Consider the following 57,671-nt stretch of genomic DNA (forward strand, 5'->3'; position numbering starts at 1 on the left):
AACCATTGAGCAAGTGTTTTTCCCGGTGAAAGAAAAAACAGTAAAAGTTGCAGAGATGGCTGAACCCCTGTACCTGTTTTTCCTTGTTACCAATCCTTACAACCAACGCGGAGTAGTTAGAGAACTCTACCGCCAGCGGATGAAACTGAATTTTAAATAAGGCAATAGGTTAAAGAACATACAACAATAAAGGGAGATCAGCAGAACGCTGGTCTCCTTTTTTTATTTCTGATTTTGAGATTTCGCGATTTCGGGATAGACTACCGCCAATTCCATAAATCCCAAAATCTCTAAATCCCGAAATCAGCAATTGATTTTTAATACCGCATTAAGCCACAATTACAATCTCATTAATTCCCCCCATATCTTAAACAATCTCCCTCTATTGGCATTATAATTTCATTCATAACAAACCAGCAAAAGGAACGCCTTGGGTGCCAATGTACCTGATAAGGCCTATTAATCATTGGTTTACTGTTTATTTTATGGGACGATTGATTATTATATCTAACAGGCTACCTTTTTCTATTGACCATGAAGGAGATCAACTTACGCTTCGGCAAAGTTCAGGGGGACTGGTGTCTGCAATAAAAAGTTATATCGAAAGCGATAGTTCAAAAAACAGGGGCTTTACGGAAAAGTTGTGGGCAGGTGTGGCAGATTTTCCCCAAAATGAATGGACTGTTGTCGCTGAAAAATTATCGGGCCGCGACTTTCAAATTATTCCCTTATTCGTTAACAAACTCGTTTACAAAGATTATTATAATGGGTTTTCCAATTCGGTATTGTGGCCCCTGTTCCATTATTTTCCAAATTTGGTCGAATACCAGGCGCACTATTATGATGCTTATGTAAAAGTGAACCGCGCTTTTGCCGATAAACTGATACCGGTGTTGCAACCCGACGACACCATCTGGATACACGATTATCAACTGATGCTGTTGCCCGAAATGTTGCGCACTGAAAGACCCGATATTACCGTCGGTTTCTTTTTACATATTCCATTCCCTTCCTACGAGTTGTTCAGGACCCTGCCAACCGAATGTAAATCCTCTTTATTAAAGGGCGTATTGGGCAGCGATTTAATTGGCTTCCATACTCACGATTATGCACAACACTTTTTACAATCGGTAAAAATGATCCTTGGTGTTGATAGCAATTTCCATAATATTCAATACCAGGACCGGCTTATAAAGGCCGACCTGTTCCCCATCAGCATCGACTATAAAAAATTCAATAAGGCCTGCGATGATCCTGAAACAAAGGCCTATTACCGGGAAATAAAAAACAATTTTGAAGGCAGGAAGATCATCTTTTCGGTTGACCGGCTCGATTATACAAAAGGCCTGATGGACCGGCTGAATGCGTTTGATCATTTCCTGGAGCAATATCCCGAATGGCGCGAGAAAGTGGTTTTCATCTTGAACATTGTACCTTCACGCGACGACATTCAGGCCTATACCGAACGTAAACAACAAATAGAACAAAAGATAGGCACCATTAATGGTAAAATATCAACCATTACCTGGCAGCCGATCATATACCGGTACACCCATCTTCCGTTCACCGAACTGGCCGCTTTATACAAAGCAGCCGACGCCGCGTTGATAACACCATTACGCGATGGTATGAACCTGGTAGCCAAAGAATATGTTGCCAGTAGTTCAGGAAAGAGAGGCGTTTTGATCCTAAGCGAACTGGCCGGCGCTGCCAACGAGCTCAATGAAGCCCTGCTGGTGAACCCAACAGACATCATTGAAGTATCCAAAGCCATTCACCGGGCACTGACCATGCCCCAGGAAGAACAGCAGCATCGCATAACCTTAATGCAGCAGCGGTTATCTGATTACGATGTAATTAAATGGGTAAGCGATTTCCTCGATCAGCTATCGAATGTTAAGGCAGAACAGCAAAAACAACAGGTAAAAGTGCTGGACGAAAAAACCGGTTCACAAATTCATTTGCATTACCAGATATCCAGAACCCGTTGCCTGCTGTTAGACTATGACGGCACACTGGTACCATACGCCCGCATGCCGGCAGATGCAAAACCCAATGAAGAATTGCGGGCCATATTGACGGGCTTATCACAAGACCCAAAGAACAATGTAGTGATCATCAGTGGGCGCGAGGCCGATTCACTGGAAAAATGGCTGGGCGATCTGCCATTGATGCTGGTAGCAGAACATGGCGCCAGCTTCAAGAACAAAGGCGAGCAATGGCAACAGGCCGTATCGATCCCCGATCAATGGAAGAATGAGATAAGGCCCATTATGCAGCTGTTTGTAACCCATTGCGTAGGTTCTTTTATTGAAGAAAAAACAAATACGCTGGCCTGGCATTATCGCAATACGCATCCCGACCTGGGTTTTACCCGGTCACGCGAATTGATCAATAACCTTACGCAACTGTTACAGAATACCATGTTACAGGTGGTAGATGGTAACAAAGTAGTAGAAGTACGGATGTCGGGTTTTGATAAAGGCATTATGGCAATGAGAATAGTAAATGACCTGCAACCCGATTTTGTACTATGCATAGGCGACGATACAACCGATGAAGATATGTTCAAAGCACTGGCTGAACGGGCCTACAGTATAAAAGTGAGCAATGGTCCAACGGCTGCGCAATACACCGTTTTTTCGCAACAAAAAGTGTTGCAATTATTGAAAAAGTTAATGTTACCCGTGATCAATAAACAATACGCAGGTACATAATCCTTCAACTACGCTCAGGGCGCGCGGGAACTTAAAAACTTTGTCCGACGGGAAGTCCGGAAGCAATACTGTAAGGCGGTATCTTCTTCCGGACTTTTTAATTATGACGCTGCTGAAAAATCCTCATCGATTATTGATTCCCCGCTTTTCAAATTACCCTATCTTCACTCTATGGCCGCAATATTAATCACCAATATCAAACAGCTAGTTAATGTACGGGAACAATGGCAGGTGTTGCGGGGAAAAGAACTGGCTCAACTCCCGTGTATAAGCAACGCATATTTATTGATAGAAGATGACACTATCGTTTCGTATGGCACCATGGAACAACTGGCATCGGCGAATGAGGCGGTTCCAACTGAAATAATTGACGCCACTGGCAAACTGGTATTGCCAACCTGGTGCGATAGCCATACCCACCTCGTATTTGCTGCCAGCCGCGAAAATGAATTCATTGATAAGTTAAAAGGGCTTAGCTATGCCGAGATCGCAGCGCGGGGCGGCGGCATCCTTAATTCGGCCCGTAAACTAAATGAGGTTACAGAAGATGAACTGTTCAACCTGGCCTGGAAACGCCTGGATGAATTAATGCGGTTGGGAACCGGCGCTATTGAAATAAAAAGCGGCTATGGCTTAACAGTACCGGGCGAGTTAAAAATGCTGCGGGTAATAAAAAAGTTGCGCGGCAGCGCAAAGGTTACCATCAAAGCCACTTTCCTGGGCGCACATACGTATCCGGTTGAATACAAAGACGATCATGCCGCATATATTGATCTCATCATAAATGAAATGCTGCCAGTGATAGGCCGTGAACAACTGGCCGATTATATTGATGTGTTTTGCGAAACGGGTTTCTTTTCACCGGCCGAAACCGAAATGATCTGTAAAGCGGGGATGCAATATGGGTTGAAACCAAAGATCCATGCCAATCAACTCAATTTATCGGGCGGCGTACAAACCGGTGTGGCCCTGGGCGCTGTCAGCGTTGATCACCTGGAGACCATGGATGAGGGCGCCATCAAAACACTGGCGGGCTCCTCAACGATCGGCACCCTGTTACCAACAGCGGCTTTCTTTTTACGCATGCCCTTTCAGCCGGCCCGCGCGCTTATCGATGCGGGTTGCGCTATTGCCCTGGCTTCCGATTTCAATCCCGGTTCATCGCCCAGCGGCAATATGAACCTGGTGGTGAATATGAGTTGTATACAAATGAAAATGTTACCCGAAGAAGCCATCAATGCCGCCACGCTCAACGGCGCCTGGGCAATGGAATGCGCCGATCAACTGGGAAGTATTTCAGTAGGCAAAAAAGCGAATTTAATTATTACCAAACCTGTACCATCGTTAGCGTATTTGCCATATGCTTTTGGTTCAAACCTTATTGAACAGGTGATTATAGGAGGAGAGCGCCTATGATAAGAAGAAAGAAAAAAGTGAACCTGGTTAAGGAGTTCCTCAACAAAGGCCGCACCGTTTCAATCAAGGACCGGGAAGAGGCCCTCGACTACCTGGTTGCTTTTGTGGGTATGATCAGGCCGCGTTTATCAGAATTTGAAAATGCCAATAAGAAATTTGCAGAAACCCTGCAGTTTATAAACCAGCAGCCATCGGTGCTGAACAACCTGCGCATTGCCATCATGGCCCAGCTCATCAACAGCAACCTGGTGCCCATGCTTACTGAAAGCGGCATTACTGTTTCGCGGGGCGCGGGCCGCGAACTGTACGCCCGGTTAAAACATAAATTATTACCCGCCGCACAGGACCCCAACGATTTTTTATACTTACTGAACCGCATCTTTTTCAGGCATACCGATTATGAGTGGGTTGAACAGCTGGGCCGCGAAAAATGGATGCATTTATTTCAGCTCATCGGACTTTCTTTTTCGGGTAATGAACCGGTGATCGTTAAACAGGCCATTCTTTCCTTACAAATATTGAGCGCCCGCGTAGCGCAGTTGGGCTGGGAAAACGAGATCACGCATAATATACCTGCCCAATGGCAGCCACCCAATAATCCTTTTGCGGTGCAGCAACACCTGGTGTACCAGATAAAAGAATTAGTGCTGCGCCAAAATAAAACCAGGGAGGCAGTGCGCGAATTGACGGCTGCATTAGGCGAGGTGCTGGCCCATTGTTTCGAACTGGTTCAACATATTCGCAACGAAACGGCCGAAAAAGGCGCCAGCCTGTCGCAAACATTTATCCTGTTCCAGATTGAACAGAAACTGAACCGCATGAGCCTGCTGCTCGATATTGCCGATGCCGATGAAAAGATCAACCTGGCAAGGTTCGCCAACCTGTTCATTGTTGTGGTTCGCAATGAGAACAGGAAGAACAGTATCAGGGAATTCCTGTCACAAACTACCGGCTACCTGGCTTACCAGATAGCCGAGCACAAGGGAAAGAAAGGCAGCAAATACATTACCTCCACACCGCTTGAATATTTTCAGATGATCGGCAGCGCCATGTGGGGCGGCCTTATCATTTGTTTTGTAGCCATTTTTAAAAACCTGTTGACATTGCTGCACCTGGCGCCCTTCTGGAGCGGTTTTGTATACAGCATCAATTACAGTCTGGGTTTTGTAGCCATTGAAGAAACAAAGGCTACCCTTGCCACCAAACAACCGGCCTTCACCGCCAGCGCTGTCGCCAGTTCGTTAGACGCGCGTAAAAGCGATGAACCGCCTAACTTATATAACCTGGCCGTAACCGTATCGGAAGTAAGCCGCAGCCAGATCGCGTCTTTTATCGGCAACCTCATTGTGGTGTTTCCCGTCACTTACCTGCTGGCGTGGTTGTACGACCTGGCTATTGGCCACCCGCTGGTGCAAGGCGAAAAGGCTGCTCAGTTATTGCAGGATCAGCACCCGGGTTACAGCCTTTCCCTGCTGTACGCCTGCAATACCGGGTTCTTTCTTTTTTTAAGCGGTATTATAGCCGGGTATGTACAAAACAAAATAAATTATGGGCGCATTGGCAAAAGGCTCACCGAGCACCCGGTGCTGCGCCTGTCGCTTCCACCAAACCGGTTGCAGAAAATAGCCAATTATGTAAACAAAAATGGGGGCAGCCTGGCCGGTAATATTGCTTTAGGTATTTTTCTGGGTACGGCCGGCATCCTGGGTAAAATATTTGGTATACCTTTCGATATCAGGCACATTACCATTTCGGCAGCCAACACTTCCTTAGGGGTGTATGGAGTAGGGTGGGCGCATCTCAATTACAGGTACCTGGCCAATGTGGTGGTGGGTGTGCTGGGCATCGGTTTTTTTAATTTCCTGGTGAGCTTTTCACTGGCCTTTATTGTAGCAGTACGGTCAAGGGGTATTCGCCTGAAGGATTACCCTGGTTTTTTACGCATCCTTTGGAAATATTTTCGCAATCATCCGCTTGATTTTATCAGGCCGCGGAAATCCCGCAATAGGCGGGACCCGGGGCGGAACGGGCGATCAGAAACGGATATAAAAGAATCAGTATAATTACATCTTAAACTATTGACTATCTGTATGAAAAATTTCAAGTTCTACAATAAGCACGATGTATTGAACCTTACCAGGATCCGGCGTTTTGAAACCAAATTAGGAGAAAGTGTGCAGGTGCTGCCCGACAAAACCGCCTGGGAAACGGCTTTACAACAATCGCCGGCAAAGTATGTAGTGTTTGGAATTCCGGAAGACATTGGTATTCGCGCCAACCATGGCACCGGCGGGGCCGATTCGGCCTGGTTGCCCTTTCTGTCGGCTTTTTTAAACCTGCAAAGCAATGATTTTTTGAACGGAGAAGAACTGCTGTTACTGGGTCAGTTTAACTTCAGCGACGCCAGTGCGCTGATTGAACAGAATGCCTACAGCTATGAAGAAAAAGTGGATGCTTACCGGCATGCGGTTATCACCATCGATGATGAAGTGGAAGAACTCACCAGGATCATTACCACAATGGGCAAAATACCTATTGCTATTGGCGGTGGCCACAACAACGCCTACCCGCTGATAAAAGGTGCGGCCAAGGGCCTGCACAAAGCCGGTATTCTGCCCCTGGCCCAAATAAATTGTATCAACCTCGATGCCCATTCCGATTTCAGACCATCTGAAGGGCGGCACAGCGGCAACGGGTTCAGGTATGCTGAAGAAGACGGGTACCTGCAGAAATATTGTGTGGTAGGACTGCATGAAAATTACCTGCCGCAAAACGTTTGGCTCGATATCGTGAACAATCCCTTCCTTGATTTCATTACGTATGAAGATATTTTCATTCTCGAGAAAAGGAATTTCATTCAGGCCGTAGCGCATGCCACCAACTTCACCGAAGAAAATTATACCGGTATTGAGCTGGATATGGATTGTATTGAAAATACGTTGTCAAGCGCCATGACGCCCTCAGGCATTTCGCCCTTGCATGCCCGCCAGTATGTAACGCTGGCAGCCCGCGAAAGCCAGGTTGCCTATTTACATATTTGTGAAGGCGCTACCCGCCTTACCGACGGCCGTACTAACGATACCACGGGTAAGCTCATCAGTTACCTGGTAAGCGATTTTATAAAGGCGCATGAAGGAAATGGAGAATAGACCGTTTTATCAGAAAGGAATGCCCAGGTTAATATACCACTGTAATTTTTTTGTTTGATCGCAATACATGGTGCTCATTTCAAGCGGGCCCAGGGCAAAGTTATAGGTATAGGTCAACGAGTAACCCGACAAAAAATCGGGGTTTTGAAAGAAGTCGCTCCGGGTGATAAAATTAGTGAACAGTACGTTGGCCTTACCCGTAACGTAGTTATTGGGAAATAACATTACCCGAAGCCCGCCCTGAAGCATGGCCACAGCAGGCGTATACAGGGTGCCTTCCTGCAAACCGGCAAAGGTGATCTGGTTGCGATACAATTTGGTTAACCCGCCGATCACAAACTCATTCAGCACATTTCGTTTATAATTGAAATTGATACCACCCTGGCCATTCAGCAACAAGGTAGCGCGGCGGCCAAACGGGATATAACTTTCCACATCGAGTGAGGTGCGTAAATAGGGATAGGTGCTGAACTTAGTTGAGTCAGGATCGGAGAGGGGCTCCCCATTTGACAGAAAATTGAGTTTGGGATGTTGCTCAAAAACATGGCCGGCCTCCCCGTACACTTTTACTCCTTTTTTGGGTAATATGGCCCGGTCGAGCGAATTATACGCAACAAACCCATACACAGTATTGAAACTGTTGCTTCCTTTTAATTCTATTCCTTTTGAGATCTTCGGGGTGTAATGCACCCATTCGAACCGGTGACCAATTCCAGTAGAAAAACTGCGGGAGGGCGAAAACTGAAAGCGTTCGCCAAATTTGAAAAAGTTTTGTTTATATAATCCGTCCTGTTTGTATTGATCGTAGGTGTTCACATCAAACCGGTCGAACTGGGTTTCGGCCACCAACGCGAAATTTTTTAACCGCCCCAGGTATTGCAGGTGTTCGCCCCTGATGCGGAAACTTTCCCCGATATTGACAGTGACCAGGCTGCGGGAATTAGTGATGAAAAAATTTCGGGCAGTAAGATTAACAATAACACCTATACCGGTAAACCGGTTATAATGAATGCCGAGTTTGGCAAAGGTGAACGGGTTTTCGGTTACGTCGAACACGATCTTGCTGGTGCCATCGGGTTGCGGAACCAGGGAATAGATGATGCGGCTGTAATACCGCGTACCATACGCCTGGCGCACCATGTTCGACAGGTTCTTTGCCGTATAGGATTTGTTCAATTCCAGGTCCATGGTGTGTACAAAGAATTCTTTCGAAGTTCTGTCGACACCGTTTACTTCATACGATGAAATGATGGCCGAGCTTACAAGTGGCAACCGGTTTATTTTTAGCGTATCAGGACCATACAGGGCATTCAGCGAATCGGCCAGTTTTTTAAAGCGGGGATATAATTTCCGTCCTACCTCGATCCCTGTGTCTAAAATGGCGTTCCCATCGCCAAAACTGCCCATATTGAATCTTTCCATTTTAAATGGAATATAAATATCGCATTGGGGCACTTCGGTTTTGGCATCTTCAGCTTCCCTGAAAAATGCGATCTGCAATAAGATCTGCAAGGCATTGCGTACTCTTTCAGAAGGTAACAGTCCGCTGGCCACATTACTGCCAATGACAATATCGGCGCCCATTTCTTTTACGTCGCGTACGGGAAAATTGCGTACAATACCGCCATCGACCATGCGCTTGCCGTTAAAATCAACTGCTGTAAATACCGAGGGAATGGCCATACTGGAGCGGATAGCCGAGACTATTTCTCCTTCCTTCATTACAATGGCTTCGCCATTGCCCACATCGGTACCTATGCAACGGAATGGAATGCTGAACCGGGAAAAATCTTTTTGCTGATGTACCGGGAAATACAATTCAGAGAATTTGAGCCAGAGTTCCTGCCCCTGCAGCAACCCGCTGGGCAGGCGGAATTTGTTTTTTTGCCAGGGCAGTTCTACCACATACTTTGAATACTCATCTTTTTCTTCCAGGAAAATGCTGCGCAGGGAGCTCTGGTTGCTCAGCAGCAGGTCCCAGTCGATGGAGCGGGTAATTTTTTCGATACTGTCGGCCGAATAACCAATGGCATACAAACTGCCAATGATACTGCCCATACTGGTACCGGTTATATAATCAACGTTCAGTCCGGCGCTGTCAATAGCTTTCAGGATGCCGATATGCGCCAGTCCTTTGGCGCCGCCGCCACTGAGCGTTAACCCTATCTTGGGGCGATGGGCCGGTGGCTGCGCCATAGCCGTTTGAACCAGTAAAAACAACCAAACCAAAGCCGGTTTGTACAATTTGATTACTACCATCTGTTACCCCCACAATTGATTTCGGGAATGGGCGAAATGTTGCACGTTGGGAAAATCCTGTCAAAATAGCTGATAAGTTCCTGAAATTTGTTGGCAAAATCTTAAATCTTCTAAAATCCGATGGATTTAGAGATTTTTCGATTTCGGGATTTTGGGATTTCAAATCACAAGGTCTCTACATCTCAAAATCACAAATCTCAATGCAATTCAAAAAGGCAATTCATTTCAACATCATCAATCAGGGCGCCCATTTTTCTATAGAATGCAATGGCCGGCTTATTCCAGTTGGAAACCTGCCAGCGAACTTTTACGCATTTTGTTGCCCCGGCATGGTCGATAACCGTTTGTAACAACCGGGTACCGATGGCCTGCCCGCGGGCCGATTCAACCACATACAGATCGTCGAGATACAGCGCTTTGCCTGTCCAGGAGAAATAAGCGAAGAAAAAGGCCGCATAACCAACGATTTTGTTCTTTTCATCTACAGCAACAAAACACTGGAACAAATTGTTGTCGGCTTTCATTTGTTCTACAGAATTTGTTACCCTTTCCGGTGTTTTTTGAAAAAGTGCGAATTGATGAATAAGCTCAACGATCGCCGGGTAATCGGCTTCAGTGCCTTTACGGATAGTGATATTCATGGGATGGTTTTTTAAGGGGGGATGAGTAGGATGTAAGAAGTTCCCGATATTTGAGACTCAAAACAAATAGCGAGGCTTGGTATTCAAACTCTTCTTACTTCTTACCTCCTTCTTCCTACTTCATGATTTCGACTCCAGCTCCATTATTTTCTCAAACACTTCTTCGTATTGTTTGTTCAACCGCAGCAATTCATCACTCACTTTTTTATAATCCGTTTCTGTTTGCACGAACTTGTTCCGGTCGGCATAAGTATCGGGCGCCGTCAGCTGCGCTTCGAGGGTTGTTTTCTGCTGGTTCAGCTTCGCAATGTTTTCTTCCAGTTGCTGAAACAGCCGTTGTTGTTTCTGCAATTCCTTCTTCAGCTCTTTATTGATAGGTCCCTGGGGTTTGAACTCGGGTACGGGTGGTTTGCTTTCTACCACCGGTTCCGGCTTTTTTACCACCTCTGCCTTCTTTACTTCTTCTTCCGGCTTCTGGTTTTTGGCTTCAGCCTTCCTGCTTCCGTTTTCCGCCTTCTCCCCATCGGTTCTCGCCTTTTGCCGTTCTTTCCATTCTCCCCATTCTTCGTATCCGCCGTCAAAGGTTTTGATCTTGTGGTTATCGATCTCCCAAATGGTATTGGCCACTTTCGAAACAAAATAGCGGTCGTGGCTTACCAGTATCAGGCTGCCTTCGTATTTGTTCAATGCTTCTATCAATAACTCTACGGAATGAATATCCAGGTGGTTGGTAGGCTCATCGAGCATCAGGAAATTAGCTTTGCTGATGATGGTCTTGGCCAATGCCACCCTGGCTTTTTCGCCTCCGCTCAGTACTTTGATCTTTTTATCGATATCATCGCCGCCAAATAAAAAACAGCCGAGCAGGGTACGCAGTTCCTGTTCGGTTTTCTGACTGCCAGCCGATTTCATTTCATCGAGGAGGGTATTGTTCACATCCAGCGCTTCGAGCTGGTGCTGGGCGTAAAAGCTTTCTTCCACATTGTGGCCCCATTTGCGATCACCGGTATACGATTCGGCGCCGGCAATAATGCGCAGCAGGGTCGATTTTCCTTTACCGTTGGCGCCAATGAGGGCGATCTTATCGCCGCGGTTTATTTCGGCCCCTGTATCTTCTACAATGGTGTTATCGCCAAACTTCTTGGTTATATGTTTTAATTCGCACAGTACTTTACCAGGTGTTTTATCAACCTGGAAGTTGATGCGGATGTTGGGCCGTTCAATGGCCACATCTTCAATACGGTCGAGCCTTTCAAGGCGCTTCATGGCGCTTTGGGCGGCAGCCGCTTTACTGGCTTTTGCCTTGAACCGTTCAATAAAACGTTCCTGCTGACGAATATAATCCTGCTGGTTCTCGAACGCACGTTGCTGCAGCTCTACCCGTTGTACTTTCTCCACTTCGTAATAGGAGTAATTGCCACTGTAAACATGCAGTTGCCGCTGGTAAACCTCTACAATTTTGGTTACCATACGGTCGAGGAAATATTTATCGTGACTCACGATCACCACCGAACCCTGGTAATGGATCAGGTATTTTTCGAGCCATTCAATAGAGGGCAGGTCAAGGTGGTTGGTAGGCTCATCGAGCAACAACAGGTCGGGTGCCTGCAGGATCATTTTTGCCAGCAGCACCCGCATACGCCAGCCGCCACTGAATTCGCGGTAGGGGCGTTGCAGATCTGCATTGGAAAAACCGAGGCCCTGCAATACTTCTTCTGTTTTGTGATGGATATTATAACCGCCCAGCGTTTCGAGCTCGTGTAATTTGTCGGAATATTTATGCAATAGTACTTCCTGTTCGGCATCGCTCATGCCGCTGTTGTGGGAGTTTTCCAGTTCTTTACCCAGTTCCTCGATCTCCTTTTCCAGTTGCAGCACCCGTTCAAAGGCCCCCAGCGCCACCTGCAAAATAGAATCGTGGGTATCAAAACTCAGGAGGTCCTGGTGTAAATAGCCAATGGATGTACCGCGGCTGCGTTCAACCGTACCAGCCGAGGGCTGGTACTGGCCCACCAATAATTTCAATAAAGTCGATTTTCCGGTCCCATTATAGCCAATTAATCCAATTCGTTCATTGGGTTGAATATGCCAGGTGGCATCTTCTACAATTGCACGGGCTCCAAACTCAAAAGTTACGTTCGTTAATCCTGCCAGCATAAGTTTACATCAAAATGATCTGCAAAAGTAGTACAAATCGGGGGGTAAAGGAAGGGATTGGCAAAAGTTGACAGTGAGAAAAAAAACTGGCCTCAATTTATACCAAAACACCTGTATATGAGCCAGTAATGTAAGGTTATTCTTTTATCTTTGGAATATAAAAACACCCTAAAGTGCCCTTCAGGGAAAATTTCGGCAAGATTATTTCGGTAGGGATGTCTGCCACCCCGGATCCGTAACACGTAAATTGTAAAAGGATGAAAAAAATTGTAATCGTAGTTATTATTGTTGCTGCTATTATTTTGGTTGCCCGGCCCTTTTTTTGCAACAGTGACGGTAAACTGAATGATAAAGCTGCCGAAGAAACCAAACAACAGCCCTTATCGATCTCTCAAAATACCGATGTTTTTAAGCAGTCGTTCACCCAATTACTCAATGCATACAATTCGCTGAAAGATGCCCTGGTAGCCAGTGATACCGCAAAAGCATCAGCAGCCGCCCTTTCTTTGAAGGCAGCCGTCGATAGCCTGAAGGTGAATGAGATCAAGGGCGACAGTACCGGTGTAATAAAAGAAACTGCCCAAACCTTTACCAGCACCATAACCGGTTCGGCACAGGCCCTGGCAGCAGAAAAAGATCTGAAAAATAAACGGAATGAATTTGCAATAATAGCCGATGCCATTTGGAGCCTTGCCCGTACAGTGCGGTACAGCAGTCAAAAGTTATACTGGGAATATTGCCCCATGGCTTTTGACCAAAAAGGCGCCTACTGGATCAGTTATGAACGGGAGATCAAAAATCCCTACTTCGGTAGTCAAATGATGAATTGCGGATCTGTAGAGGATTCACTCGATTATTCGAAGTAGCGGCCTGATGATACCGGTAGTCTTCCTGTTCACGAAAATGGAAATTGCTGCCCAATGATGAGATTCCTTGCGATAGTATTTGGTGTGTGTTGTGTCCTGTGCGTAAACGCCCAGGAAAAATTCACGTTGAGTGGATACATCAAAGATTCCCTCTCGGGCGAAACGCTTATTGGGGCTACGGTTTCGGTTAACGGGCATGGTAAAAGCATTGCCAGTAACCAGTTCGGTTTTTTCTCCATCACCTTACCCCGCGGCACTTATCCTGTGTATATTACTTTCACCGGGTACCAGGCGCTTGAGCTGGTCATTGACCTCGACAGAAATATTGAACAGAATTTCTTTTTAATAACCAAACCCGTTTTACAGGAAGTTATTGTTGCAGCAGCGCGGCGGCGGCGCGACGAAAATGTGACCACTGCCCAAATGGGGAAGATCGACCTGTCGATAAACCAGGTAAAATCAGTGCCGGTACTGTTGGGTGAAACCGATCTGCTGAAGACCCTGCAATTGTTGCCCGGCGTGCGTAATGCCGGGGAAGGCAATACCGGTTTGTATGTACGGGGTGGGGGCCCCGATCAAAACCTGATCCTGCTCGATGATGCCATCGTATACAATACCGGCCACCTGTTCGGTTTTTTCTCCATCTTTAATTCAGACGCCATCAAAAATATTTCGCTGGTGAAAGGCGGCATGTCGGCCCAATATGGCGGACGGCTTTCATCGGTGTTGGATGTTGCCATGAAGGAAGGCAACCTCAATAAGTTTGAAGCCGAGGGTGGAATAGGGGCCATTGCTTCCCGGTTATCGATACAGGGACCTATTAAAAAGAATAAATCTTCGTTTATTGTTTCGGGCCGCCGCACCTATATCGACCTGCTGACAAAGCCGTTTATTTCAAAAAACAGCGATTTTTACGGCTCGGGCTATTACTTCTATGATTTTAACGCCAAGGTGAATTATATTTTTTCTGATAAGGACCGCCTTTACCTGAGCGGGTATTTTGGCCGGGATGTGTTCACGTATCGCAACTCGCGCCGGGCGTTCAAAGCCGATATTCCCTGGGGCAATTCAACGGCCACCCTGCGCTGGAACCATGTGTTCAACCGGAAATTATTTGCCAATACCACCCTGGTATATAATGACTATGCATTTTCCTTTGGCGCCACGCAAAACGATTTCAATATCAAATTATCATCCGGCATTCACGACTGGAGCGCCAAAACCGATCTTGATTTTTATGCCTCGCCGCAGCACAAATTGCGCTTCGGCGGGTCGTATACCTATCATACGTTCACGCCCAATGTGCTGAGCGGCAACCAGGGCGATAACCAGTTTTACCCCGATAACACCATGAAAAAATATGCCGGCGAAATAGGCATATACCTGCAGGATGACTGGGAAATAAGCCAACGGATAAAAGTGAACGCCGGCTTGCGATACAGCCGTTTTATACAAATGGGTCCGTATAAAATATTTTCAAAGGACATTTCGGGTAATAAAACCGATAGCGTTTCTTTTGGCCGGAACAAAACCGTAAAAAGTTATGATGGGTTTGAACCGCGGTTCACCATTCGCTATGCCCTCAATGACCAAACCTCGCTGAAAGCAGCCATCACCCGCAATATTCAATACATTCATTTGGTAAGCAATGCCGGTTCTACCTTGCCCACCGACCTGTGGGTGCCCAGTACCTACCGCGTAAAGCCGCAACTGAGCTGGCAGTATGCTGCCGGACTGTTCAGAAATTTCAACAACAATATGCTGGAGACTTCGGTTGAAGTGTATTACAAAAAGATGGACAACCAGATCGAATACCGCGAGGGTTATACGCCGTCGTTAAAAGATCCGGAAGAAGATTTTGTATTTGGTAAAGGCTGGAGCTATGGAACGGAATTATTTATAAATAAAACCAGGGGCAAATTTACCGGCTGGATCGGTTATACGCTTTCGTGGAGCTGGCGGCAGTTCGATACGCTGAATGATGGCAAAAAATATCCCTCGAAATACGACCGGCGGCACGATCTTTCAGTAGTTGGCACCTACCAGTTGAACAAAAAATGGAAGCTGTCGGGGGTATTTGTTTATGGAAGCGGCAATGCGGTTTCTTTGCCCGAGCGCTTTTATGTAATTGGCGGAATACTTACGCAGGAATACAGCAAGATCAATCAATACCGGCTGGCCCCTTATCATCGCATGGATCTTTCAGCCACGCTTACCCCCCACACAAAGCCCAATCAAAGATGGCAGCAAAGCTGGGTATTCAGTATCTATAATGTGTACAGCAGGCTGAACCCATATTTCGTTTACTTCAGTCAGAATGGTAGCCCCTACGACGGCTCGCTCACCATAGAAGCGCAACAGGTTTCGCTGTTCCCGATCATTCCCGCCGTTACCTGGAATTTCAAATTTTAGCTTAGGGCTTTTTATCGGGCGGTTCATACCGGAACTTCACCACGGCACTTTTTTGTTCGCTCGACGACAGGTGCAGCTGATAACGTTTTCGGCCGGCTGTTATCACCATTAATGAGGTATTGGGCGGAATGCGGCCCAGGTTATCGGCATACATCATGACCTCATAATCGGTATTGGGAAAAATATTAACATCGAGCACCAGCGGTTTGCCCGTGAGCCGTTTTTTATATAGCAGCAGGGTGTTGTTCAGGAAAACGGTTACGGTATCATCATCGATCTCTGCATTATCGTACAGCTCAATTTTTATAAAGGAAGTATCAATGGCGATGGTCTTCACCAGGTCTTTTTCGCGGCGCTCCAATTTCAGATCTTTCTGCAATTTGGCCAGGGTATCGTTCTGGTAAACATCAACGGGAAAAATTGATTTGGTGAGGCGGGAGAGGGAGATCCTGCCGGGCTGGCAATCGTGGTTATTGCCCATTTCATGTCCGCGCCATTCGCCCTGCAGCATATCGGCCTGGCCGTTCTTTGAAAAGGTAAGCTCATAGGTCTTTATACAGGGTACACAACTATCGGGCACATTGTATTGCAACACGGCGTTTTCGATGATGACCATGCGTTTGGTGAGCGGGTTGTATTTGCCGGTAAAATTTATTTTGGTGTAGCGGTCGTTATCGTAGCTGTAAACGTTTCCCAGGAAGGAGTTGTTTTGCATATAAATAATATGCAGCTCGGTTGTATATTCGGGAAAACAGCCACCCGCATGTTGCGTTCTGATGCCACCCCAAATACCCGTAAGCAATTGGGCGTGGGCAATAAAAGTGAATCCCAGCAACACCGGCAACAGCAGGAAACGCATGAATGAATTTTAAGGGAATTTAGCAACAAAAGTCACATTGGTTGGTACCGTTTGTGTAAAGGCTGAAGTAAGAGATAGGAAGAATGTCGAAGCAAGAAGTAGGACGTAGGAGGTAAGAAAGGCCCGAAATTCTTAGCCTCTCCATTACTCGTCAACTTGTAAATTCATTATCTTCTTACTTCATACTTCTTACTTCTGGTATTTAAATACCACAACAGCGTTCTTTTGTTCAGTAGAGGTAATACGAACTTCATACTGCTGTTTGCCCGCTTTCACCACCATGAGGGAGGTATTGGGTGGAATTTCACCCAGGTTCTCGGCCACCATCACCAACTCGTGATAGTTTGCCGTTTCATCGAGGTTTATTTTGAGGGTGAGGGCTTTTTCGGTAAGCCGTTTTTTCGACATCACCAGCTTTTTATCGAGGTATACCGAAATGGTGTCATTATCAACGGTACCATTGTCGTAAATATCGATCTCAATTTCCGTAGCTGCGGTAATAATGGTTTTTACAAGTTCATTATCGCGACTGGCCAGCTGTTTGGGCGTGGGAATATTAGTAAACGGCGGCGCCTTGATCACTTCTTTAGCGGTATCAACAGGTATAATTTTTACGCTGGGTTTTGTTTCAGGCGTTTTGACAACCGTATTCTTTTCGGTTGTTTTTGGTGTAGCGGTCACCGTTTTTTTGGTAACGGGGGTGGTTGTTTTAGGGGTGGTCTTAGGCGTTGTTTTTACAATCGCTTTTTGTTTTTGGGCAGTATCCGGTTGTATCGGTTTTATTTTAGTGACCTCGGGCTTTTTCTCTGCCTGTTTTTCCTTCTCCCGCTTTACCAGGAATGGTTCTTCGTAAAAGTCGGAAGTGGTCACCTTACGCAAGAAAACAGTTCCTTTACCACAATTGGTTGAATCCCGGGTATTGAAACTGCTGTATGTGCCCTCCAGAAATTCTTCATCATTTTCTTTGGTATATTTCAAATTCAGCGTCATTACGCAGGCATCGCTGCCACCGGCCATGCGCACTTCCACAATTTTCAGTTCTTCGAGCCGTACCAGTTTGGTATCGGGGTTCACTGTACCCATACAGGTAGCCTTACCATAAAACACGGTGCTGAGATAGGAGTAGGTAACACCCTTGAAGTTTTTACTATTCTGATCTACCTGTACCTCAAATTTATAACGGTCGTCGCCACCAAGCAGGTCCAGCATACGGCCGTTTGCGCCAACCGGGGTCCTTTTGAAACTTCCACGCCAGATGCCGGTGAGGTCCTGCGCCTGTACACATAACCCGAGGCCCAAAAACAGAAATAGTAAAGCTGATTTCATCAGAAAATAATAATTTTTCTTTGGCCCGATGGAACTTACCCTGCCAGAATTTTCATTTAAGTTGAATGCATAATGAAAATATTGTCAGGCACGTTTCATCTTATTAAAAAAACTGATTTTACCTGGTTCCATCGTGTTCATCCCCCCGGAACCAACTGCATCAACCGGCAATTTACTTAATAATTAGTTTTTTACGACACATATCGTAAATGGTGGTCTGCAAATTGTTCGTTAAATTTGCCGTTCTTCCGGCAATACAGGGGTTTTGAAAGCACCCTTTGTATAACCGGCCACAAAAAAAGGTAGTGACAAAATGATTAAAATTACTTTCCCGGATGGAAATGTACGGGAGTACAAAGAAGGAACCACTGGTTTGGAAATAGCAAAGTCGATCAGCGAAGGATTGGCTCGAAAAGTATTGGCCGCAAAAGTAAATGGTGAGGTATGGGATGCCACGCGCCCCATTAACACCGATGCTACCCTTAATTTACTGACCTGGGACGATAAGGACGGTAAATTAACCTTCTGGCATTCCTCTGCGCACCTGATGGCTGAAGCGGTTGAAAGCCTGTATCCCGGGGTGAAATTCTGGGTTGGTCCCGCCATTGATAACCCACAGGGTTTTTATTATGATATGGACCTGGGCGACCGCAAGCTCACCGAGGAAGACCTGGCCATATTGGAGAAAAAAATGAATGAGCTGGCCAAACAGAACAACAGCTATGTGCGCAAAGAAATGTCGAAAGGTGACGCCATTAAATATTTCAGCGAAAAAGGGGATGAATATAAACTCGATCTGCTCGGTAATTTGACCGACGGATCGATCACTTTCTATAGCCAGGGGAATTTTACCGATCTGTGCCGCGGGCCGCATATACCGTCTACAGCGCCCATCAAAGCTATCAAGTTGACCACCATCGCCGGCGCTTACTGGAAAGGCGATTCAAACAATAAGCAGCTTACCCGTGTTTATGGGGTAACCTTTCCTTCCCAGAAAGACCTGGACGAATACCTGACCCTGCTTGAGGAAGCAAAGAAACGCGATCACCGCAAGCTGGGTAAGGAACTGGGTATTTTCACCATGGATGATGATGTGGGTCCTGGCCTGCCTTTATGGATGCCCAATGGCACCATCATTATTGAAGAGTTGGAAAAGCTGGCCAAGGAAACCGAGCAGGCAGCTGGCTATAAAAGGGTGGTAACGCCCCATATTGCCAAGGAAAGCATGTACCTCACCAGCGGGCACCTGCCGTATTACCAGGACAGTATGTTCCCGGCCATGGAACTGGAAGGGCAGAAGTACTACCTGAAAGCCATGAACTGCCCGCACCACCACAAAATATTCGGTGCTGAGCCCAGAAGCTATAAGGAGTTGCCTTTGCGCCTGGCGGAGTATGGTACCTGTTACCGTTACGAACAAAGCGGAGAACTGTTTGGACTGATGCGTGTGCGTTGTTTACACATGAATGATGCGCATATCTATTGCACCCGCGAACAGTTTGCCGATGAGTTCAGGGCGGTAAATGAAATGTACCAGAAATACTTTAAAATATTCGGTGTTGAAAAATATGTGATGCGGCTGTCGTTGCACGAACCGAGCAAACTTGGTCAGAAGTATGTTAATGAACCTGAATTGTGGAAAGAGACCGAGGAAATGGTTCGCCAGGTATTGATAGAATCGAATATCCCTTACGTGGAGATACAGGATGAAGCGGCGTTTTATGGACCCAAGATCGATGTGCAGATCTGGAGTGTGATAGGCAGGGAGTTCACCCTGGCTACCAACCAGGTAGACTTTGCCCAGGGCCGCCGGTTCAAACTGGAATACACTAATAAGGAGAATAGTGCCGAAACCCCGTTGATCATTCACCGGGCACCACTTGGAACCCATGAGCGGTTCATTGGCTTTTTGCTGGAACACTATGCAGGCAAGTTCCCGTTATGGCTGGCGCCGGTTCAGGTAAAGATCCTGCCTATCAGTGACAAGTTCCTGCCATATGCAAATAGTGTTTTGGAATCGCTGAAAAATGCAGATATTCGTGGAGAAGTGGATGACCGGAACGAAAAAATAGGCAAAAAGATACGCGATACCGAGCTCATGAAAGTGCCTTATATGCTGGTAGTTGGCGAAAAAGAGATGAATGAGAATAAAGTGGCGATCCGCCGGCAGGGTAAGGGCGATGTAGGTACAAAAGGGGTTGATGAGTTCATTAGTGAAGCTAAGGCTGAGATCAAAGAACGCAGAGGAGAATAAGAATAATTATGTAGTTGCGAGTTCACATAGATTTCATAACTTAGGACGGGAAACTTTGTTTTTTAGTATCCGTAACATATATTTCGAAAACAAAATCAACATTCAAAACCGGTAGCTCAGTTTAGTAGCCTGGTTACCAACTAAAAAAATTGTTTAATTAAAAGATTTAAATGGCATTTCCACCGCGACAACCGAGAGGTAATTTCAATCCCCGATTCAGAAAGGAACAACAGCAGGAACATCGCACCAACAACATGATACGCGTACCGCAGGTACGTTTGGTAGGCGATAATGTAGAAGTAGGCGTTTATTCAATCCAGGAAGCCATGAAAATGGCGCAGGAGCAACAGCTTGACCTGGTTGAAATTTCACCGCAGGCAGACCCACCCGTTTGTAAGATCATCGATTATAATAAATTCCTGTACGAGAAGAAGAAGAAGGAAAAAGAGATGAAGTCGAAGAGTAAAACGGCTGAGGTAAAAGAGATCCGTTTTACGCCTGGTACAGATGATCACGACTTTGATTTTAAGGCCCGTCATGCTGAAAGCTTTTTAAAAGAAGGCAATAAAGTAAAAGCATACGTGCAGTTTAAAGGCCGCGCCATCATGTTCAAAGAACGGGGTGAGCTGGTATTGTTAAAATTCGCTGAGCGCCTGGCAGAAGTAGGTCAGCCCGAAGGGTTGCCCAAGCTGGAAGGCAAGCGCATGCTGATGATCATTTCGCCCAAAGGCAAGCAAAAGAAGAAAGAGGCCTAGGGTAAGTTATAGATTGAGCTTTAAAAGCATTCTTCCGCAAGGAGGGGTGCTTTTTTTTGTTTAAAAGCGCTGTATAAGGGTGGGGAAGTAAGGAGCAGGTAACCGGGTACTGAAAAAATTACCTATTTTACTTAAATTTGTTTCAAACGCTATGAATATGACTACTGTAGCACTACGGCAAAAGCTTCATAAATTCATTGATTCCATTGAAGAAAAAAAGGTAAAGGCTATATATACCCTTTTTGAAAATGAAATTGAGCAATCTGAAGTGGAATATTCCGATGAATTTAAAGCCGAACTTGACAAGAGAGTGGAATACTATCTAAATGGAGGAAAAACAGTTAGTGCAACTGAAATGAAGAAAAGGATCAGGGCTATTAGGCAAAAGCAGGTTAAATGAAGTACAAGTGCCGGTTTGATCCGGTTGCTGCCAGTGAATACGAAGCTGCCTATTCCTGGTACATTGAACGAAGTATAAAAGCTGCTGATAATTTTGTGATGGCAGTTGATGAAGCCATCACCGCTGTATGCGCCAATCCTCATCGTTATAAAAAAAGCTATAATAATTTACGGGAAATCGTATTAAAAAAATATCCATTCTATCTCATTTACCTGATTGATGAAAGAAAGAAATTGATTATCATCACCTCCTTATACCACAACAAAAGAGATCCTGATAAAAAACATGTCAAATAAAATCCAATAAGATCATTGATAATCAAAAACTTATACCGAATTTAGGATTCTCACATATTTCTTCTTCTGTATTTATATTTTCCCTACCTTTGCGCTCCATTTTACGTTTTATTGGCTATAACCCATAAAACAAACATTGCCCACAAGGCCCAAAAAGTTTCCCGTCAGTTCGGGAGCGCCAGCAGGGTATCACAGCAAAAGGTCTTTAACTATGCCTAAGGTTAAAACAAACTCCAGTGCCAAAAAAAGATTTAAAGTAACTGGCACCGGCAAGATCACGCATCAGAAATCCTTCAAACGTCACATTCTTACTAAAAAGTCTAATCGCCGTAAACGGGCCCTCAACAAAGATGGCGTTGTGCACAAAAGCAACGTTGACTTCGTAAAGCGCTTACTGAGACTGAAGTAAATTTCCCTTTTAATCAATTATCAACTTTTCAAATTTTTAAGATATGCCACGTTCAGTAAATGCCGTAGCATCCCGTGCACGCCGCAAAAGGATCCTGAAAGCCGCCAAAGGTTACTATGGCAAACGTAAAAACGTATACACCGTTGCGAAAAACGTAATGGAAAAAGGTCTGCAATATAAATATGTAGGCCGCAAACTGAAGAAAAGAGAGTACCGCTCGCTGTGGATCGCCCGTATCAACGCCGCCGTACGTGCCGAAGGTTTAACTTATTCTCAGTTCATCCACAAGTTGAACGGGAAAGGTATTGGTCTCGATCGTAAGATCCTGGCTGATCTGGCCATGAATGAGCCTGAAACTTTCAAGAACCTGATCGCTTCTGTAAAATAAGCTTACGAGCATCAATATATTGAGGCCCTCCGATAAACCGGAGGGCTTCTTTTTTGTGGTAACAATTAATTAACAGGAACGCAAAACGCCTGTTCTGCCCATCGTGAATTGCCTCCGGCAGCGGGCCGGGGTATCAACATAATATTGACAATTTTAATAAGGGCATGTTTTTTTATTTGATAAATTGTTCAAACGATTACTTTTGCAATAATTTTTTTACAGTTTGGGTACAACTTTTTCTGACCATTAAAATTCACCACCATCAGCAACCTGAACCAGTTCATGAACAACTCGTACACCGACCTGGTGCACCAGACCTTTAACTTTCCCCAGGAAGGGTTCGATGTAAAAGACAGCTATCTGCATTTTAACGGGCTCGATCTCAAAGCGCTTATTGCCAAGCACGGCACGCCCATGAAGCTCACCTACCTGCCCAAGATCGGCATGCAGATCAAAAAGGCAAAAAAGATGTTCGCCAATGCCATCAAAAAGCATAAGTATGAAGGCGAATACAATTATTGCTACTGCACAAAAAGCTCCCACTTTTCGTTTGTGGTAGAAGAAGCCCTGAAGCACGATATTCACCTCGAAACGTCCTACGCCTACGATATCGAGATCATTAAAAAGCTGTATGATCGCAAAAAGATCACCAAGGACACGTTCATCATTTGTAACGGCTACAAGCAAAAAACCTATACCAGCCGTATAGCCAATTTGCTGAATACCGGATTCAAGAACGTGATCCCCATCCTCGATAACAGGGAAGAACTGCAGCATTATAAAAAGTCGGTTAAAGGTCCTTTCAAACTCGGCATACGCGTAGCCGCCGAAGAAGAACCAACCTTCCCGTTCTATACATCCCGCCTGGGTTTCAGGGCCAGGGACGTACTGGAGTTTTATGTTGACAAGATCGAAGGCAATGAAGACCGCTTTCAGCTAAAGATGCTGCACATTTTCCTCAATAAAGGTATCAAGGATGATATCTATTACTGGAGTGAGCTCAACAAGGTCATTAACCTGTATTGCCAGTTGAAAAAGATCTGCCCCGAGCTGGATTCAATCAATATCGGCGGCGGATTCCCCATTAAACACTCACTGGGTTTCGAATACGACTACCAGTTCATGATCAATGAAATTGTAGGAAACATTAAAAAAGCCTGCAAAAAGAACAATGTGCCCATGCCGCACATCTTCACCGAGTTCGGCAGCTATACCGTAGGGGAGAGCATGGCCCATATTTACAGCGTGATAGGGCAAAAAGTGCAGAACGACCGTGAGATCTGGTACATGATCGATTCTTCATTCATCACCACCTTACCCGATACCTGGGGCATAGGGGAGAAGTTCCTTATGCTGCCCGTAAACAAATGGGACCAGGAATACCAGCGTGTGGTGCTGGGCGGTATCACCTGCGACAGCCACGACTATTACGACTCGGAAGAACACATCAATGAGGTGTTTCTGCCCAAGATCAACAATGGCGAACCGCTGTATGTAGGATTTTTCCATACCGGCGCTTACCAGGACCAGATCAGTGGTTACGGCGGTATCAAGCACTGTCTTATTCCATCACCCAAACACGTTATTGTTGGGCACGATAAAAATGGTAAATTGGTCGACTGGGTGTATGCAAAAGAGCAAACTGCTCAAAGTATGCTGAAGATCTTAGGGTATTAGTTAAGCGACGAGACAATTTACCACATGAAACGATTTGCGACTTTATTAACCGTAGCTGTAGCCATAGCCTGTACAACGCAGGCGCAAACAACAACGGAGGAAGATTCGGTAAAAGCAACCGTTAACCGGTTGTTTGAAGGCATGAAGAACGCCGATACCACGGTGCTGAAATCGGCATTTACTGATTCGCCGATATTACAGACCATTGCCACCAATAAAAAGAAACAGGTATATATAAAAATGGATAAGTTTGGCGATTTCGTCAAATTTATCGGCGATCAAAAACCAGGGCAGGCCGATGAGCGCATTGAATTTGGCGCCATTCGCATCGATGGTCCGCTCGCCATGGTTTGGGCGCCCTATCAGTTCTACTACAAAGGCAAATTTCACCATTGCGGCGTTAATTCTTTTCAGTTAGTAAAACTGGACGATGGGTGGAAGATCCAGTACCTGATTGATACCAGGCGAAAAGATTGTGACACTAAATAACAAAGAAAAAGGGCTGATGATAAACACCAGCCCTTTTTCTTTTATTAGTTCGTACCGCACTATCTTTTGATGCGATATTTCTTATTCACTTTCGGACTATTGAAGTACTGATTCAATTCCTTTTCACTCATATCGCTGGTTATCTCAACGGGAATATCAACCAGCTGAACCTGCATTTGTTTTAATTCCTCTTTCAGTTTGGCGGTTTTACGGGCAATATCCGGATCGCGTTCACCAACCAGCGCATTATCGCTCACCATATATTCAAGCCGTTTAATGGCCGTACGTATCTGTGCCGCCTGGTTCTGCTCGGTAACTTTTTGCGGCGCAATGGCCTCTTTCACCGGCACCAGCGATACGCCAACACTTGGCATTATCTTACCTATATTTTGATCACTGGAGGCCGAAGAAGAAGCCAGAATACTACCGGTTAACGCGGTGGTAGAACCGGTGATATCGAAAGTAGTACGGGTCGATTTTGTTTTTTTAACCCCTCTGTCGAGCTGCAGGAAGGTATACTTCAACCGCAAAACGTAGCTGTTAATGACGTTCACTGTGAGTTTAAAATCCTCAACCGTCAACGGATAATTCAATGCGTCCTTCACCACGATCTTCACCTGGGCGGTATCGCGCACCATAAACCGGGTGGCGCCCACAAAACTCAGGATCACTACCCGTTCCTTACCCGGATCAGATTCTTTTACAAAATCGAACTGGGGCGACCAGATAAAATCATCATCACATTTTTTTACCAGCGTAGCCCCCTTCAAAGGCATATTGGCAAAATAGGTAATGGTCTCTATAGGGAAATTACCATTTTCGCATAGTACCTTGAAAGCAACCGTATCACCTTCATCGATAGTGAGCGTGCCACCAACCGTTGGTTTTACTTTCGATTGAATGATATCGGTATTATAGAAGGTGATATAAAAAGAGGTATCAACGTGGTCATCGGGCTTTTCGAGGTTCTGTACGCCCACACTTACTTTATACTGATAATCATATTTCAGCTTGCCCGAAAGGAAATAGTTTTTCTCGGCCTTGAAGGTCAGTAAACCATTGTCCTTGTTAATGCGCAAGCCAACCGGCGGGTTACGCAGGAACCAGTAATATCTCGACTGGTCTTTGTTGATCTCCAGCTTATAGGCCAGCGAAGAATCAACGTGTAGGGAAAAATACGGGTTTAGATTCTTGATACGAAGGGCGATCTCGGCCGAATCAACAACAAATGGAAATGTGTCCAGATGTTTACGGCCGTGAAAAGTACTATCTGCCGGCTTCAGGTCCTGAGCTAAAGACCATAGGCCAGAAAATATACATAGTACGAACAATCCCAACGTCTTTCGGATACAGGAGGTAAGTTCTCTCATGGGGGCCGAAGTTAGGACAAAACATATAAAAAAACCATCCACCAACCGGTGGATGGCCTTCTAAACCAAAACCAACTGCTTATGAAACTAAAAATTTAATATTTCTTTTACTTATTATTGAACTACAACCTGTTTGGGGCTGTCTTTAACCTGTTCTTTTTTAGGCAGGAACAGCTTTAAAATACCGTTTTCATATTTAGCCTGTATAGCATCAGCATTTACCTCATCGGCTACTGTAAAGCTGCGTTTAAAGCTACGATGGCTGAATTCGCGGCGAATGGTCTTTGACTCTTCCGGTTTGCTTTCTTCCTTCTTATCGTAGCTGATGGTCAGTAAACCCTTTTCAACATTCACTTTGATATCTTCTTTATTGATACCGGGAACGCTTACTTCCAGGTTGAAACCACCTGCAGTTTCAGAAATATTTACAGGCGCCAGGTTAATGCCGCTGTAGCCATCATTCCATAAACCGGGAATAGAATTAAAGAAATCATCAACTACAGAATCGAATGATTTACGAGCGGGATGGTGCAGTCTAACTGTCATAATTATAATTTTTATTGTTTTTTAAAATTTGACGTACGCCTAATCATTTTTCAAACAGTGTACCATTGCAAAAAAGGGCCAAAAACCGGTCATATTTGACAGAAAGAAGCGAACAGCATGCGACATAATTACAGTCGAAACCGTTTTCGCATGACATAAATTCCTGTTTAGGGTACAAATAAACTTTTTACGTAGTTTTGCGTTTCAATTAAAAAACAGAAAATGTATCCAACAGAAATAGTACTCCCCATGAAGGAGGAGTTGACAGACAATGGGTTTCAGGAGCTGTTGACTCCCGATGAGGTTGATAATCAACTGAATTCAAAAGGCACAACACTGGTGATGATCAATTCGGTATGTGGTTGCTCGGCTGGTTCTGCACGTCCCGGTGTATTAATGGCTGTAACCAATTCGCCCAAAAAGCCAGATCATTTAGCTACCAGTTTCGCAGGTTACGATATTGATGCAGTAAAGAAGTTGCGCGAGCATTTGCTGCCTTATCCGCCATCTTCCCCGGCTATTGCCCTGTTTAAAGATGGCCAGCTGGTTCATTTTATCGAAAGACATATGATCGAAGGCCGTCCGGCTCAGCTGATCGCCCACAATTTGATAGCAGCATTTGAAGAATATTGTTAAAATTTCTTAGCTGATTAATTCAGCTTTGTTCATAGTGATGAACCCTCTCATTCCTGAGAGGGTTTTTTAATTCATTTTCAGGGGCTGTATTTCATAAATATCCACATTTATAAGGGCAATCCATTTCAAGAATCTTCGTTTGTTTTCTTATCATTGCACCTTTATTAACTAATTGGAAGTAAAACTATTCCTGATACATGTATCCAAACCTATATTACGCTTTTAAGGATCTATTTGGTGTTAACTGGAACGGACTTCGTTTTATCAATTCCTTCGGTTTTTTTGTAGCCCTCTCATTTTTAGCGGCGGCCTATATTTTAACGCTGGAATTAAAACGCAAGGAAAGAGCAGGTTTGTTATCGTTTCAGGAAGTGAAAATGAACGTAGGAAAAGGGGCCAGTGCCGGGGAATTGCTGTTGAATTTCCTCCTGGGCTTTTTGTTAGGCTATAAGATCATCGGTTTGTTCATAGCAGGCAGCGAAGCGGCCGATCCCCAGCAATTCATTTTCTCTTCAGAAGGGAACTGGCCTGTTGGTATAGGCCTGGGCATTTTGTTTGCCGGTTTGAAATGGTGGGAAAAGCACAAACAAAAACTCGATAAGCCTGAAGAACGCACCATCCGCATTTGGCCGCACGACCGGGTAGGGGACCTGGTGATCTATGCAGCCCTGTTCGGCTTTCTGGGCGCCAAGATCTTCCATAACCTCGAGAACTGGCAGGATTTTAAAACAAACCCTATTGAGGCGTTATTGTCGTTCAGCGGGCTTACCTTTTATGGCGGCCTTATTTGCGCGGCCGTTGCCATCTGGTTCTATACCCGTAAGCATAAGATCAGTTTTACCCATTTGTGCGATGCCATTGCGCCCGCCCTTATTCTGGCTTATTCCATTGGCCGTATTGGCTGCCAGGTGGCAGGTGATGGCGACTGGGGGGTACTGAACAGTGCATATGTAACAGTACCGGGCAATCAATCGACTGTACAGTTAGCCGACACCGCCCGTTTTCAGGGCACGTTGCAATCGCACGGCAATTTTTACCTGCGTACCTTCCAGGTCAATAATATTTCAGAAGTACCGCACATAAGTGTAAAAGCACCCGGCTGGCTGCCCAACTGGTTGTTTGCTTATACGTATCCGCATAACGTGGTTAATGAGGGCGTACGCATACCCGGTTGCGAGGGGGACCAGTTCTGTAATCAACTGCCCATCCCAGTTTTTCCCACGCCGTTCTATGAAACGGTGACCAGCTTTTTGCTGTTCCTGTTGCTATGGACATTGCGTAAGAAAATGAAGATCCCCGGCACGCTGTTCGGCATATACCTGATCGTAAATGGTATAGAACGCTTTTTTGTAGAACAGATACGGGTGAACACCAAGTATTCGATCTTTGGCTTTCACCCCACACAGGCCGAGATCATTGCTGTTATGCTGGTGATCGGCGGCGCGGCTTTGTATTTTATTTCGAAGAAAAAGTACGCGGCTAAGGTCGAAACAAACAAGGCTTAATTCTATCACTATACTAAAACGCTCCATACGAAACGCAGGTTTGCGTTTTGTATGGAGCGTTTTTGCGTTATGCATTTTCATTTTCTTCGTCGCAGATCAGTATCATGATTTTTACAGCGGCAATACGATTACAGATCACTTACGATCGAGCACGTACTTTCGGGGGCCATGGGAGCCATCCCAGATTTCAAAATTAAGGTTATTATTGTTGTTTGAAAGGTTGATGGCCTTTAGTTGATTTTGTTTCGTGTCGCCTGGCCAAAAGTAAATAACGATGTTACCATTGGCACCTGCTGCATCCAAAGAAAGTATTTGGAAGGTCTTGTCAGGTGAATCTGTATCCACTCCATAATACAACGCAGGCGTGCTGCTATTGGTTGAATGTGCCGAATACTGCCCGTTGCTGAAGAACTCCATATCTACCTCATAAACAGGTTGCCAGGGCGTTGTTACGGAACCATGCCATTTGCCAACCATCTGCCGCTGTATAGTGGCAGGTGTATTTTGAACATGAATCTGGGCGTTGGCGGTAACACTGTTTTTTCCCATGAAAGCTTTCGCAATGATGCGGTAGTCCCCATCATGTTGCGGAACCCAATAGATAACAGTATCAGAAGGACTGGAAATTATTGCCACCTGGTTGTTGGAATTATCCAGGACCTGCCAATGGCACGAATCGGGCCTGAAAGAATCACCATCGACCGTTGCTGAAGCAACAAGGCTCGACTTCACTGTATCGAGTGTGCCTGCTTGAAGGGGAGTGGTTAGGATTGTAGGAATAATTAAGTCTACGTCTTTTTTACAGCTCACAAAAAGAATAATGCCAAGTAGAAGAATAACCGAAGATTTTATTTTCATACATAAGGGTTGTTGTTACAAAAGTAGAAGTTTCTCTTGTAGGATGAAATACAAGTAATTATCAGGACAAGTTGTAAAATGCAGAGAGTAGATAATTTCAATGCCAGCCAGCTTTTCCACATATCCTAAATAATTAATATACCCTTTGTGTAATAAAGATCAATAGCGGTTTTGTTTAAATTGAATTCTATTAAGCGACCAACCTTCCTCAGACCGAACAATACCCCAATTGGTCTGCCACGTGTAGGCATTATTATCACATTATCATTTTATCTCATTAGCAAATTAACCCATTAACTCATTCTGCACCTCATCCCGCATTTCCACCTTCCATCCCAAACACCCCGCCATTAGTAACCTTAGTGTAGCTCATACGTCCCAATTGCTATGCAAAAAGTATATGCAACAGGGGAAATGGATTTTTCAGCACTCAACCCCTCTTTCGGCTTCCAGGGCTTCAGGGAACCTGCTCAAACGCACGCCCAGGCTTGGGGCAGGAACCATCTCACCCGCCCTGGACCCGGCCATTTGGGTTACCCAGATCTCCCGTTTCACTTTTCCGGACATCAACCTTATCAACCATTCGACACAAAGTAAGGTACTTTACATTGCATAGTACTTAATTTTGGACTGTAATCAATTAAGCAAAGTATTTAACAACCAATAAAAGAACCATGAGAAAGCTTCCCAACCTGTTTATAATCATACTGTTAACAGTATCCTTTATAGGCAGGGCGCAAAACAGAACTGCCGTAAAGCTCAGTGGAAAAGTAGGCGCAACCAACCAATCAGCCTTATCAGCCGCTACCATAACCCTTTTAAAAGCCAAAGATTCAAGCGTGGTGAAGATGTCGGTCACCGACCAGGACGGCCATTATTCCTTCGATAACCCGCCTAAAGGCAAATACCTGGTATCCGTTTCGGCTGTTGGATATGAAAAACAATATTCGGCCCCCTTCAGCATTTCGGCCGACAGCTCCCTGATGGAGCTCACAACCATCGTACTCAGCCAACGCTCCAATAACCTGAAAGCCGTAACCGTAAGCGCCCGTAAACCACTGGTTGAGCAAAAGATAGACCGTATGGTGGTTAATGTTGACGCATTCATCAGCAACACCGGCGCCAATGCCCTGGAAGCCCTTGAAAAATCACCCGGCGTACAGGTCGATAAAGACGGGAACATTAGCCTCAAAGGCAAACAGAGTGTAATGGTATTGCTCGATGGCCGCCCCGCATACCTCAGCGGCGCCGACCTGGCCAATATGTTAAAAGGTATGCAGGCTTCGCAACTGGAATCAATAGAGATCATGACCAATCCGCCCGCCAAATACGACGCAGCCGGCAATGCGGGCATTATCAATATCAAAACAAAAAAGAACCGGGTAAAAGGTTTTAACGGTAACGTAAGCGCCGGGCAGGGGCAGGGGGCATACTTCAAAAACAATGAAAGCCTGAGTCTCAATTACCGCAATGGTAAGGTGAACCTCTTCAGCAATTACAGCTTCAACCGCAATGATAATTACCAGGAACTCGACATCTTCCGCCGGTACAGGAATGAAGACGGTTCAACCAGCGCCATCTTTGAACAGGTGGCATTCATGAAACGCCGCAATATGAGCAATAACCTGAAACTGGGTATGGATTACTATGTAACCGATAAAACAACCCTCGGTATTGTTGTAAGCGGTTTTTATAATCCCGAAAGCAGCATTAACAACAATACCAGCTATCTCGAAAACCCGAACAAAATGGTTGACAGCATTGCAACCGCCAGCTCCTATATCAAAGGCACCTGGAAGAATGCCAGCGTGAACCTGAACATGCGGCACCAGTTTGATTCTACCGGCCGCGAACTCACCGCCGACCTCGATTATATCGTATATGACAATGCAAACAAGCAGCATTTCATCAATACTACCTACGAACCAAACTGGATAAAAAGATACGACGAACAATTACAGGGCAACCTGCCCGTTACCGTTAACATTTACTCGGCCAAAATGGATTACACCCATCCGTTGAAGAACAATGCTAAAATTGAAGCAGGGGTAAAATCGAGCTACGTGCAAACGGTGAATAAAGCCAATTACTATACCTTAAATAACGGTGAATGGATAACAGATTACGGCAAAACAAACTTTTTCGATTACAATGAGAACATCAATGCCGCTTATATAAACCTGAACAAACAGCTCACTAAAAAATGGGGCGTGCAAACCGGGTTACGTTACGAGAATACAAATTACAAGGGCCATCGTTATGGCAACCCTACAACCGGTGATTCCAGTTTCAAACGCACCTACAACAGCTTTTTCCCGACCGTATATATAAGCTATGGCGCCAACAAGAACAACCAGTTTGGTCTTTCCTTTGGCCGCCGCATCGATCGCCCGGGATACCAAAGCCTGAACCCCTTCCTGTTCTTCCTTGATAAATACACCTATGAAGCCGGCAACCCTTATTTAAAGCCCCAGTACACAAACAACGTTGAACTAACCCATATTTTTAAAGGCTGGTTAACAACAACCCTTAACTACAGCCTCACCACAAACGAGTTCAACGAAACATTTGATTCAAGTGGATATGCCACTATCGTAAGAAGAGCCAACATCGGCCGCCGCGAGAACGCCGGTATTGCAGTAAATGCACAGATACATGTTACCAAATGGCTCACCAGTATGCTGTATACCAACTATAGCTACACCCGTTACTCTGGTAAATTATATGGAGAAGACCTGAAAGTGGAAGGCGGTACATTAAATGCAAACATGAATAACCAGATAACCCTTACAAAAGGATGGAGTGCCGAACTGAGTGGTTGGTATATGAGTAACAGCGTTGATGGACAAATTCTGTTAAAATCAATGGGCGCATTATCGGCCGGTATTTCAAAACAAGTGTTAAAAGGTAAGGGAACAGTGAAAGCCAATGTGCGGGATATTTTCTATACTCAAATAGCGCAGGGGGATATCTATTTCAAAAACACCGAAGCCAGGTTTAGAAATACCCGCGATACCCGGGTTGCCAACATAACGTTCACCTACCGCTTTGGAAAACCCATAAAAAATACTAACGGACAACGTAAAAAAGGCGGGGCCAGCGACGAACAAAACCGCGTTAATGTGGGAAATTAAGGCACAAATCTATTCAGCCGTATCACTCGTATATGATAACAGGCAGTTAACAATTAGCCTCGGTATATTCGTTAAACCAATGAGCGCAGTACCAGTCTCAGAAGGGAGTTACAAAAAGAGATTATACGGTAAAATAGAGCAGAAGCATTTTAAGAAAACGATAGTCGAATGTGGCATAATTTCTGAATAAGTAACCATAGCTGTTTGAAAGAAAGAAAATAATAAAAAGAGTTATTTAGATTTTTTTAACAGTGGACAATGAAACCTTTTTACCGTTTAAGCGTCTTATTAATAAAGCGGCAATAATTTAAAAGATTGGACAATGAGAAAGATAATACTAATAGCAATAGCACTTGTTTACCTGGTAGGATGTGGGATTTCTTATATGTAACGCACAAATAATTAAGCAAATAAACTTTCTTCATAAATAGCAGTCATACAGTTTTTCTCATAAGCAGTTAGTTTTGGTTAACGAGGCCCCATTTCTATGGGGCCTTTAATTTTTTAAACGCTTAAGTATCACAAGAGAATGTAGATGAATTGCCCCGGTTTATCAGGCCACTATCAACTGTTCACCCCTGCACCTTTCTTCCTGATTTTTCTCCGTTGGTGTATTGATACCGAATATGAGCCCCCTGTCTGTTAATAGTACTGATTATCATTAATCCTTTTTTAATCCCGCAAATACGTCGCACCTTACAGTAGAGATTCCACCGTTAAAACCCTTCAAAAATCGCGCATGAAAAACAGATCTACCTATTTAACGGGTTTACTGTGTTTTCTTTCCTTTATTGTTACTGCACAAAACAAGTTGGGTAAAGTAACTGGTGTTATCACCGATGCTGATGCCCAGGCTGTGGAATCGGCCACCGCATCGCTGCAACGGGCAAAAGATTCTGCTCTCGTTAAAGTAGCCGTTTCAGATAAACACGGGCTTTTTGAATTTGAACACCTGGCCGAAGGAGAATATTTTGTTGTAGTTACCGCAGTTGGTTTTATAAAAACAAGCAGCAAACGCTTTACGGTTTCTTCCACCTCACCATATAAATTACCTTCTTTTCAATTACAGAAAGCAGCCGGCAAAACGCTGGGTGCAGTAACTGTAACCGGCAAAAGACCACTCATCGAAAACAAGATCGATCGCATGGTGGTGAATGTTGAAGCAGCGCCTACCAATGCCGGCGCCTCAGCCCTGGAAGTGCTGGAAAAATCGCCCGGCGTAACCGTTAGTAATGAAGGCGAGATCAGCCTGAAAGGAAAACAGGGCGTAAAGGTCATGCTCGATGGCAAACCAACTTATTTGTCGCCGGCCGACCTGGCCAATGTGCTGAAAAACCTGCCGGCCTCCGCGCTTGACCAAATAGAGATCATGACCAATCCGCCTGCCCGTTACGACGCCAGCGGCAATTCGGGCATTATCAACATAAAAACCAAAAAAAGCCTTACAGAGGGGTTCAATGGCAGCATAACACTTGGTGGAGCGGTTAGCCTCTTTCATCGCAATAATTCATGGTATACGCCCCCTCGCAGCAATGCCAGCATCAATTTAAACTACCGTAAAGGGAAATGGAACCTGTTCGGGAATTACAATTTCAACTACCGCGAAGGAAAAGGTTACCTCGACCTTACCCGCCGCTTTTTTGAAAAAGACGGCTCGCTGAACTCTACATCATCTTCACATTCTGATTTTAACTTCCGCAATAATAACCACACCATAAAACTTGGTTTTGATTATTATGCCGATAAAAAGAACGTTATTGGTGTGGTGGTGAACGGATTCGGATTTTTTGGCCGCCCGGCTTCTGCCAATGTGCAAAGCATTAGCCAGCCCGATGGCAGCATTGAATCGGTGCTGGCCACCGACAACGTCAATAAAAATAATTTCTTCAATTATTCGGCCAACCTCAATTACAAACATACTTTCGATTCAGCAGGCCGTGAGCTTACTGCCGATCTGGATTATATCGGTTACACCAACAATACCAAAAACACCCTGTACACCACGGTCTATGACTCGTATGGCAACACCACCGGCAGCCTCATCTTAAACGGCGATATCCCCGGGCTTATCAATATTTATTCGGCCAAAACCGATTATGTACATCCTTTAAAGAACAACCTGCGTTTCGATGCCGGCCTCAAATTAAGCTATGTGCGCAACGACAATGAAGTAAAATACACGCGGAACGATAACGGCAGCTGGAAACCCGACGACCGTTCGAACCATTTTATTTATCGCGAAAACATTAATGCCGGTTATGTAAGCCTTAACAAAAAATGGAAGAAATGGGGCGCGCAGGCCGGGTTGCGTATTGAAAATACCATTGCAAAGGGAAAGCAGGTCACCAATGATTCAGGTTTTACCCGCAACTATACCAGTTTGTTTCCCACTATGTACGTGAATTACGAGGCAAATAAAAATCACAGCTTCACTTTATCGTATGGCCGCCGTATTGAACGGCCCAATTACCAGGACCTGAACCCGTTCATCTGGTTCCTCGACTCCTTACAATACCGGCAGGGCAATCCGTACCTGCTTCCCCAATACGCCAACAATATTGAATTGCGGCATACGCTGAAAGGGCGCTTCACCACTACGGTCAATTATACCGTCACCGACGATGTAATATCGCAGCTATTAAAACAGAACACCGAGAAAAGGATCACCTTCCTTACACCCGATAATGTGGCCCGGTTCAAGAATATTGGCGTGGCCATAAACGCCCCCTTTACCCCGGTAAAGAACTGGAACGTGAACCTGTTTGTAAATGTGTTTAACAACCGGTACCAGGGCACCTATTTTAATTCATTTACCGGTAATAACGACCCCATCGACATCAGCTATACTTCGGCCACGTTGAACGTTAGTAACACGTTCAGCTTCAAAAAAGGATGGAGTGGGGAAGTAAGCGGTTGGTACCGGGGCAAAACCATTGAGCAACTGACCATTACCGACCCAATGTATTTTATGACCCTGGGGGTACAAAAACTGGTCATAAAGGGAAAAGGCACCTTACGGTTAAACATCCGCGATCCTTTCCACTGGCAACAATTCAATGGGCGCACCCTGTACAGTGATATTGATGTGCGAATACATAACAAGTGGGATAACCGGGCTTTTACGGTTACATTCAGCTATCGTTTTGGTAAAACCTCGGTGGCCCAGGCAAGAAAGCGCACGAGTGGCGCTACTGAGGAGCAGAACAGGGCAGGGGGAGGCCAGAACCAGTAATGTGATAATTAGAAAATTTGATAATGCATTAAATTCGAGCGGTCCCTATAATTTCAATGCTCACGCGAATGCATTCGCAGTAGCTGTATTCCATGTATCACATTATCGAATTATCGAATTACCTGATTGTTCTTACGTTTCATGTGCAACACACAAGCCTGCTCCAGTTTTCTGGGCGGGCATTTTTGTTACCGGGTACCGGGTACCAGTTACCGGGCCTGAAAGTCGATCGTTCTCCCAATAATCGGGGATTCCGAATTTTTTCCCTGGTAACCGGGAACCGGAAACTGGTAACCACAACTTTCACCATTCACGATTTTGCTTACTTTCGTACCCGTATACCATTCAGCACTTTAAATTTACGATATGCCTTCTTTTGACATTGTTAGTAAAGTGGATGCACAGGCACTGGACAACGCAGTGAATGTAACCACCAAGGAGATCACCAACCGTTTCGACTTTAAAGGTTCGCATGTGGTGATCAACCTCGACAAAAAGGAATTCAGGATCAACATTGAAACAGACGATGACATGAAAATGCGCCAGCTGATAGATGTATTGATCAACCGGGCCCATAAACAGAACATTTCACCCGAGGCATTTGACCTCTCCAAAGAATCTTATCAAAGCGGTAAAGTGGTGAAGCAGGAGGTAAGTGTGCGCAACGGCCTGAAACAGGAAGACGCCAAAAAGATCGTTAAGCTCATCAAGGACTCAGGATTAAAAGTGCAGGCCCAGATCAACGATGATCTTGTTCGCGTAACCGGTAAAAAGATCGACGATCTGCAGGAAGTGATCCAATTGTGTCGCAATGCCTCACTGGGTATTCCCCTGCAGTATGAGAATATGCGGAGCTGAAATTCAGTTACCAGTTCCCGGTTTCCAGATACCGGGCCAAAAACCAATAGCAAACTGAGTAATAGCAAGCATGCCGATATAGAGGACCTGGCAACCGGAAACCGGTAACCGGCAACTGTGAATAATTTGGTGCAGAACAGGTGCAAAACCTGACTTAAATAAATTTGGGAAACTGGTCATTTAATAAGTAACTTAGGTATAGAAAATCGCAGTAAGCTAGTAAAATGGTTCAATGCGATTAGCGGAAAGCATTGGGTATACAGGTTATACGTGCACGTAGCAGGTATAAAATGGATCCGGTGCTTTCTTTTTTTAATTTAATTTCTTGCCTGAAAAATTTATTTTTACCTGCCAGTTTACTAATTTTCCTTTTTTCTTTAATAAATTTTTAAAAAAGTCAGGAATAAAATTTAATTTGGCGGAGTTATATAGGAGAGCTAATTTTGCGGCTTTGCTGCTAAAACCAGCATAACAAATATATTAACAGGGTACACCGCAAAATCGGTGTACAATTTAAAAATCAAAGAGTTATGAAAAAGGGACTTCATCCCGAAAATTATCGGTTCGTTGTTTTTAAAGATATGAGTAACGGGTACAGTTTCCTCAGCCGTTCTACCTCTCCTTCAAAAGAGACTATTAAATGGGAAGATGGCAATGAATATCCTCTCATTAAATTAGAAATTTCTAACACATCTCACCCCTTCTTTACTGGTCAGAACGTACTGGTAGACACAGCGGGTCGTATTGATAAATTCAAGAAACGTTACGAAAAGAAAAAATAAAAAGCGTAATTTCAATACAAACATTTTTGTTTTTCATGGCTATACTTTCCCTTTCCTTGTCTAAGGAAGGGGATTTTTGTTTTATAGCACATCAATAACGCTCCGGTTAAATTGTTTTATTGTTCTGCATAAGTTAAAGCTTCACTTAATTCCTGCAATTATGCCTTCGGTAACCCCGTATTCCTGTTCATTTGTTCATCCGCTTCATTTCCCAAATTGTTTTGAGTAATTACTTTTTAAGTATGCGGCTATTCTTGTTAAGTATTGGGCATAGTTGATCACTTTTACAGTACAATCGGGTTGTTTTTGATACAGGTTGAATAAAAAAAGAGGCAGGTTGCCATTTTATGGTGCCAACCCACCAACCTAAGCACCTGGTTTAACCAGTTATACTCCTGAGTTTTCAATTATACCACTCAAATTGCCAATTGTAAGGCCCAGCTAACGATTTTATGCCCGTAAGTTGGAAGGGATCGGGAATTCCCGGAAGGTTTTAAGATTTCCCGGAAGGAATTTGGATTTCCGGGAAGATTTTGAAAATTCCTTCCGGCTTTTCCGGTTTCCTGTAAGGAATTGAGGATTCCCGAATGGAATAGCCAATTCCTTGCTGCTTTTCTGATTTCCCTGAAGATTTTGAGTTTTCCCGGAAGACTTTTAGAATTCCCTGAAGGAAGAGCGATTTCCCTGAAGGAAAAGAGAATTCCCTGAAGCAATTGAAAATACCCTGAAGGAATTGAGAATTCCTGTAAAACCTAACCACCTGCTGAAAGTTTCAAAAATGAACTAAGTTTGGCCCTCCGGCCCGCTAAAATCGCAGAACCAGGAACTCAAGAACTAAAACCAATGAACAAACCCGTATTTCTTTCCGATAAAGAGGTGGCAGCGCATCTATTTCCCTTTTCCCAAACACGCCCGGTGGCCGATATCCGTATCGGTATTCTCACCATCCGCCAAAAATGGGAAAAGCTGTTGCAACAACCCGTTACCGTGCTCAAACCCGATGAAGAAGCACCTGCCAATGCCATCGTATTTGCAGCCAATATTATACCAACAGCTGCCTTCATTCAATCTATTTTCAACAACGAACCCGATTACACCTCCGTAAAGGTGTTGCAATACCCCTGGCACATTTTTCAATGGAACGACTGGGCGCTGCGCGAAGATTTTCAGTTGCTGACCCAGGGCCGGTATTCAGAGCCGATCCCCGAATCGGTACAGGTCATTAATTCGAACCAGGTATTTATTGAACCGGGCGCTGTGCTGCACCATTGCATGCTGAACGCCTCTACCGGACCTATATATATTGGCCCGAACGCTGAGATCATGGAAGGCTCGTTCATCAGGGGGCCATTTGCCCTGGGCGAAGGAGCCCTGGTAAAAATGGGGGCAAAGATCTATGGGGCAACCACCATTGGACCGTATTCCTTGGCAGGCGGCGAAATCAAGAATTCGATCCTGTTCGGCTATTCAAACAAAGCGCATGACGGCTATTTGGGCGACTCGGTCATAGGGGAGTGGTGCAACCTGGGAGCAGGTACCTCCAATTCAAACATCAAGAATACCGCCAGCGAAGTGAATATCTGGCATTATCATTCCCGCGAATACATGCGGGCCGGCATAAAATGCGGCCTGCTGATGGGCGATTATTCGCGGGCCGCCATTAATACCTCGTTCAATACCGGAACAGTGGTAGGTATTTGCGCCAATATCTTTGGCGAAGGCATGCCCCCAAAATTCATCCCCAGTTTTACCTGGGGCAACAAGGGACTAAGCCTGTATGAATTTGAAAAAGCCCTGAAAGACATCGCCAACTGGAAAAAATTAAAAAATCAGGTCCTCACAGAAGCAGAAATAACTCAATTGAAACATATTTTTGGGCAATCATAAAAAGATCATAAAAGCCTTCACATTAAAAAAGACGACACTTATGCGCAAACAAATTGCTGCGGCTAACTGGAAGATGAATTGTACCTATCAACAGGGTGAACAGTTACTCGATGAGATCCTTTCAGCCAACATAGCATTAAAAGGACATCAATTGACCATTTTTGCCGTTCCGTTTCCCTACCTCATCATGGCCAAAAGTGAAACTGAAGAAGAGAACAACTATTTTGTTGCTGCACAGAATTGCTATAATAAAAAATCGGGCGCTTACACCGGTGAAGTATCTGCCGAAATGCTGCAATCGATCGGTATACAATATTGCGTGCTGGGCCATAGCGAGCGCCGCGAATATTTCCAGGAATCGAATAAAATGCTGGCCGAAAAACTGGACCTCTGCCTGCAATATGATATCACTCCCATTTTTTGTTGTGGCGAACCGCTGAACATTCGCGAAGCCGGCACACAGAACAGCTATGTGGAAGTACAGTTACAGGAATCGCTTTTCCATTTGTCTGAATCAGCCATCAAACGCATTGTGATCGCTTATGAACCCATTTGGGCCATTGGCACCGGTAAAACAGCCACAAGTGACCAGGCACAGGAAATGCATGCGTATTTGCGCAGCGTGCTGGCCAAAAAATATGGCGCCGAAACAGCCAATGCCATTTCTATTCTGTACGGCGGCAGCGTGAAAGCCAATAATGCCAAAGAACTGTTCTCGCAACCCGATGTAGATGGCGGACTGGTTGGCGGGGCTTCATTGAATGCGGCTGAGTTTATTACAATTATCAGTAGTTTGAAATAGAAACATTTCATGTAATAGATTTATGAAGTAGGAAGTAGGAAGTAGGAAAAACGCCTCTTCTTACTTCCTCTTACTTCTTACCTCTTACTTCTTACTTCTGCCCGTTCGAATTGCATATTGATTATTAATTATCTCCTAAGATTCATTTCATTTTTAATATAATGTAAACGAACCGTTAAAGATGTTTCAAACTTTTCCCCATTTCGGTGTTATGGAGTGATTATTGTTTAAACGGAAGGGGAGGATTTGTTTTATGGAACATTCAAGGGCTTTACAGGTACTATCCTGGCAACACAAGGAAGACAGGCTTAAATGCCGTGAATTAATGCGCGACATCCAGCAACAACGAGATAAATCAGCCATCAGGCAGCGACTTATTCAATTCTGGAAAAACGAGCTGCAAAAGCATGTGGATGCAGAGGAGGCGATATTATTTCCTTTTTTGCAGAAGCATCAATTCCCCTTTAATTTTATGAATGTGCTGAAGCGGGAACACGATACCATTCGCCTGCTGGCCGAACGGCTTAACCGGCACGATGAAGATTATTACCTCTACAAAGCTTTTATAAAGCTGGTCGACCAGCACAGCCATTTTGAAGATGAGATCATTTTCAGAAAAATGGAAGAGGTTATTCCCCAACAGGAACTTAGTCAGCTCAATGTATCAATGGCTGCCGTAAACAGATAATACCACGCACAACCGCCATATGGCCTAAGCAAACAGTGAAGGATTTTTTTCCCGCACTTTGGGGATGGTATATTCATAAGTGCCACCTGACAACGTAATTTGTCCGGGCAACTGTTTCTCCTCAGCTTCTATGACCAGGTCAAACACCAGGTCATAATCCCAACGCTTTTTTTCCAATCCACCACACACTACCAGGTTGTAAAACTGCGAATTTGTTGAAAATCGGGTATTTAAACGATACTTTCCCGCCAAATAATATATTTGTGGGTTTATATACCAGACGGGCGATAATGACACAACCAGGTTCAATTTATGATATTGGCGTGCATTATGGCGATGATACGGCCTGGAACCAGCAACCGGGATACCGGGTTGTTGCAGTGGAAGCGAACCCTATAGATCAATAATCTACTACTATTACATGAAGCTTTTACAGTCGATTCTTGAAAAAATTTTGAAAAGCGATCTGCCGAAAGAAGAGCGTACCAGACTTGTAAAAGGCCTTATCCATTCTTTTATTATCCAGGGCATTTCCATAGTAATGGTGTTTACCGGGAATTATTTGCTGGTAAAATTTTTCGGCGCCGAAATATATGGCGTTTATGTGCATGTTTTCAACTGGATCAGTGTATTGACCGTGCTGGCAATGGGCGGACAGGAAGATATTGTTTTAAGCCGTATGCCCAAATATATGGCCCAAAACAATCGGTTGCAAATAGGCGCCATTATCAGGCATTCCAATACCCGGGTGGCCATTAACAGTATTTTGATCAGCGGGCTCTTTTTATTGCTTATTCAATTGTTTCCGGTACCAACTTTAAGTAAATACAGGCCGCAATTCATGGTAGCAGCCGGCACAATTTATTTGTCGGTCTTTCTTACCTTTAACCAGTACGTATTACAGGCGCTGAACCATATACGGCTTAGCCAGGTTACAGAACGGTTATTGAAACCTTTTGTATTTACCCTGTTTATTGCAGGGGCAGGGTGGTTGTCGATCGCTGTTGATGCCAGCCGGCTGATCGGGATAGCGTTGATCAACCTGGTTATTTGTGCGCTGGTGCTGTTGTGGCTGGTTATTAAAAAAACAAAACCTTATTTCAGTAAGGGCACCGAACGCTACAAAGGAGAAGGCGTTTCAAAACAGGCATTTTATTTTCTATCTATCAGCCTGCTGCAGCTGCTTGCCACCCGCATTGGCATGTTAATAATGCCGTATTTTATCGAGGAAAAGAACATCGGCATTTTCAACATTGCAGCGCGATTTTCAGATATTATCATTTATCCATTCTATTTACTGCATTCCATGCTGCCCCAGCTTTTTGCGAAACATCATTCGGCCGAGCTGTCGTATAAGCAAAAGCTGTATTCCGAAAGTACCTGGATCATTATGATCACCTCACTGCCTTTATTAGCAACGAATATAGTAGTTGGTCCGTGGTTATTGGGACACCTTTTTGGCAGTGAATTTACGGCTGGTTATCCGGCACTGGTTTTAATGAGTGCCTCCAATGCTTTGTTTGGCATATTTGGCCCAGCCAATACCATTTTAATGATGCAGGGAAAAGAAAAACAATCGGCCTTTGCCTTAGTGGTAAATGTTATACTGCTAACCGTACTAAGCCGCCTGCTGATCCCTACACAGGGAGTAACCGGCGTAGCATGGGCCATGCTGATCAGTAATATTCTTTACAATATTCTACTTGCCATATTCGCCCGCTATCATACAGGAGTTATGTCACCCTTCTTTATTCCCTTTGCAAAACGGTACCGCGTATAAAGCCGGTTAAAATTGATAAAAGTTAAACTAAGTATCAACAGCTCGAAGAACCAGGTATCGGCTATAAGCCAGAAACCAATAGGTAATACCAGAGAAAGCAATAACAGGAACCGGTCGTATTTACGGGTGAAGAAACCAATGATAAACAACCCTTCCATAATCATGCCGGTGATGTATATACCCTGCAACAGGCCTGGATATTGCAGCAGCCACCGGTAAAATGCAGCGGTCCCTGTATGCCGTTCAAGATATAAAAATGCCGTCTGGTTCATTTTCAGAATAAGCATACCCTCACTATTATACAGCCAGGAAAGCCGGAAAAACTTCCACAAAAAAGCATCTGCAAAGGCAAAACACATAAAATACCGCAGGCCCTGCCATAAAAAATTGAACGATTTGTAATCGGCCACTGTAAAGGGAATGGCAATCAGCAAAAAACCGATCTTATGATTGGTGTGATGGCAGCCAAACGTATTGAACGTAATAAAATAAACGAAGTACAACACAATGAACGACCAAATGAACAGGCGTTTTAGCGGGTATAGGAACGACAGCAAACAGGATGCAAAAAGCGCCAGATCGAACAGAACGGCAACCCCAAAATGACCGGTTATAAATTCGGGTAGCTGCAAATAATGCATCACCCAATAAGTTGTATCTACATACGGGAATTTCAAAACAGGCTGCTGCAACTGGTGCAACAGGGTATGGGAAAAAAAAGACAGGAGAAGCGACACCAATGCCAGTCCAAACACGATGCGGGCTATACGCGTTCTTTGCAAGGGTGTATAGAAATTGATATGCGTTACGGTTTTTCCCATTTTTCAAACAGATATACGGAGTCTGTTACCAGGTCATGACTGGTATAATGTGCTTTTACTACATCTATGCGCAGCGAATGAACAGGCGTATTGGTAACCTGTTGCAGATACCGGGCATACCAGCTTAAAAATTCCTGCTGGCGGGCGGGCATATTGAACACAGATGGTTCCAGGAACCGGATATTTTCATAATGCCCATGCAGTTTCGATTGCAGAAAGGAGATGGTGGGGTCCAGGTTATTATTGTCTTTTATTTTTTTATACCAGGCAACAGGCGCTATCAGGTAAAATCGGGTATCGGTAGTATGATAGGCATAAGGATCTACCACCATACTATCGTTGATGGTTGTTTTCAGGACCTCGTATTGCTGAACGGGTTTTATTTTTTCAGAATACATTCCCCATACAAAAAAAGGCGTCACTTCATCGCCCAGTAAATTGGTGATGCCTGTAACCACGCAAAAGGCGATCAGCAGATAACACAGTTTCCTGTTGTGCAGCCAAACCTGGTATATGAATGTTTTTTTCACTATTATTTCAACTTCCCCATCAAATCAACATATTCCTGCATGGCAGCCTCCTTTGGCTTTCCTTTCAAACTTTCCCATGCATTGAATTTGGCTTTGCCAACAAGATCAAACATATTGGAAGGGGGTTCTATATTAATATCGCCTTCGGTACTTTGTTTATAAAGGGCGTATAATTGTAGCAGAATGTCGTTGCCGGGCTTTTCGGTAAGGGTTTTACTACGTGACACGGCCTGCTGAAATAATTCCTGGATATTCATATGATACTTGTTTTTGGCAAATGCGAAAATAGGCGTTTTGGGGCGGAACCGGACAGTTCAGGGAGGCTCCTGTAAATTATGTAATAAATTTATCGCCAATATGACAATGAATATATGATTTTAGTCATTCATTGAATAGAATAAAATACGAACTTTAAACAAATGTATATTTCATGAGAACGGTAGACGATCTTATAGCCAGTAAACCGCGTCCGGAGAATATCATCTCGCCCAACGTGCTGGTCATTGATGCCCTGCACCAGCTTGAAGTGGTAAACCTGAGTTACCTTATAGTAATGGAAGGGGATGATTACAAAGGTGTTTTTTCGGAAAGGGATTACAGTCGTAACGTAGTATTAAAAGGCCGCAGCAGCAGGGAGGCCAAAGTACAGGAAGTAATGACCACCGACCTGCCGGTTGTTGCTCCCGATGATACGGTAGAGCATTGCATGACCATGATGGCCCGAAGTAAGGCCCGTTACCTGGTTGCCCTCGATAACGGCCAGTTTATGGGTGTTATTACTATTCACGACATACTTCGTGAGGTATTGGCCAACAGGTCGGAAGTATTTGATGATGCACTTGCCCAGAAATTGATTGATACAGCAGAGGGGCGGGGGAAAAGAATTTATTAGTTCGCCCTTCAAAGTAAAAAAGTTCTCAGTTAGTTTCTTTATAGAACCAGCTGAGAACTTTTAGTTATTATCTGAATAGTTTACCAGGTATCAGTTCTGAACGGGCAAACCGGTAATCCTTCCTTCCCGAATAAATTACCGATACCGGTATTCGTGAACCCATACCGTACGGCAACCGGTTCCTTCACCAGTTTGCTGCTAACCACCAGTTGGTTATTCTCGATCTTTGCATCGGCCGGGTAAAATTGCTGATCACTGCCGGCGATATACACTTCAGTAATTTTTTTATCTTTTGCCATAATACCGGTGGGGGCATTATCGAAAGTGATATAAGCCTTGTCCTTCTTCACTTCCATGCTTTTGTACAGCGGGCTTTTATAAACAATACCTTCCTTTTTATAGGTCTCGTGCAGGGCCCAGTTGGCCAGCCGCGCACCCACATCATGTTTATTGGTAGGGTGAATATTATTGGTATCGGCTACCAGGTCGGTAATAACCACCATGCCTGTTTGCGGATGGCTCATGGTTTTTGTTTGCTGTTCGCGCAACAAAGCGCCGATCTGCGGTGAACCATATTTATAAGGCGCTATCTGTACATAGTAAAAAGGAAATTCCCTGTTCCAGGCCTTGCGCCAGCTGTCGATCATGGTAGTGAATAATTTGCCATAGGTGGCAGCAGTTTCGGTATTGCTTTCGCCCTGGTACCAAATGGAACCGGCAATGGCATAATTGGTGACAGGCGCAATCATGGCATTGTAGGTATAACCGGGCGTTATGGGCCAGCGTGAATCTGGTTTTTGTTTAACGGCAGCCGCTTTTAATTCCCCATCATTATTTACCAGCGCTTCGGGCGTCCATACTTCGGCCGGTGTACCGCCCCAGCTGGCATTGATGAGGCCAATAGGCACGTTGAGGTCCTGGTTCAGTTTTTTGCCAAAGAAATACCCAACGGCGCTGAAGAATTTCAGGGCATTGGAATCGCACACCGCCCATTTGGCGGCGCAATCATCCTGCGGATAAACGGCTGTGGTTTTGGGAATATGGAAGAACCGGATATTCTTATTATAGCAGGTCGGCAGTTCAGCGGCGATATCGGGGAGTTTATTATAATAATTCCACTCCATGTTCGACTGGCCCGAGCAAACCCACACTTCGCCGATCAGTACATTTTCGAGTACAATGGGCGTTGCCGTATTGCTGCCCCAGATGGTAATGGTAAAAGGCCCGCCGGCGGCCGGGGTTTGAATGGTATACAGCCAGTTGGCGTCGCGGGTACCTTTCAGGGAATCGGTCTTGTTATTCCAGGAAGTGGTGATGGCGATCTTTTCGCCGGGACTGCACCAGCCCCACAATTTTACGTTTGACTGTTGCTGCAGCACCATATTGCTGCTGATAACAGCGGGCAGGCGAATGGCAGCATGGGAGGCAATGACAAGCGAACATAAGAAAAGGAACGATGACCATTTTTTCATCTGTAATTTTTTATTTTTTTTAATATGGCCAGATGGAACCCGGCATGATAAAATTTTCATTTCCGCAGGTTTATAATGAAAATTTTATCATGCCTCGTTTCATATCTCTATAGCAATTTGCGTTTAAAAGTATTTCCGTAACAGAAACCAACAAAAATTATATTTTATAATGGAATGATTGGTAGAAGCATTTTGAGGGGTAAAGGTTGTTTAGTTTAATAAAAAAACCGTCCCGGATAATCCTGGACGGTTGATATTGCAAATCCTGAATTTTGTTTTATTGTAATTTGTTATTTGAGTTTTGGGGGTTTGAAATTCCCCCTTCAGGTGGTTAGCCGGTGATCATTTCGGGTTTCCAGTTGAAGGTCACATTTACTTCAATATCGGGATGAATGCTGTACATAACGGGGCAGGTATTGGCTGCACGTTCCAGAATGGTCTTTTGTTTTTCGTCAACCTGCAGGGTATCGGGAAAATGAAATGTTAAATTTATGCCACCAATCCGGCGCGGATCGGCCTTCATGAGCTTTTCCACATCTATTTTTATCCCCTTTATATCAAGGTTCATATCGCGTGCTTTTATGCCCATTATCGTTAGCATGCAGGTTCCAAGGGCCGTTGCCACCATATCGGTCGGTGAAAACCGTTCTCCCAAACCCTGGTTATCGGGTGGCGCGTCAGTTTCAATAACGGATCCGGATTTTTCGTGTGTACAAACCGTTCTTAGATTTCCTTCGTAAACTACTGTTGAGGTCATTATGAATATTTTTACCTTAAATTTACGTTTAATAATCAAATCATAGCCAGTGAAGAAAATAGTTTTGTTCCTTTTGGCTGGTATGCTTGCATCCAATATTTGGGCGCAGGATAATCCAACTCCCAAATCACCAACAGCGAAAAAAGACAAACAGGCCGCAAAAAGAGAAAGGATCAACAACCTGCTAAAGCAGGAAGAAGAAGGAGAAATTATTTTCAGTAAGCAAAACGCTTTCGGAATAAAGTTAAACACCGATGGCTATGGGCTTTCTTACGAAATAGGGCGGTTCAAAAGCGCCCGGGTCGCCAACATTTTTCAGTTGGAGATAAACGAAAAAAAGCATAAAAAAGAAAAGCGCACCTCTTTGCTGAACGGCTTTAATTTCAACAGCGTTATTTACGGCAAACTCAATAATTTTTACCAGGTAAAGCTCAGCGCCGGCCAGCAACGCATTATTGGCGGTAAAGGCAACAAGAACGGGGTAGCGGTAATGGCCGTATATACCGGTGGCGTGAGCATAGGCTTGCAAAAACCCTATTTTGTTGATGTAACCGATGGGGCAAACCAGCGGTATCGTAAAACTTACCCCGAAATTATCGATAGTAGTTATAAGGAAACAGGTGGTTCAGGTTTTACCGTAGGGTGGGATAAAGTGCAGCCCAAATATGGCCTTACGGCAAAGGGCGCCCTCCGTTTCGATTATGGCCGGTTCAATGAAACCGTTTCGGCCATTGAAGTGGGTTTGAACGCCGAATTCTATTTTAGTAAAGTGGCCCAAATGGCCTATAACCCCGAAAAGAACTTTTTCTTCAACGCTTATATTTCGTTGTTATTGGGACGACGTAAATCATAGGGGGCTTTTGGATGGGCGGGAAGCTGCGGATGCCATAGGCAAAAAGTTCCAGGTTACAAGTTTCAAGTTAACAGGTTAACAGGGCAAAATAAGACCTGCACCATTTTCCATGAAACCTGGAACCTGCAAACCTGAAACAGGAGACAACTGTTGCCCATTCCCTTATAACCGGTATCCGGTAACTGGCAACAGCCTTTCCTCCTTGATTTATACACTCTTACGGGATAACTAAAACCCTTCATTAACCAGTTTTTGGTTATTTTTGTTGGCTAATAGCTAAAGCCCTGTTTAATAGGTGGCTATTTATCAATTTGTTACAGAAAACCTTTTGGGTACTGGCCTGTTATATTACCTGATACCCAAGGTTTAACCAGAATAAAAGAGTTATGCAGGAATTACCCGTTATCAGTAATGTGAATGAATCAAATTCTGTTGTAAAAAAGCCCAACTGGCTGCGCGTAAAATTACCCACCGGCGAAAATTACCGGCATGTTCGCAGCCTGGTTGATACCCATAAACTGCACACCATTTGTGAAAGCGGCAATTGTCCGAATATGGGCGAATGCTGGGGCGAAGGAACAGCCACCTTTATGATCCTGGGCAATGTATGCACCCGCAGCTGCGGTTTTTGCGCCGTTGCCACCGGCCGTCCCGAGGCAGTTGACTGGGACGAACCCCAGCGTGTGGCAGAAGCCATTCACCTGATGAAGGTGAAACACGCCGTACTCACCTCCGTTGACCGCGACGAGTTGAAAGATGGCGGCAGCATCATTTGGCACAATACCATCAAAGCTGTAAAAGCATTGAATCCTGATACTACGCTCGAGACCCTGATCCCCGATTTCAAGGGCAAGGCAGAAGATATACAACGCATTATTGAAGCAGCCCCCGAAGTAGTATCGCACAATATAGAAACCGTTGAACGCCTCACCCGCCAGGTACGCATTCAGGCAAAATACCGCCGCAGCATGGAAGTGCTGAAGATCCTGAAACAGGGCGGTATGCGCACCAAGAGCGGCATCATGTGTGGACTGGGCGAAACAAAGGAAGAAGTATTGCAAACCATGCAGGACCTGCGCAACAGCGGGGTCGATGTAATTACCCTGGGCCAGTACCTGCAACCCACCCGCAAACATTTACCGGTGTTGCGATTTGTGCATCCCGATGAATTTGCCGAATACCGCGAAGCCGGCTATAACATGGGTTTCGATTATGTAGAAAGCGGACCGCTGGTTCGTTCTTCTTACCACAGCGAGAAGCACGTTATTCCAGGTTACGGTAAAGAACAATGGCTGAAGCAAAAAGAAATGATGGTTCAATAATGAATATTGAAAAGCGAAAAAGACCTGTCAGGTGCGCAACTGCCAGCTGGCACACCTTTGCTTAACTTCAATAACCAACATTGCACATTCGATATTCAATATTAACGTTGCTCGGCCTTTTACCGCTGTGGGGGCTTACCCAGGTGAGGTGGATAAAAGCCAGCAACGAATTCGACAGCCTGCCCAAAGCCATCCGTGTTTTTAAAACTTCCGATTCATTGAATGGCCGCCCTTTTAAAGCCTGGTGCGCTGAGGTACGGTTGAAAGACAAACACATTGACTTCACGGCCCAAACGGGAGCCGGTAGTTGCTACACACCTTCCGAATATTATTCCCGGGAAGAACAACCGTATATCGTTGTAAACGGCGGCTATTTTTCCTTTCAAACCCATCAGAACCTGAACGTGATCATTCGCGATGGAAAAATGGTGGCGTATAATATCCCGGCCCTTAAAAGTTTGTACAGCGATTCGTTCTATTATGCCACGCGCAGCGCTTTCGGCATCTCAAAAAAACGGCTGGCCGATGTGGCCTGGCTGTTCACCGATACCGCCAAACGATGGCCATACGCTTTTCAAACCCATCCCATCATAGCCAAAGGCAGCAATCCCGATCCATCGTTTTCCGACCTGCATACCATTGAACAATGGAACTGGTGGAAGATGAATACCGCCATTGGCGGCGGCCCCGTACTGGTACAGGAAGGCGCCGTGTTCATCACCAATAAGGAAGAACAGCTGTACGCCTTTGAAAATGACGACCGGCATCCACGTACGGCTATCGGTTATACCCGCAATCACCGGCTGATCATTCTGGTTATACAGGGGCGTTCACCCGGCCTTGCCGAAGGCGCCACGCTTGAAGAAGAAGCGCGCATTTTAGTGGAGCTGGGTTGTGTAGAAGCCATCAACCTCGATGGCGGCGGCAGCAGTTGTATGCTCATCAATGGGAAGGAAACCATTCAACCGGCCGACGGCGGCAAACAACGGCCGGTGGCGAGTGTGTTTATGGTTACGAGGAAGCTGCCGAAGAAGAGGAAGTAGGAGATAGGAGGTAAGAAGTAGATCAAGCAAAGACGAAAGCACGAAGCTTGACATAAAAAAGGACCAAAGTTGATAGTAAATATCCGCTTTGGTCCTTTTGTATTTTGTATTTCTTACTTCCTATTTCTTACCTCTTACTTCTGACTCTTGAGATTCGTGGAGAATAAATTTACGGTGAAATAAGCCTACATTTTTAAACGACTTTATCGGTCTTCGCTTCCCATACCAACGCGCTGGCTCCCAGCACCGCCGCATCGGCCTCGCGCAATTCAGAGAACAACAGCTTTATCTTGTTCTGGAAAATAGGGAGCAGGTTCTTCTCCATATGCTCGCGCGTGGGTTTCAGGATCAGATCGCCGGCCTTCGTCATACCACCAAATAAAATGATGGCTTCAGGTGAAGAGAACATCACAAAATTGGCAAGGGACAGTCCCAATATTTCACCGGTATACTCATATACTTCCTTGGCAATGGCATCACCCTCCATGGCGCATTCGTATACAATGCGGGAATCAATTTCATCCCGGTTGTATTGGCGCAGCAGGCTCTTTTGATTGGGATCGCGGTCAAGGAACTCGAGGGCGGTGCGGGTAACGCCGGTCGCCGACGCATACGATTCAAGGGAACCCCGCAGTCCGGTGCCTTTATGTAAACGGCCGCCGGGGATTATGGTGGTATGTCCCAGTTCGCCGGCAAAACCATCGTGCCCATAAATGAGCTGGCCATTGGCCACAATACCGCTGCCTACGCCGGTACCCAGGGTGATCATTATAAAATCGCGCATGCCACGGGCCACCCCGTACATCATTTCGCCCACCGCCGCTGCATTGGCATCGTTGGTGAGTGAACAGGGAATGCCGAACTTATCGGTCATCAGCTGTTGCAGGGGAATAAGGCCTTTCCAGGGTAAATTGGGCGCATATTCAATAGTGCCTTTATAGTAATTACCATTGGGAGCGCCAATACCAATACCACGGATGGCATTGATGCCGCCAACCTGGTCTATTGCCGGAGCCAGGGCGCCGGCCAGTTCGTCAATATAATCGGTTACCTCACTGTGCTTGCGGGTTGAAATGGCCCCCCGGTACGAAATATCTCCCCGGTGATCTACAATTCCGAAAACGGTGTTGGTGCCGCCAATATCAATTCCAATGGCATACTCTTGTTGTCTCATTGCTATTATTCAGTTTCTTTTGTTCAGTCATAAACAGCCCCATTGGACCATTTTGCGGCGCGAAGATACCATCTATTTGCGTATTAATGACCGCCTCCGCTTTCAAGTTTATCATAATCAATGCCCTGGGCCTTCAAAATCACTTTGGCACGGATGGCATAAAAGGCCAGGTAGGCAAAACAAAGTACACCTACTATGAAAGAAGCCTGAATACCCAGCATATTACTGCCGGCCAGCCAGCCCTGCAATACACTGATAAATCCGCCCCCCATGATCATCATGATAAGGAAGCTGGCGCCTTCGTTGGTATGGCGGCCCAAACCGGCAATGGCCAGGGTAAAAATACAGGGCCACAGGGTAGAACAGAACAATCCCACGCTGGTAAAGGCATACACGCTCACCATGCCATCGGATAGCATACCGATAATCAAACTGGACATACCGCAGATGGAGAAAATCAGCAACTGGCGGGCGGGGTTCCCCTTGCTCAACAGATCGCCAATGATGAGGGCAACGATCACTGCTGCATACACATAAAAAGGTGTTATATCATGTGAGGCAATTTTATTGATAAGCAGGAAGACGCCAAATGCCAGGTAGGGCATAATAAAGCGCAATACCGATTTAAAACTGGCGCTAATATTAAAGGCGCCAATTGAATTGGTCCAGCGGCCCATCATTAAACTGGCCCAGTACAGGGAAACAAAAGGCGCAATTTTTTCGGTGGGGAAAGCAAGCCCGTCTTCGCCTTTCACATGTTCGGTCATGAACTGGGGCAGGTTACTGGCCGTTGCCACTTCCACGCCCACATATATAAAAATACCGATCATCCCCAGCCAAAGTTGTGGGTAACGGATGGCGCTTGTATGATTTAAAGACGGCATGGGTTTAGCCGTTACTTCAGAAGCTTTATCAAAGTCAAGCTCAATTTCTTCGTTATGCTCAATTTTATTGGGGATGGGCGAAAATTTGAAAATGATAGCTACCAATATAAAAGCAGCACCCAGCACCAGGTAAGGCACTTTTACGGCACCAATGTCGGCCACTTTTGACGCGCCGGCCACAGAACCAAAAATAGCCAGGCTCACGATCACGGGTCCCAGGGTAGTACCCAGGTTATTGATACCGCCTGCCATGCTTAAACGCTGCGAACCGGTTCTGGGGTCGCCCATATTAATGGCCAGCGGGTTAGCCGCCGTTTGCTGCAGGGAGAACCCAAGCCCTACAATGAACAATCCGGTGATCATAAGCAGGAACGACTCAGTTTGGGCCGCCGGATAAAACAACAGGGTTCCCAGGGCAGAAATCACCAGTCCCAAAGCAATGCCGTTTTTATAACCCAACTTGTTTAAAATATCGCCCCCCGTGGCCTTACTCACAGCGAAATAAATAACAGAACCAACTGTATATGCAACGTAGAATGCAAATGAGATCATCTGCGACTGCCAGGGTGCCAAATGTAATTTTTCCCTGAAAACCGGGATCAGGATATCGTTGCTGGCGGCAACAAAACCCCAGAAAAAGAAAACAGAAACAAGAACACCAAATTGCGACCATTTAGTTTGTTGGCTCATTTAAAGGTTGGTTTTAGTCAAAAGATGTTTTAAAAGTAACAAGTTTTCGCCACAGCCGGTCCCTATATTTCAGGGGCCGGCCCCATACTTACAGATACTTTTTCTATTAAGCTTGCCAAATTACTGCTTTAGCATTTACGCAGGCACGAATTTTTATATACCCGAAGCTGTTGTGGTGCGCTTATTCGTGTCATACCCAGCATCTTTTGTAATCATTTTTTTCAGTTACTGCACTATAAAATCAAAATCCTTCCTATATTGAACACACATTTCCTTTTTTCATTAACCTGATCATTAAGAATGGATATATTACATGTAAGCGCGGAATGTTACCCTGTAGCCAAGGCAGGCGGGTTGGGAGATGTGGTAGGGGCGTTACCCAAATATATGAATGCACTGGGCCATACAGCCCGAGTGGTAATGCCTATGTACCGGACCAAATTTTTATATGCCAATGAATGGGAAGTAGTACATAAAGGCAATACCAACATGGGCAACTGGTGGTTCGAGTTCACCGTGATCAAAGAAAAGACCAACAAACTCGGTTTTGAACTGTACCTGGTTGATGTGAACGGTTTGCTCGACCGTGAAAAAGTGTACGGGTACAATGACGACAACGAACGGTTCACCGCTTTTCAGATCTGTGTGCTCGACTGGGTGAGCACCTGGGCACAAAAACCCGACATCATTCATGTGCACGATCACCATACGGGGCTGATCCCCTTTATGGTAAAACACTGCCTCAAATACCGGCCGCTTTCTACCATAAAAACAGTGCTCACCATTCACAATGCCCAATACCAGGGCTGGATGCCGTGGAGCCGCAGCATCCTTATTCCGCAATGGGATATGTGGAAATGGGGCATGCTCGACTGGAACAATACCATTAACCCGCTGGCCAGCGGCGTTAAATGCGCCGACAAGGTTACTACCGTTAGCCCCAGCTATCTCAATGAGCTCAGGTATATGAGCAATGGGCTGGAATCGCTGTTCGAGTATGAAAAAGGAAAATGCGTGGGCATCCTGAATGGCATCGACGATCTGCACTGGGACCCGCAGGTTGATGAATATTTACAACACCATTATTCGTTGAACGACCTGGAAGCCGGCAAGGCAAAAAATAAAATGCTGTTGTGCGACCAGTTCAATCTTGATTTCGACAAACCCCTCATAGGTTTTATCGGCCGCCTCGTGGGCGAAAAAGGCGCCGACCTGTTACCACAGGTTATCAGCGATTCATTCTATTTTATAGGCCGGCGAATGAATTTCCTCGTATTGGGCAGCGGCTTCCCCGAAGTAGAAGCCGGTCTTTCGGCACTAAAACCATTATCGCAATACGACTACAATGTATTTATCGGTTATAATGAAGGGTTAAGCCACGTGATGTACGCCGGGCTCGATTTTTTGTTGATGCCTTCGCGGGTTGAACCCTGTGGCCTCAACCAGATGTATTCCATGCGGTATGGAACCATACCGATGGTACGCCGCACCGGCGGTTTAAAAGATACAGTAATTGATATGGGCGAGGTTAATGGATATGGCATCTGTTACAACCATGCCAGCATACCCGATATTACCCATGCCGTATGGCGGGCCGCCCAACTATACCACGACAAAGAAAAAATGCACCGCGTAAGACAGCAAATGATGAAACTCGATTTTAGTTGGGAAACGAGTGTCAAACATTATATTGACGTTTATTCAGCATTAGTAATATAATAATTGTATAACTTTAAGAAAGGGTCTGAAGTAGGAGGTATGAGGTAAGAAGTAGGAAAATACAATTCAGGATTTCTTACCTCATACTTCTTACTTCCTACTTCAGCCACCCAGTATAACAGGACACACAATTAAGAACCAAGAATCTTAGAACTCGGACTAAATTTTCAAACATGAGCAAACAAGTGATTGCTGTCATCCTGGGCGGTGGAGCCGGAACACGACTCTATCCCCTGACCGCCAGCCGTTCAAAACCCGCGGTTCCCATTGCCGGTAAATATCGTTTGGTAGACATTCCCATTTCAAACTGTATTAACTCCGGTATTAACCGAATGTTCGTTTTAACGCAGTTTAACTCGGCATCGCTGAACAAGCACATCAAAAACACGTATCACTTCAGCATTTTCAGCAGTGCCTTCGTAGACATTCTGGCGGCAGAGCAAACACCCGATAACCCATCGTGGTACCAGGGTACAGCCGATGCCGTGCGCAAATCGTTACGCCACCTGAGCCAACACGATTTTGATTACGTGCTGATACTATCGGGCGACCAGTTGTACCAGATGGACTTCCAGGATATGATCAACAAACACCATGAATCGGGCGCCGCCATTTCAGTGGCCACCATTCCGGTGCATGCCCGCGAAGCATCTGACTTCGGGATCCTGAAAGCCGATCACGATGGCCATATCACTTCCTTTATTGAAAAACCCAAGCAGGACCTGCTGCCCGACTGGAAAAGCGAAACCAGCGAAGAAATGCAAAAGCAGGGCAGGGTATACCTGGCTTCTATGGGTATCTATATCTTCAATCGCAAGCTGATCTTTGAACAGCTGATGGAAGAACATAAGAACGCCACCGATTTCGGGAAGGAAATTCTACCCAAATCAATCGGCGTTCATAAGATCATGAGTTATGAGTACGATGGCTACTGGACCGACATAGGAAATATTTCCTCGTTCTTTGAAGCCAACCTGGCGCTCACCTCAGATATTCCGCCCTTTAATTTATTCGACAACAGCAACGCCGTATATACCCGCGCCCGCATGCTGCCGCCGGCCAAGATCAGCGGCACCACGCTCGAAAAGACCATCATCGCCGAAGGCAGCATCATCAATGCCAGCCGTATCGAGAATAGTGTGATCGGCATTCGCAGCCGCATTGGGCATGGTACCACCGTAGTGAGCAGCTACATCATGGGTTCAGATTATTTTGAGACCATTGAAGAAATGCAGCACTCCGTTGAGCGGGGATTGCCTAAACTGGGTATTGGTGAACGTTGTTATATCCGAAATGCCATCGTTGACAAGAACTGCCGCATCGGGAACGATGTACGCATCAACGGCAGCAATCACCTTGAGAATACCGATCACTCGTTATACACCATCAAAGACGGTATTGTAGTGGTAAAGAAAGGGTCGATATTACCTGATGGATTTGTAATATGATCCTGCCGGTAAGTCCCTTTTGAACAGGAATGAATGAATTTTCTATACACATAGCCTCCCGAGGAATCGGGAGGCTTGTTTTTTTATTGACAATCTGACTTGCGAGTAGTATTTATCTCATGTGCTACTTGTTACAAACTTTTTTATTGCTGACATAACAACCACAAAAATGCCGGAACCTATAACCGTTATAATCAATTAAATATGATTTTAGTGATTCCTTCACCTGTCCGGTTTCGATACGGTTGGTGTACGAAAAGGAAATACAGGATACAAGTTGCAAGTTGCAGGTTACAGGGGAGCATCCCTTTTGATTTCCCTGTAACCTGAAACCTGTAACAGTTTTCTATATTTACAAGTTATCATCTTTTACATTAAGGTTTTTCATAACTTTCCTTTACTCAAAGCGATTGCATATGGAACCATCACCCATTGTATTGGATACCGAACAGGCCATACAGTCAAAACCCCATTTCAACTTCTGGCAGGTATGGAATATGTGTTTCGGTTTCTTTGGAATTCAGTTTGGCTGGTCGTTACAGATGAACAATATGAGCGCCATTTATGAATACCTGGGCGCCTCTCCCGAACAAATTCCCGGCTTATGGCTGGCGGCTCCCATGACCGGCCTCCTTGTTCAACCCATTATCGGTTATCTCAGCGACCGCACCTGGCACCCCACCTGGGGCCGGAGAAGACCCTTCTTTTTGATCGGCGCCATCTTAAGTTCACTCGCTCTGTTTATAATGCCCAATGCCTCGGCCATCTGGATGGCAGCCGGTACCCTGTGGATCCTTGACTCATGCATTAATGTTAGTATGGAACCGTTCCGCGCATTCGTTGCCGACAACCTCAACGAACAGCAACGGCCATTCGGTTATGCCATGCAAAGCATGTTCATAGGGGCGGCGGCTTTTATCGCAGGCTTTTTGCCCGGATTGCTGGTAAACTGGTTGGGCTTTTCACGCGAAAAGGTAGCCGGCGGCATACCGCAGAATATCATGTGGTCATTTTACATTGGCGGCATCATGTTCCTGTGCGCGGTGTTGTATACCGTGCTGCGCAGTAAAGAATATCCGCCCACCGATCCCAACTGGCGGCAACAACTCGATGCACAGCATGGAAGCGGCCTCAGCGGCGCCATTAAAGAGATCACAGCTTCCATTTTACAGATGCCGAAGCAAATGAAAAGGCTGGCGCTGGTGCAGTTCCTCACCTGGCCCGGCCTGTTCCTTATGTGGTTCTATTATACCACCGGTGTAGCCAGGGATATCTTCAAAGGCGACCCCAATACGTCAAACGACCTATATACGCAAGGTATAGAACACGCCAATGCCACATCAGCGGTGTTAAACCTCGTCACCTTTTTGTTTTCACTAACGCTTTCCTTCTGGGTGGCGAAGCTGGGCAAAAGAATGACGCATACATTCTGCCTCCTCATTGGCGGTATTGGACTCTTCTGTGTAAAATTCATCAGCGATCCCAATATGTTATATGTGGTCATGAGCATGGTAGGTG

The 57,671-nt window shown here is 45.2% G+C and carries 48 protein-coding genes (2 of these 48 cut by a window edge); 32 read left to right on the plus strand and 16 right to left on the minus strand.

Annotation, left to right across the window (positions count from 1 at the left end; all coding sequences use genetic code 11):
• The 5 genes from A3860_RS19785 to A3860_RS19805 all read left to right on the plus strand — a co-directional run.
• Nucleotides 1-160, plus strand: the end of a protein-coding gene (locus tag A3860_RS19785; RefSeq protein ID WP_081148884.1) for a hypothetical protein. 419 nt of this gene lie to the left of the window's left edge; only the last 160 of its 579 coding nucleotides appear in the window; its start codon lies beyond the left edge, outside the window; the stop codon is at nucleotides 158-160.
• A gap of 325 nt (nucleotides 161-485) precedes the next feature.
• Entirely contained in the window at nucleotides 486-2,717 is a 2,232-nt protein-coding gene (locus A3860_RS19790) for a bifunctional alpha,alpha-trehalose-phosphate synthase (UDP-forming)/trehalose-phosphatase (protein WP_081149117.1), read from the plus strand.
• Nucleotides 2,718-2,888: 171 nt separating this feature from the next.
• The gene (gene hutI, locus A3860_RS19795; protein WP_081148887.1) at nucleotides 2,889-4,133 is read left to right on the plus strand and encodes an imidazolonepropionase; all 1,245 of its coding nucleotides are present in this window, start codon (nucleotides 2,889-2,891) and stop codon (nucleotides 4,131-4,133) included.
• Complete coding sequence (locus A3860_RS19800; RefSeq protein ID WP_081148890.1) at nucleotides 4,130-6,196, plus strand: site-specific recombinase; 2,067 nt, start codon at nucleotides 4,130-4,132, stop codon at nucleotides 6,194-6,196. The genes hutI and A3860_RS19800 overlap by 4 nt, the downstream gene beginning before the upstream one ends.
• Nucleotides 6,197-6,223: 27 nt before the next feature.
• Entirely contained in the window at nucleotides 6,224-7,282 is a 1,059-nt protein-coding gene (locus A3860_RS19805) for a formimidoylglutamase (RefSeq protein WP_081148893.1), read from the plus strand.
• Nucleotides 7,283-7,291: 9 nt separating this feature from the next.
• Here the strand turns inward: A3860_RS19805 and A3860_RS19810 are convergent, their stop codons facing one another.
• From A3860_RS19810 to A3860_RS19820, 3 genes are all read right to left on the minus strand, one after another.
• Nucleotides 7,292-9,541 (minus strand): patatin-like phospholipase family protein, encoded by a 2,250-nt coding sequence (locus A3860_RS19810; RefSeq protein ID WP_081148897.1) that lies wholly within the window; start codon nucleotides 9,539-9,541, stop codon nucleotides 7,292-7,294.
• Nucleotides 9,542-9,738: 197 nt separating this feature from the next.
• Nucleotides 9,739-10,182 carry a GNAT family N-acetyltransferase gene (locus A3860_RS19815; protein WP_081148900.1) on the minus strand — a complete coding sequence of 148 codons (444 nt, stop codon included), beginning with the start codon at nucleotides 10,180-10,182 and terminating at the stop codon, nucleotides 9,739-9,741.
• A 120-nt stretch (nucleotides 10,183-10,302) separates the two neighbouring features.
• Nucleotides 10,303-12,339 (minus strand): ABC-F family ATP-binding cassette domain-containing protein, encoded by a 2,037-nt coding sequence (locus A3860_RS19820; RefSeq protein ID WP_081148903.1) that lies wholly within the window; start codon nucleotides 12,337-12,339, stop codon nucleotides 10,303-10,305.
• A 257-nt stretch (nucleotides 12,340-12,596) separates the two neighbouring features.
• Here A3860_RS19820 and A3860_RS19825 point away from each other — a divergent pair, with 257 nt between their 5' ends.
• Together A3860_RS19825 and A3860_RS19830 are read left to right on the plus strand one after the other, a co-directional pair.
• Complete coding sequence (locus A3860_RS19825) at nucleotides 12,597-13,205, plus strand: DUF3347 domain-containing protein (RefSeq protein ID WP_081148906.1); 609 nt, start codon at nucleotides 12,597-12,599, stop codon at nucleotides 13,203-13,205.
• Nucleotides 13,206-13,259: 54 nt separating this feature from the next.
• Nucleotides 13,260-15,617 carry a TonB-dependent receptor gene (locus A3860_RS19830; protein ID WP_081148909.1) on the plus strand — a complete coding sequence of 786 codons (2,358 nt, stop codon included), beginning with the start codon at nucleotides 13,260-13,262 and terminating at the stop codon, nucleotides 15,615-15,617.
• A gap of 1 nt (nucleotide 15,618) precedes the next feature.
• On the opposite strand, the gene A3860_RS19835 is transcribed toward A3860_RS19830, so the two are convergent.
• Together A3860_RS19835 and A3860_RS19840 are read right to left on the minus strand one after the other, a co-directional pair.
• Nucleotides 15,619-16,476: a hypothetical protein gene (locus A3860_RS19835; protein WP_081148912.1), complete on the minus strand. Its 858-nt coding sequence runs from the start codon at nucleotides 16,474-16,476 to the stop codon at nucleotides 15,619-15,621.
• A gap of 189 nt (nucleotides 16,477-16,665) precedes the next feature.
• The gene (locus A3860_RS19840) at nucleotides 16,666-17,802 is read right to left on the minus strand and encodes a hypothetical protein (protein ID WP_081148915.1); all 1,137 of its coding nucleotides are present in this window, start codon (nucleotides 17,800-17,802) and stop codon (nucleotides 16,666-16,668) included.
• 313 nt (nucleotides 17,803-18,115) lie between these two features.
• On the opposite strand from A3860_RS19840, the gene thrS reads away from it, so the two are divergent.
• The 8 genes from thrS to A3860_RS19880 all read left to right on the plus strand — a co-directional run bounded on the left by thrS (nucleotide 18,116) and on the right by A3860_RS19880 (nucleotide 24,470).
• Nucleotides 18,116-20,056, plus strand: coding sequence for a threonine--tRNA ligase (gene thrS / locus A3860_RS19845; RefSeq protein WP_081148918.1), 1,941 nt, complete (start codon nucleotides 18,116-18,118; stop codon nucleotides 20,054-20,056).
• Between the two features lie 170 nt (nucleotides 20,057-20,226).
• The gene (gene infC / locus A3860_RS19850) at nucleotides 20,227-20,811 is read left to right on the plus strand and encodes a translation initiation factor IF-3 (RefSeq protein WP_081148921.1); all 585 of its coding nucleotides are present in this window, start codon (nucleotides 20,227-20,229) and stop codon (nucleotides 20,809-20,811) included.
• Between the two features lie 157 nt (nucleotides 20,812-20,968).
• Nucleotides 20,969-21,211, plus strand: a complete 243-nt coding sequence (locus A3860_RS19855; protein WP_081148924.1) for a hypothetical protein — start codon at nucleotides 20,969-20,971, stop codon at nucleotides 21,209-21,211.
• Nucleotides 21,208-21,507, plus strand: a complete 300-nt coding sequence (locus tag A3860_RS19860; RefSeq protein WP_081148927.1) for a type II toxin-antitoxin system RelE/ParE family toxin — start codon at nucleotides 21,208-21,210, stop codon at nucleotides 21,505-21,507. Before A3860_RS19855 ends, A3860_RS19860 begins: the two co-directional genes overlap by 4 nt.
• Before the next feature lie 211 nt (nucleotides 21,508-21,718).
• Entirely contained in the window at nucleotides 21,719-21,916 is a 198-nt protein-coding gene (gene rpmI / locus A3860_RS19865) for a 50S ribosomal protein L35 (protein WP_081148928.1), read from the plus strand.
• A 43-nt stretch (nucleotides 21,917-21,959) separates the two neighbouring features.
• Nucleotides 21,960-22,304, plus strand: coding sequence for a 50S ribosomal protein L20 (rplT, locus tag A3860_RS19870; protein WP_081148929.1), 345 nt, complete (start codon nucleotides 21,960-21,962; stop codon nucleotides 22,302-22,304).
• A 282-nt stretch (nucleotides 22,305-22,586) separates the two neighbouring features.
• Complete coding sequence (locus A3860_RS19875) at nucleotides 22,587-23,981, plus strand: type III PLP-dependent enzyme domain-containing protein (RefSeq protein WP_081148930.1); 1,395 nt, start codon at nucleotides 22,587-22,589, stop codon at nucleotides 23,979-23,981.
• Between the two features lie 24 nt (nucleotides 23,982-24,005).
• The gene (locus A3860_RS19880) at nucleotides 24,006-24,470 is read left to right on the plus strand and encodes a nuclear transport factor 2 family protein (protein ID WP_081148933.1); all 465 of its coding nucleotides are present in this window, start codon (nucleotides 24,006-24,008) and stop codon (nucleotides 24,468-24,470) included.
• 59 nt (nucleotides 24,471-24,529) lie between these two features.
• On the opposite strand, the gene A3860_RS19885 is transcribed toward A3860_RS19880, so the two are convergent.
• Both A3860_RS19885 and A3860_RS19890 read right to left on the minus strand, forming a co-directional pair.
• Nucleotides 24,530-25,840, minus strand: coding sequence for a hypothetical protein (locus A3860_RS19885; RefSeq protein WP_081148939.1), 1,311 nt, complete (start codon nucleotides 25,838-25,840; stop codon nucleotides 24,530-24,532).
• Nucleotides 25,841-25,954: 114 nt separating this feature from the next.
• Nucleotides 25,955-26,386 carry an Hsp20/alpha crystallin family protein gene (locus tag A3860_RS19890; RefSeq protein ID WP_081148942.1) on the minus strand — a complete coding sequence of 144 codons (432 nt, stop codon included), beginning with the start codon at nucleotides 26,384-26,386 and terminating at the stop codon, nucleotides 25,955-25,957.
• A 222-nt stretch (nucleotides 26,387-26,608) separates the two neighbouring features.
• Between A3860_RS19890 and A3860_RS19895 the strand changes: the two genes are divergently transcribed.
• Together A3860_RS19895 and A3860_RS19900 are read left to right on the plus strand one after the other, a co-directional pair.
• Nucleotides 26,609-27,022, plus strand: coding sequence for a BrxA/BrxB family bacilliredoxin (locus tag A3860_RS19895; RefSeq protein WP_081148944.1), 414 nt, complete (start codon nucleotides 26,609-26,611; stop codon nucleotides 27,020-27,022).
• A gap of 197 nt (nucleotides 27,023-27,219) precedes the next feature.
• Nucleotides 27,220-28,527 carry a prolipoprotein diacylglyceryl transferase gene (locus A3860_RS19900; RefSeq protein ID WP_081148946.1) on the plus strand — a complete coding sequence of 436 codons (1,308 nt, stop codon included), beginning with the start codon at nucleotides 27,220-27,222 and terminating at the stop codon, nucleotides 28,525-28,527.
• Between the two features lie 135 nt (nucleotides 28,528-28,662).
• Here the strand turns inward: A3860_RS19900 and A3860_RS19905 are convergent, their stop codons facing one another.
• Nucleotides 28,663-29,385, minus strand: a complete 723-nt coding sequence (locus tag A3860_RS19905) for a type 2 periplasmic-binding domain-containing protein (protein WP_081148949.1) — start codon at nucleotides 29,383-29,385, stop codon at nucleotides 28,663-28,665.
• A 674-nt stretch (nucleotides 29,386-30,059) separates the two neighbouring features.
• Here A3860_RS19905 and A3860_RS19915 point away from each other — a divergent pair.
• From A3860_RS19915 to A3860_RS19955, 7 genes are all read left to right on the plus strand, one after another.
• Nucleotides 30,060-32,519 (plus strand): TonB-dependent receptor, encoded by a 2,460-nt coding sequence (locus A3860_RS19915; RefSeq protein WP_081148954.1) that lies wholly within the window; start codon nucleotides 30,060-30,062, stop codon nucleotides 32,517-32,519.
• 739 nt (nucleotides 32,520-33,258) lie between these two features.
• The gene (locus A3860_RS19925) at nucleotides 33,259-35,751 is read left to right on the plus strand and encodes a TonB-dependent receptor (RefSeq protein WP_081148959.1); all 2,493 of its coding nucleotides are present in this window, start codon (nucleotides 33,259-33,261) and stop codon (nucleotides 35,749-35,751) included.
• Nucleotides 35,752-36,117: 366 nt separating this feature from the next.
• On the plus strand, nucleotides 36,118-36,609 hold the full coding sequence (locus A3860_RS19935) for a YajQ family cyclic di-GMP-binding protein (protein ID WP_081148964.1): 492 nt from the start codon (nucleotides 36,118-36,120) through the stop codon (nucleotides 36,607-36,609).
• Between the two features lie 530 nt (nucleotides 36,610-37,139).
• Entirely contained in the window at nucleotides 37,140-37,391 is a 252-nt protein-coding gene (locus A3860_RS19940) for a type B 50S ribosomal protein L31 (protein WP_081148966.1), read from the plus strand.
• Between the two features lie 843 nt (nucleotides 37,392-38,234).
• Complete coding sequence (locus A3860_RS19945; protein WP_081148969.1) at nucleotides 38,235-39,278, plus strand: putative sugar nucleotidyl transferase; 1,044 nt, start codon at nucleotides 38,235-38,237, stop codon at nucleotides 39,276-39,278.
• 40 nt (nucleotides 39,279-39,318) lie between these two features.
• Nucleotides 39,319-40,080 carry a triose-phosphate isomerase gene (gene tpiA, locus A3860_RS19950; RefSeq protein WP_081148972.1) on the plus strand — a complete coding sequence of 254 codons (762 nt, stop codon included), beginning with the start codon at nucleotides 39,319-39,321 and terminating at the stop codon, nucleotides 40,078-40,080.
• A gap of 253 nt (nucleotides 40,081-40,333) precedes the next feature.
• A complete protein-coding gene (locus tag A3860_RS19955) occupies nucleotides 40,334-40,768 on the plus strand; it encodes a hemerythrin domain-containing protein (RefSeq protein ID WP_081148974.1) in 435 nt (144 codons plus the stop codon).
• A gap of 24 nt (nucleotides 40,769-40,792) precedes the next feature.
• On the opposite strand, the gene A3860_RS19960 is transcribed toward A3860_RS19955, so the two are convergent.
• Nucleotides 40,793-41,020: a hypothetical protein gene (locus A3860_RS19960; RefSeq protein WP_143774193.1), complete on the minus strand. Its 228-nt coding sequence runs from the start codon at nucleotides 41,018-41,020 to the stop codon at nucleotides 40,793-40,795.
• A 169-nt stretch (nucleotides 41,021-41,189) separates the two neighbouring features.
• Here A3860_RS19960 and A3860_RS19965 point away from each other — a divergent pair, with 169 nt between their 5' ends.
• Nucleotides 41,190-42,548, plus strand: a complete 1,359-nt coding sequence (locus A3860_RS19965; protein ID WP_081148978.1) for an MATE family efflux transporter — start codon at nucleotides 41,190-41,192, stop codon at nucleotides 42,546-42,548.
• On the opposite strand, the gene A3860_RS19970 is transcribed toward A3860_RS19965, so the two are convergent.
• The 3 genes from A3860_RS19970 to A3860_RS19980 are packed head-to-tail and all read right to left on the minus strand — an operon-like array spanning nucleotide 42,491 to nucleotide 44,156.
• Complete coding sequence (locus A3860_RS19970) at nucleotides 42,491-43,369, minus strand: hypothetical protein (RefSeq protein ID WP_081148980.1); 879 nt, start codon at nucleotides 43,367-43,369, stop codon at nucleotides 42,491-42,493. The genes A3860_RS19965 and A3860_RS19970 overlap by 58 nt on opposite strands.
• A complete protein-coding gene (locus tag A3860_RS19975) occupies nucleotides 43,354-43,899 on the minus strand; it encodes a hypothetical protein (protein ID WP_081148982.1) in 546 nt (181 codons plus the stop codon). Before A3860_RS19975 ends, A3860_RS19970 begins: the two co-directional genes overlap by 16 nt.
• A gap of 2 nt (nucleotides 43,900-43,901) precedes the next feature.
• Nucleotides 43,902-44,156, minus strand: a complete 255-nt coding sequence (locus tag A3860_RS19980; protein WP_081148984.1) for an acyl-CoA-binding protein — start codon at nucleotides 44,154-44,156, stop codon at nucleotides 43,902-43,904.
• A 173-nt stretch (nucleotides 44,157-44,329) separates the two neighbouring features.
• Between A3860_RS19980 and A3860_RS19985 the strand changes: the two genes are divergently transcribed.
• Nucleotides 44,330-44,791, plus strand: coding sequence for a CBS domain-containing protein (locus tag A3860_RS19985; protein ID WP_081148986.1), 462 nt, complete (start codon nucleotides 44,330-44,332; stop codon nucleotides 44,789-44,791).
• An 80-nt stretch (nucleotides 44,792-44,871) separates the two neighbouring features.
• On the opposite strand, the gene A3860_RS19990 is transcribed toward A3860_RS19985, so the two are convergent.
• Nucleotides 44,872-46,263, minus strand: a complete 1,392-nt coding sequence (locus A3860_RS19990; protein ID WP_081149119.1) for a sialate O-acetylesterase — start codon at nucleotides 46,261-46,263, stop codon at nucleotides 44,872-44,874.
• 331 nt (nucleotides 46,264-46,594) lie between these two features.
• A complete protein-coding gene (locus tag A3860_RS19995) occupies nucleotides 46,595-47,020 on the minus strand; it encodes an OsmC family protein (RefSeq protein WP_081149121.1) in 426 nt (141 codons plus the stop codon).
• Nucleotides 47,021-47,069: 49 nt separating this feature from the next.
• Between A3860_RS19995 and A3860_RS20000 the strand changes: the two genes are divergently transcribed.
• The 3 genes from A3860_RS20000 (at nucleotide 47,070) to A3860_RS20010 (ending at nucleotide 50,238) form a co-directional block, all read left to right on the plus strand.
• Nucleotides 47,070-47,873: a hypothetical protein gene (locus tag A3860_RS20000; protein WP_143774194.1), complete on the plus strand. Its 804-nt coding sequence runs from the start codon at nucleotides 47,070-47,072 to the stop codon at nucleotides 47,871-47,873.
• Nucleotides 47,874-48,259: 386 nt separating this feature from the next.
• Nucleotides 48,260-49,195, plus strand: a complete 936-nt coding sequence (gene lipA, locus A3860_RS20005; protein WP_081148991.1) for a lipoyl synthase — start codon at nucleotides 48,260-48,262, stop codon at nucleotides 49,193-49,195.
• 107 nt (nucleotides 49,196-49,302) lie between these two features.
• Complete coding sequence (locus tag A3860_RS20010) at nucleotides 49,303-50,238, plus strand: phosphodiester glycosidase family protein (RefSeq protein WP_158085311.1); 936 nt, start codon at nucleotides 49,303-49,305, stop codon at nucleotides 50,236-50,238.
• Between the two features lie 193 nt (nucleotides 50,239-50,431).
• Here A3860_RS20010 and A3860_RS20015 read toward each other — a convergent pair whose 3' ends face one another.
• Complete coding sequence (locus tag A3860_RS20015; protein ID WP_081148996.1) at nucleotides 50,432-51,412, minus strand: ROK family protein; 981 nt, start codon at nucleotides 51,410-51,412, stop codon at nucleotides 50,432-50,434.
• 83 nt (nucleotides 51,413-51,495) lie between these two features.
• The gene (locus A3860_RS20020; RefSeq protein ID WP_081148999.1) at nucleotides 51,496-52,986 is read right to left on the minus strand and encodes an MFS transporter; all 1,491 of its coding nucleotides are present in this window, start codon (nucleotides 52,984-52,986) and stop codon (nucleotides 51,496-51,498) included.
• A 300-nt stretch (nucleotides 52,987-53,286) separates the two neighbouring features.
• Here A3860_RS20020 and A3860_RS20025 point away from each other — a divergent pair, with 300 nt between their 5' ends.
• The 3 genes from A3860_RS20025 to A3860_RS20035 form a co-directional block, all read left to right on the plus strand.
• Nucleotides 53,287-54,705: a glycogen synthase gene (locus A3860_RS20025; protein WP_081149001.1), complete on the plus strand. Its 1,419-nt coding sequence runs from the start codon at nucleotides 53,287-53,289 to the stop codon at nucleotides 54,703-54,705.
• A 173-nt stretch (nucleotides 54,706-54,878) separates the two neighbouring features.
• A complete protein-coding gene (locus A3860_RS20030; RefSeq protein ID WP_081149003.1) occupies nucleotides 54,879-56,153 on the plus strand; it encodes a glucose-1-phosphate adenylyltransferase in 1,275 nt (424 codons plus the stop codon).
• 416 nt (nucleotides 56,154-56,569) lie between these two features.
• Nucleotides 56,570-57,671 carry the 5' portion of an MFS transporter gene (locus tag A3860_RS20035; protein ID WP_081149004.1) on the plus strand. It continues 266 nt past the right edge of the window, so the window shows 1,102 of its 1,368 coding nt (coding positions 1-1,102); the start codon lies at nucleotides 56,570-56,572; the stop codon falls past the right edge of the window.

This window comes from Niastella vici (genome assembly GCF_002077945.1).
Taxonomy (GTDB): domain Bacteria; phylum Bacteroidota; class Bacteroidia; order Chitinophagales; family Chitinophagaceae; genus Niastella; species Niastella vici.

What these genes read in the sequence shown, in the direction of transcription:
- A3860_RS19790 (WP_081149117.1), top strand. Translation starts at nt 486, where the DNA reads ATGGGACGATTGATTATTATATCTAACAGGCTACCTTTTTCTATTGAC.
- hutI (WP_081148887.1), top strand. Translation starts at nt 2,889, where the DNA reads ATGGCCGCAATATTAATCACCAATATCAAACAGCTAGTTAATGTACGG.
- A3860_RS19800 (WP_081148890.1), top strand. Translation starts at nt 4,130, where the DNA reads ATGATAAGAAGAAAGAAAAAAGTGAACCTGGTTAAGGAGTTCCTCAAC.
- A3860_RS19805 (WP_081148893.1), top strand. Translation starts at nt 6,224, where the DNA reads ATGAAAAATTTCAAGTTCTACAATAAGCACGATGTATTGAACCTTACC.
- A3860_RS19810 (WP_081148897.1), bottom strand. Translation starts at nt 9,541, where the DNA reads ATGGTAGTAATCAAATTGTACAAACCGGCTTTGGTTTGGTTGTTTTTA.
- A3860_RS19815 (WP_081148900.1), bottom strand. Translation starts at nt 10,182, where the DNA reads ATGAATATCACTATCCGTAAAGGCACTGAAGCCGATTACCCGGCGATC.
- A3860_RS19820 (WP_081148903.1), bottom strand. Translation starts at nt 12,339, where the DNA reads ATGCTGGCAGGATTAACGAACGTAACTTTTGAGTTTGGAGCCCGTGCA.
- A3860_RS19825 (WP_081148906.1), top strand. Translation starts at nt 12,597, where the DNA reads ATGAAAAAAATTGTAATCGTAGTTATTATTGTTGCTGCTATTATTTTG.
- A3860_RS19830 (WP_081148909.1), top strand. Translation starts at nt 13,260, where the DNA reads ATGATGAGATTCCTTGCGATAGTATTTGGTGTGTGTTGTGTCCTGTGC.
- A3860_RS19835 (WP_081148912.1), bottom strand. Translation starts at nt 16,476, where the DNA reads ATGCGTTTCCTGCTGTTGCCGGTGTTGCTGGGATTCACTTTTATTGCC.
- A3860_RS19840 (WP_081148915.1), bottom strand. Translation starts at nt 17,802, where the DNA reads ATGAAATCAGCTTTACTATTTCTGTTTTTGGGCCTCGGGTTATGTGTA.
- thrS (WP_081148918.1), top strand. Translation starts at nt 18,116, where the DNA reads ATGATTAAAATTACTTTCCCGGATGGAAATGTACGGGAGTACAAAGAA.
- infC (WP_081148921.1), top strand. Translation starts at nt 20,227, where the DNA reads ATGGCATTTCCACCGCGACAACCGAGAGGTAATTTCAATCCCCGATTC.
- A3860_RS19855 (WP_081148924.1), top strand. Translation starts at nt 20,969, where the DNA reads ATGACTACTGTAGCACTACGGCAAAAGCTTCATAAATTCATTGATTCC.
- A3860_RS19860 (WP_081148927.1), top strand. Translation starts at nt 21,208, where the DNA reads ATGAAGTACAAGTGCCGGTTTGATCCGGTTGCTGCCAGTGAATACGAA.
- rpmI (WP_081148928.1), top strand. Translation starts at nt 21,719, where the DNA reads ATGCCTAAGGTTAAAACAAACTCCAGTGCCAAAAAAAGATTTAAAGTA.
- rplT (WP_081148929.1), top strand. Translation starts at nt 21,960, where the DNA reads ATGCCACGTTCAGTAAATGCCGTAGCATCCCGTGCACGCCGCAAAAGG.
- A3860_RS19875 (WP_081148930.1), top strand. Translation starts at nt 22,587, where the DNA reads ATGAACAACTCGTACACCGACCTGGTGCACCAGACCTTTAACTTTCCC.
- A3860_RS19880 (WP_081148933.1), top strand. Translation starts at nt 24,006, where the DNA reads ATGAAACGATTTGCGACTTTATTAACCGTAGCTGTAGCCATAGCCTGT.
- A3860_RS19885 (WP_081148939.1), bottom strand. Translation starts at nt 25,840, where the DNA reads ATGAGAGAACTTACCTCCTGTATCCGAAAGACGTTGGGATTGTTCGTA.
- A3860_RS19890 (WP_081148942.1), bottom strand. Translation starts at nt 26,386, where the DNA reads ATGACAGTTAGACTGCACCATCCCGCTCGTAAATCATTCGATTCTGTA.
- A3860_RS19895 (WP_081148944.1), top strand. Translation starts at nt 26,609, where the DNA reads ATGTATCCAACAGAAATAGTACTCCCCATGAAGGAGGAGTTGACAGAC.
- A3860_RS19900 (WP_081148946.1), top strand. Translation starts at nt 27,220, where the DNA reads ATGTATCCAAACCTATATTACGCTTTTAAGGATCTATTTGGTGTTAAC.
- A3860_RS19905 (WP_081148949.1), bottom strand. Translation starts at nt 29,385, where the DNA reads ATGAAAATAAAATCTTCGGTTATTCTTCTACTTGGCATTATTCTTTTT.
- A3860_RS19915 (WP_081148954.1), top strand. Translation starts at nt 30,060, where the DNA reads ATGAGAAAGCTTCCCAACCTGTTTATAATCATACTGTTAACAGTATCC.
- A3860_RS19925 (WP_081148959.1), top strand. Translation starts at nt 33,259, where the DNA reads ATGAAAAACAGATCTACCTATTTAACGGGTTTACTGTGTTTTCTTTCC.
- A3860_RS19935 (WP_081148964.1), top strand. Translation starts at nt 36,118, where the DNA reads ATGCCTTCTTTTGACATTGTTAGTAAAGTGGATGCACAGGCACTGGAC.
- A3860_RS19940 (WP_081148966.1), top strand. Translation starts at nt 37,140, where the DNA reads ATGAAAAAGGGACTTCATCCCGAAAATTATCGGTTCGTTGTTTTTAAA.
- A3860_RS19945 (WP_081148969.1), top strand. Translation starts at nt 38,235, where the DNA reads ATGAACAAACCCGTATTTCTTTCCGATAAAGAGGTGGCAGCGCATCTA.
- tpiA (WP_081148972.1), top strand. Translation starts at nt 39,319, where the DNA reads ATGCGCAAACAAATTGCTGCGGCTAACTGGAAGATGAATTGTACCTAT.
- A3860_RS19955 (WP_081148974.1), top strand. Translation starts at nt 40,334, where the DNA reads ATGGAACATTCAAGGGCTTTACAGGTACTATCCTGGCAACACAAGGAA.
- A3860_RS19965 (WP_081148978.1), top strand. Translation starts at nt 41,190, where the DNA reads ATGAAGCTTTTACAGTCGATTCTTGAAAAAATTTTGAAAAGCGATCTG.
- A3860_RS19970 (WP_081148980.1), bottom strand. Translation starts at nt 43,369, where the DNA reads ATGGGAAAAACCGTAACGCATATCAATTTCTATACACCCTTGCAAAGA.
- A3860_RS19980 (WP_081148984.1), bottom strand. Translation starts at nt 44,156, where the DNA reads ATGAATATCCAGGAATTATTTCAGCAGGCCGTGTCACGTAGTAAAACC.
- A3860_RS19985 (WP_081148986.1), top strand. Translation starts at nt 44,330, where the DNA reads ATGAGAACGGTAGACGATCTTATAGCCAGTAAACCGCGTCCGGAGAAT.
- A3860_RS19990 (WP_081149119.1), bottom strand. Translation starts at nt 46,263, where the DNA reads ATGAAAAAATGGTCATCGTTCCTTTTCTTATGTTCGCTTGTCATTGCC.
- A3860_RS19995 (WP_081149121.1), bottom strand. Translation starts at nt 47,020, where the DNA reads ATGACCTCAACAGTAGTTTACGAAGGAAATCTAAGAACGGTTTGTACA.
- lipA (WP_081148991.1), top strand. Translation starts at nt 48,260, where the DNA reads ATGCAGGAATTACCCGTTATCAGTAATGTGAATGAATCAAATTCTGTT.
- A3860_RS20015 (WP_081148996.1), bottom strand. Translation starts at nt 51,412, where the DNA reads ATGAGACAACAAGAGTATGCCATTGGAATTGATATTGGCGGCACCAAC.
- A3860_RS20020 (WP_081148999.1), bottom strand. Translation starts at nt 52,986, where the DNA reads ATGAGCCAACAAACTAAATGGTCGCAATTTGGTGTTCTTGTTTCTGTT.
- A3860_RS20025 (WP_081149001.1), top strand. Translation starts at nt 53,287, where the DNA reads ATGGATATATTACATGTAAGCGCGGAATGTTACCCTGTAGCCAAGGCA.
- A3860_RS20030 (WP_081149003.1), top strand. Translation starts at nt 54,879, where the DNA reads ATGAGCAAACAAGTGATTGCTGTCATCCTGGGCGGTGGAGCCGGAACA.